Origin of the sequence: Clostridium sp. OM02-18AC, assembly GCF_003481825.1 — a bacterium.
Classification (GTDB): Bacteria; Bacillota; Clostridia; order Lachnospirales; family Lachnospiraceae; genus Brotaphodocola.
Genome location: NZ_QULW01000014.1, coordinates 57,672 through 104,574, shown reverse-complemented (window position 1 = coordinate 104,574; position 46,903 = coordinate 57,672). Strand labels below are relative to the sequence as shown.

39 protein-coding genes (1 of these 39 running past the window's edge) are annotated in these 46,903 nt (G+C 46.1%); 5 read left to right on the top strand and 34 right to left on the bottom strand.

Annotated features, from left to right (window positions below; translation table 11 throughout):
- Positions 1–298: 298 nt before the first annotated feature.
- The 18 genes from DXB18_RS10975 to hrcA all read right to left on the bottom strand — a co-directional run bounded on the left by DXB18_RS10975 (position 299) and on the right by hrcA (position 22,046).
- The gene (locus tag DXB18_RS10975) at positions 299–2,347 is read right to left on the bottom strand and encodes a family 10 glycosylhydrolase (RefSeq protein WP_118707801.1); all 2,049 of its coding nucleotides are present in this window, start codon (positions 2,345–2,347) and stop codon (positions 299–301) included.
- Between the two features lie 23 nt (positions 2,348–2,370).
- Entirely contained in the window at positions 2,371–4,341 is a 1,971-nt protein-coding gene (locus DXB18_RS10970) for a family 10 glycosylhydrolase (protein WP_118707799.1), read from the bottom strand.
- A gap of 18 nt (positions 4,342–4,359) precedes the next feature.
- Positions 4,360–5,310, bottom strand: coding sequence for an ABC transporter ATP-binding protein (locus DXB18_RS10965; RefSeq protein WP_118707797.1), 951 nt, complete (start codon positions 5,308–5,310; stop codon positions 4,360–4,362).
- Positions 5,291–6,292, bottom strand: coding sequence for an ABC transporter ATP-binding protein (locus DXB18_RS10960; protein ID WP_118707795.1), 1,002 nt, complete (start codon positions 6,290–6,292; stop codon positions 5,291–5,293). The genes DXB18_RS10965 and DXB18_RS10960 overlap by 20 nt, the downstream gene beginning before the upstream one ends.
- 10 nt (positions 6,293–6,302) lie before the next feature.
- On the bottom strand, positions 6,303–7,172 hold the full coding sequence (locus DXB18_RS10955; RefSeq protein ID WP_207665783.1) for an ABC transporter permease: 870 nt from the start codon (positions 7,170–7,172) through the stop codon (positions 6,303–6,305).
- Between the two features lie 18 nt (positions 7,173–7,190).
- The gene (locus DXB18_RS10950) at positions 7,191–8,114 is read right to left on the bottom strand and encodes an ABC transporter permease (RefSeq protein WP_118707793.1); all 924 of its coding nucleotides are present in this window, start codon (positions 8,112–8,114) and stop codon (positions 7,191–7,193) included.
- A 101-nt stretch (positions 8,115–8,215) separates the two neighbouring features.
- The gene (locus tag DXB18_RS10945) at positions 8,216–9,826 is read right to left on the bottom strand and encodes an ABC transporter substrate-binding protein (protein WP_182430552.1); all 1,611 of its coding nucleotides are present in this window, start codon (positions 9,824–9,826) and stop codon (positions 8,216–8,218) included.
- Between the two features lie 45 nt (positions 9,827–9,871).
- On the bottom strand, positions 9,872–10,573 hold the full coding sequence (locus DXB18_RS10940) for a GntR family transcriptional regulator (protein ID WP_118707789.1): 702 nt from the start codon (positions 10,571–10,573) through the stop codon (positions 9,872–9,874).
- Between the two features lie 381 nt (positions 10,574–10,954).
- A complete protein-coding gene (locus tag DXB18_RS10935; protein ID WP_118707787.1) occupies positions 10,955–11,740 on the bottom strand; it encodes an RnfABCDGE type electron transport complex subunit B in 786 nt (261 codons plus the stop codon).
- A 16-nt stretch (positions 11,741–11,756) separates the two neighbouring features.
- Positions 11,757–12,332, bottom strand: coding sequence for an electron transport complex subunit RsxA (rsxA, locus tag DXB18_RS10930; RefSeq protein ID WP_118541614.1), 576 nt, complete (start codon positions 12,330–12,332; stop codon positions 11,757–11,759).
- A 14-nt stretch (positions 12,333–12,346) separates the two neighbouring features.
- On the bottom strand, positions 12,347–13,162 hold the full coding sequence (locus tag DXB18_RS10925; RefSeq protein ID WP_118541612.1) for an electron transport complex subunit E: 816 nt from the start codon (positions 13,160–13,162) through the stop codon (positions 12,347–12,349).
- A 13-nt stretch (positions 13,163–13,175) separates the two neighbouring features.
- On the bottom strand, positions 13,176–13,787 hold the full coding sequence (locus tag DXB18_RS10920) for an RnfABCDGE type electron transport complex subunit G (protein WP_118541610.1): 612 nt from the start codon (positions 13,785–13,787) through the stop codon (positions 13,176–13,178).
- Positions 13,784–14,731: an RnfABCDGE type electron transport complex subunit D gene (locus DXB18_RS10915; RefSeq protein ID WP_118541608.1), complete on the bottom strand. Its 948-nt coding sequence runs from the start codon at positions 14,729–14,731 to the stop codon at positions 13,784–13,786. Before DXB18_RS10915 ends, DXB18_RS10920 begins: the two co-directional genes overlap by 4 nt.
- A gap of 3 nt (positions 14,732–14,734) precedes the next feature.
- Positions 14,735–16,072, bottom strand: coding sequence for an electron transport complex subunit RsxC (rsxC, locus tag DXB18_RS10910; protein WP_118707785.1), 1,338 nt, complete (start codon positions 16,070–16,072; stop codon positions 14,735–14,737).
- 860 nt (positions 16,073–16,932) lie between these two features.
- Entirely contained in the window at positions 16,933–18,081 is a 1,149-nt protein-coding gene (gene dnaJ / locus DXB18_RS10905) for a molecular chaperone DnaJ (protein WP_118707783.1), read from the bottom strand.
- Positions 18,082–18,373: 292 nt separating this feature from the next.
- Positions 18,374–20,254: a molecular chaperone DnaK gene (gene dnaK / locus DXB18_RS10900; protein ID WP_118707781.1), complete on the bottom strand. Its 1,881-nt coding sequence runs from the start codon at positions 20,252–20,254 to the stop codon at positions 18,374–18,376.
- Positions 20,255–20,326: 72 nt separating this feature from the next.
- Positions 20,327–20,962 carry a nucleotide exchange factor GrpE gene (gene grpE, locus DXB18_RS10895; RefSeq protein WP_347560052.1) on the bottom strand — a complete coding sequence of 212 codons (636 nt, stop codon included), beginning with the start codon at positions 20,960–20,962 and terminating at the stop codon, positions 20,327–20,329.
- A gap of 46 nt (positions 20,963–21,008) precedes the next feature.
- On the bottom strand, positions 21,009–22,046 hold the full coding sequence (hrcA, locus tag DXB18_RS10890) for a heat-inducible transcriptional repressor HrcA (protein WP_118541592.1): 1,038 nt from the start codon (positions 22,044–22,046) through the stop codon (positions 21,009–21,011).
- A 383-nt stretch (positions 22,047–22,429) separates the two neighbouring features.
- Between hrcA and DXB18_RS10885 the strand changes: the two genes are divergently transcribed.
- The gene (locus DXB18_RS10885; RefSeq protein WP_243103362.1) at positions 22,430–23,182 is read left to right on the top strand and encodes a 3D domain-containing protein; all 753 of its coding nucleotides are present in this window, start codon (positions 22,430–22,432) and stop codon (positions 23,180–23,182) included.
- 91 nt (positions 23,183–23,273) lie between these two features.
- Here the strand turns inward: DXB18_RS10885 and DXB18_RS10880 are convergent, their stop codons facing one another.
- The 3 genes from DXB18_RS10880 to DXB18_RS10870 are packed head-to-tail and all read right to left on the bottom strand — an operon-like array spanning position 23,274 to position 26,671.
- Complete coding sequence (locus DXB18_RS10880; protein ID WP_118541588.1) at positions 23,274–24,419, bottom strand: mandelate racemase/muconate lactonizing enzyme family protein; 1,146 nt, start codon at positions 24,417–24,419, stop codon at positions 23,274–23,276.
- 35 nt (positions 24,420–24,454) lie between these two features.
- Entirely contained in the window at positions 24,455–25,354 is a 900-nt protein-coding gene (locus DXB18_RS10875) for an alpha/beta hydrolase (protein ID WP_118707777.1), read from the bottom strand.
- A gap of 21 nt (positions 25,355–25,375) precedes the next feature.
- Complete coding sequence (locus DXB18_RS10870; protein ID WP_243025687.1) at positions 25,376–26,671, bottom strand: SLC13 family permease; 1,296 nt, start codon at positions 26,669–26,671, stop codon at positions 25,376–25,378.
- Between the two features lie 410 nt (positions 26,672–27,081).
- Between DXB18_RS10870 and DXB18_RS10865 the strand changes: the two genes are divergently transcribed.
- Positions 27,082–28,014, top strand: a complete 933-nt coding sequence (locus DXB18_RS10865) for an AraC family transcriptional regulator (protein ID WP_118707775.1) — start codon at positions 27,082–27,084, stop codon at positions 28,012–28,014.
- Positions 28,015–28,116: 102 nt separating this feature from the next.
- Here the strand turns inward: DXB18_RS10865 and argH are convergent, their stop codons facing one another.
- The 3 genes from argH to DXB18_RS10850 form a co-directional block, all read right to left on the bottom strand.
- Complete coding sequence (gene argH / locus DXB18_RS10860) at positions 28,117–29,487, bottom strand: argininosuccinate lyase (RefSeq protein WP_118541727.1); 1,371 nt, start codon at positions 29,485–29,487, stop codon at positions 28,117–28,119.
- A gap of 97 nt (positions 29,488–29,584) precedes the next feature.
- Positions 29,585–32,611 (bottom strand): YfhO family protein, encoded by a 3,027-nt coding sequence (locus tag DXB18_RS10855; protein ID WP_243103360.1) that lies wholly within the window; start codon positions 32,609–32,611, stop codon positions 29,585–29,587.
- 110 nt (positions 32,612–32,721) lie between these two features.
- Entirely contained in the window at positions 32,722–33,138 is a 417-nt protein-coding gene (locus DXB18_RS10850; RefSeq protein ID WP_118707771.1) for a GtrA family protein, read from the bottom strand.
- A gap of 314 nt (positions 33,139–33,452) precedes the next feature.
- Between DXB18_RS10850 and DXB18_RS10840 the strand changes: the two genes are divergently transcribed.
- Positions 33,453–34,322, top strand: coding sequence for a phosphoribosylaminoimidazolesuccinocarboxamide synthase (locus DXB18_RS10840; protein ID WP_118541580.1), 870 nt, complete (start codon positions 33,453–33,455; stop codon positions 34,320–34,322).
- 76 nt (positions 34,323–34,398) lie between these two features.
- On the opposite strand, the gene DXB18_RS10835 is transcribed toward DXB18_RS10840, so the two are convergent.
- The 5 genes from DXB18_RS10835 to DXB18_RS10815 all read right to left on the bottom strand — a co-directional run bounded on the left by DXB18_RS10835 (position 34,399) and on the right by DXB18_RS10815 (position 38,604).
- Positions 34,399–35,175 carry a DUF169 domain-containing protein gene (locus tag DXB18_RS10835; RefSeq protein WP_118707767.1) on the bottom strand — a complete coding sequence of 259 codons (777 nt, stop codon included), beginning with the start codon at positions 35,173–35,175 and terminating at the stop codon, positions 34,399–34,401.
- Between the two features lie 50 nt (positions 35,176–35,225).
- Positions 35,226–36,512, bottom strand: a complete 1,287-nt coding sequence (locus DXB18_RS10830) for a TRAP transporter large permease (protein ID WP_118541576.1) — start codon at positions 36,510–36,512, stop codon at positions 35,226–35,228.
- Positions 36,513–36,514: 2 nt separating this feature from the next.
- Positions 36,515–37,084 carry a TRAP transporter small permease gene (locus DXB18_RS10825; protein ID WP_118707809.1) on the bottom strand — a complete coding sequence of 190 codons (570 nt, stop codon included), beginning with the start codon at positions 37,082–37,084 and terminating at the stop codon, positions 36,515–36,517.
- An 88-nt stretch (positions 37,085–37,172) separates the two neighbouring features.
- The gene (locus DXB18_RS10820) at positions 37,173–38,294 is read right to left on the bottom strand and encodes a TRAP transporter substrate-binding protein (RefSeq protein ID WP_118707765.1); all 1,122 of its coding nucleotides are present in this window, start codon (positions 38,292–38,294) and stop codon (positions 37,173–37,175) included.
- 16 nt (positions 38,295–38,310) lie between these two features.
- Positions 38,311–38,604 (bottom strand): glutaredoxin, encoded by a 294-nt coding sequence (locus tag DXB18_RS10815; protein WP_147355241.1) that lies wholly within the window; start codon positions 38,602–38,604, stop codon positions 38,311–38,313.
- Between the two features lie 367 nt (positions 38,605–38,971).
- Between DXB18_RS10815 and DXB18_RS10810 the strand changes: the two genes are divergently transcribed.
- Together DXB18_RS10810 and DXB18_RS10805 are read left to right on the top strand one after the other, a co-directional pair.
- Complete coding sequence (locus tag DXB18_RS10810) at positions 38,972–39,679, top strand: FCD domain-containing protein (protein WP_118541568.1); 708 nt, start codon at positions 38,972–38,974, stop codon at positions 39,677–39,679.
- Between the two features lie 127 nt (positions 39,680–39,806).
- The gene (locus tag DXB18_RS10805; RefSeq protein ID WP_118707761.1) at positions 39,807–41,003 is read left to right on the top strand and encodes a mandelate racemase/muconate lactonizing enzyme family protein; all 1,197 of its coding nucleotides are present in this window, start codon (positions 39,807–39,809) and stop codon (positions 41,001–41,003) included.
- A gap of 78 nt (positions 41,004–41,081) precedes the next feature.
- On the opposite strand, the gene DXB18_RS10800 is transcribed toward DXB18_RS10805, so the two are convergent.
- From DXB18_RS10800 to aspS, 5 genes are all read right to left on the bottom strand, one after another.
- Positions 41,082–42,386, bottom strand: a complete 1,305-nt coding sequence (locus DXB18_RS10800) for an aminotransferase class I/II-fold pyridoxal phosphate-dependent enzyme (RefSeq protein WP_118707759.1) — start codon at positions 42,384–42,386, stop codon at positions 41,082–41,084.
- 389 nt (positions 42,387–42,775) lie between these two features.
- Complete coding sequence (gene gatB, locus DXB18_RS10790) at positions 42,776–44,212, bottom strand: Asp-tRNA(Asn)/Glu-tRNA(Gln) amidotransferase subunit GatB (protein WP_118707755.1); 1,437 nt, start codon at positions 44,210–44,212, stop codon at positions 42,776–42,778.
- 1 nt (position 44,213) lies between these two features.
- On the bottom strand, positions 44,214–45,794 hold the full coding sequence (gene gatA, locus DXB18_RS10785) for an Asp-tRNA(Asn)/Glu-tRNA(Gln) amidotransferase subunit GatA (RefSeq protein WP_118707753.1): 1,581 nt from the start codon (positions 45,792–45,794) through the stop codon (positions 44,214–44,216).
- Positions 45,795–45,808: 14 nt separating this feature from the next.
- The gene (gene gatC, locus DXB18_RS10780; protein WP_118541725.1) at positions 45,809–46,102 is read right to left on the bottom strand and encodes an Asp-tRNA(Asn)/Glu-tRNA(Gln) amidotransferase subunit GatC; all 294 of its coding nucleotides are present in this window, start codon (positions 46,100–46,102) and stop codon (positions 45,809–45,811) included.
- 154 nt (positions 46,103–46,256) lie between these two features.
- A protein-coding gene (gene aspS / locus DXB18_RS10775) for an aspartate--tRNA(Asn) ligase (RefSeq protein ID WP_118707751.1) crosses the window boundary here: on the bottom strand, positions 46,257–46,903 show its end. Its footprint extends 685 nt past the window's final position; the window shows 647 of its 1,332 coding nt (coding positions 686–1,332); its start codon lies off the right edge, out of view; the stop codon is at positions 46,257–46,259.

The following is a 46,903-nucleotide window of genomic DNA, read 5'->3' as shown; positions in this document are numbered from 1 at the left end:
TCGCGCTCTGCGTCGTCTGCACATTTGGTAACCTCGATGGCATCAAAATAATCATCCACCGCGATACGCTTTACCTGATCCACGACACTCCGGTTCGGGAAAGACATCCAGCGAATAGTACCTACCTGAAAATATTTGTGAATAGACTCTCTCATGTTATACCTCCCAATTGATAAATATGAAATTTGTTCAATAACACCAAGTTCCAACATGTTAACAATTATAAAAAAGTGAATGATCCTACAAAATATTAATGTTCTATCATTCACTCTTTTATATTAAAATTCTTTTCTTAAAATCAAAATGCAATCGTAATCATTTCCCATACATCCAACTGATGCAGAGTTATAGTCAGACAATTTCCTGTTTGTTCCCAGGTAAGTTCCTGTTCCTCAATCTTAGCATGTACAGATTTTACCTGAACATTTTCAGAAAGCATTACCTGTACTTGAATATCATGAACCGGAATTGTTTCCCTGATTGGCCGTTCTCCTGTTTCATTAATGAAATGAATCATATATTTTCCTGCTGTTTCAAATGCAGTTACCTGGACGGTCGAAGGGGCTGTAATATTCAGTTCACGCTGTTTCAATAAACAATCTGCCATATTTCCTGCTAAATGGTAATGATCCATAAGCCGGAATTCTCTTGTCAATGCACTCAAAGCAAATGGAAGATAAATCACTTCACCTTTTCCATAAACATGTTTCATGATCAGCGGGATATCCGTATGAGAAACCGGCATAGAAGCACGTTCTGGTGGAGCTCCAGTTACCTCTACCGGCGCAAAAGGAGGTACTAATGTAGCGAGGCATTCACAATCTGTATCTGGTGTACAATAGAGCACCTGTCCACGAAATGCCAGTTTATCTGTATCCATTCCCTGCTTCAGCATTTTTCCGGTCTCTTCAAAGCGCAAATAACTTGCTTTCAAATATTCACTGGTGCTAACTGAGGATGTTACACCCAAAACATCTGCAAAATCTACGGTTTCTCTTGCATTCAGATTCTCAATGATTGCAGTTCCTCCCTGGTTAACGTATTCTTTTACCGTTTCTTTAACACCAGCACATTTCAAGAGTCCCTGCGGCACAATTGCTAAGCGATAATTCTTCATATTTTCTCCGGCAATGGCATAATCCTGCATAAAATCATAGGTGATATGATTTTTTGTTAAAATATCTGCCCAGGCAATCGCATGTTCTCCGCCATCCCAAAACAAAACCGCTTCTGCTTTGCTTCTGGCTCCATCCATGTCCACTTCACTTTTTACGATCATGTGATCCACTTTGTCTATGGCCTTTAAAATACGCTTATCTGTTATAGTATCCGGATATCCGGTTACAGAATGCCAGAGAATTCCCCCAGCTGCCGGAACCTGACACATCCACGGCAAATATTCTGCTGTTGGAAGGCCTACATGCCGCCAATCCATACCCGGACAGGAATGGATGATTCCAAACGGCCGAAGTGCTTCGTCATTTCTTCTTCCAGCTTTCATGGCAAGTGTTGTATTTACGGTTTCTGGAATTCCTCCATGTATACCTCGTGAAAGCACATCCTGAGACTCTGTACAAAGCAAATCTGCCGTAGCATAACGTTCGTAGATGCTATCCCGTTCTATTCTTCCCATTCCCAAAAAGCTCCAGGAATATGGAATATAGTAGAGAATCATCGGTACCTCTTCTCTTGTTTCTTTGATTGCCTGGTAAATAACACCAATATTATCTTTTGTACATCTCGAGATCCAATCTGGAGCAAATTCTTCCTCCAGCTCTGGCATTGAGACTCCATAGACTTTCTCATATTTTTCCTGACATTTTTCACAAAAACATGGAGAAGCCATTGGTGCATTAAAGAATATGCCATCGATGTCATATTTCTCAAGGACTTCCTTGATCACCGGTACTGCAACTTCTTCATTTCGATATCCACCATTCGCACAGGTATTTAAAAATAAAGACCAGTTTCCCATTCGCTTCTCACCACGAAAATAAGGAGTTTTATCCCGTTTTCTCGCAAACCACTGAGGTTTTTTCAAATATGTAGTATCGTCTGTTATGCTAAAGTCAAAACGTGCCACAAATTTTATGTTTCTGCCGTGAAATTCCTGAATTAATTCGGCCAGAAGATCCCTGTTTTTCGGCAAAAATTCATTGATATGATGATATTTTACTTTACTTGGATACCAGGCATAAATTCCACCTACATTCATTACTACTACATTGCATGCAAGCTGCTCTGTTTCAAAAGCTATTTTTTTAGGATCCATCCACGCTGTATCTGCAACCTGCAGATTGTACTGCATAACACGCATAGGACCTTCCCACCACATTTTTTTCTCCATACTATTCCTGCCTTTTCGTCTTCTTATACGTGGATCAGAAATGCCTTATAAAGTTCTCCTTTTTCCAGATTAAATGTCATTCCATCCTGATATTCTGTTGCTTTTAATCCCTGTTCTGTAAGTTCTTCCACCAAAACAGGGGTAATTTCCTTGAATTTTACTTTTATATTTTTTATTTCATGCGACTCAAAAAATGTCATTCCATTATATCCAGTCAGATTAATCATCTGTAACATATAAGTTTCCGGTGCACACTCTGCCAGAAACATTTCCACCATCTCCGGTGCTGTTGTTTCAAAGGAATACGGTAAAGTTCCGGCTGCAGCCATAATATCAAACAAAAGCTTTTTAAATTCGTCATATCCTAATTTGTAATACAATGTCCCGATGCTCCATGGAATATAAATATTTTTTTCTCCATAAATGCTCATCATGCAACTATCTGTTTCTTTGTGACCGAAGCAACGCTCCGGCGGTCCAAACATTGCTTTCTCAACCAATGGCAGGTAACCCTCTGCACCAGGGAGAAGTTTCATTTTTCTGTACGGTCCATCTAAAAATACCCATTCTTTTTCTGCTTCTGCGAAATCCGGGAATATTTGTTTTGGCTCTGTTTTTAGATATGTTCCCCGTACATCCGTTATTTTTTCCGACACCCCGATTCCAAATAACTGTTCCAGACACGGAGCAGATTCTTCCATGGTAAGACCGGTTCCTACTACAGCCGCTTTGGTTTCCACTAACGCATCCATCATTTCAGTGGATAAGGTATGTACATCCGGAAGAATTATGTAAGTATATTCATCTAATTCCTTTAACTTATCTTTTAGAGAATCCACTTCAACAATCGTAAACTGAAGATGAGCTTCTTTCAACATACGGAAAATGCCACGATATTCGGCACACAGGCTTTTTCTGCTTCCTTCTTTCACCAGCATGATCTTCGTCTTAGGATTAAAGTGCCCATAATATTGTTCATACTGTTTATGATGATGAAAAATCTTTCTGACAGAATCAAAATTTTCCCGATCCGGATAGTCATCAAAATTTCCAATAATACACCAATCAAGGATGCCGCCACTAGCCAGATTTCCATAAAGACGAATCTGATTCAACTGATTTGAAACTCCCATAAAACGATATGGAAGATCTACAGCATTGATACAGCAGTTCGAACATATTTTATCCGAAAAACTCCCCTCAATTTCGCCTACATTATCAGAACTATTGTAAATCCAAAATGGAAGCGGGCGGTCTACAGCCGAATTTGACTCGTTTCTAACAATATCAACGCCCGTTGTCGCATAAGTGCTGACTGCACAATCCGGGTTGATACTTCTTGCCAGATTATGAATCTTCATCAGCATCTCATCCGCAGTTTTTTTCTTAAAATCAACGTATTTTAGAAATACCGGATCTTCGATATCTTCTTTGACAGGCAATTCTTCTCCGTACATTTCACGAAATTTTTTCTTACAGTTCTCACACTGGCAGATTCCCACATAATTACCACTATAATCGTACGTAACATAGCCGAACATATTGAAAAAAATACCATCTACCGGATATTGTTCCATTACTTCACGGATAATATCAAGAGAGCGTTCGCGTTGATAAGGACCATTTACACAGGTTGCAACTGTATCATGATAACGAACCGGATTACCATCCAACCCTTTAAAATACCATTCTGGATGCTCTTCGTAAAACTTTTCATGTGTCTTACTAAAGTCAAACCGCGCAATGACCCGAATCCCATTTTCGTGACATTTATTTAAAATTTCTCCAAAAAAATCGCCCTCCATATACGGGTTTTCCCATTGAAAATCAAGCTTGGTCGGATGAAATGCCGTAATACCTCCGCATCCAATCTGAAGTGTATTTGCCCCAAAGCTTTTCAGCCATGCAATCTGATGATCAATATTCATTTTTGCATCAATATCCCGAATATTGTTCTGTATCATTCGAATATTGTTCTTAAGCCACCATGCCATACCCTTCTCCTTCTCATTTTATTCTGCTGCCAGGTGACATCTCACAAAATGTCCCGGTGTTACCTCTCTGAGTTCCTGCGCTTCCTTACACTTTTCCGTTGCATACTTGCATCGTGATGCAAAACGACAGCCTGGTGCTGGATTAATTGGATTTCCGACCTCTCCCTGAAGCAAATGACGTTCCCTATTGCGGCGACTCAGATCTGTAGTCGGAATTGCTGCCAACAAAGCTACTGTATATGGATGATACTGATGTGCAAAAAGTTCATCTCTTGCTGCATACTCTACAACCTGTCCAAGATACATAACAGCAATTTGATTGCTAATATGGCGCACTACACACAGATCATGTGTAATAAACATATAAGCCAACCCTTTTTGTTCCTGCAAATCCATAAGAAGATTGATGATCTGGGCCTGAATGGATACGTCCAACGCAGACACCGGCTCATCACATACAATAAACTTCGGATCCAAAGCCAATGCTCTTGCCAGACCAACCCGCTGCCGTCTTCCTCCATCCAATTCATGTGGGTATGTATTATAATATCTCTGAGGAAGTCCGCACATATCCATCAGTTCCTGAACACGAACTTTCATATCACTTCCTTTTACATTGTGGACCACTTTCATCGGATCTGAAATAATCTCACCAATAGACATACGTGGATTCAGAGATGTAAACGGATCCTGAAAGATCATCTGCATATTGGTATGCATCTTTTTCATTTCTTTTTTGTTGTAATCCAGAATATTTTCCCCATGAAACAAAACTTTTCCGTCCGTTGCATCCACAAGGCGCATCATGGTTCGCCCAAGTGTAGACTTTCCGCATCCAGACTCGCCTACAATACCAAGTGTTTCTCCGGCATTGATTTTCAAATTAACATCATCTACTGCATGAAGAAGTCCTCTTGGAGTATTAAAATATTTTTTCAGATTTACGGTTTCAATTAGCGGAGTTGCCATTTCCATGTCCTCCTTTCTTATTAAAAAGGAAACATTTTATACTATGAGTTCCTTCTGTAAATACAGGTGGTTCTTCCTTTTTGCACTGTTCCATACAATGTTCACACCGGTCTGCAAATTTGCATCCTTTGGGCAGATTTGTCGGATCTGACATAAAGCCAGGGATCGGAACAAGACGGTCAATTTTTCCGGTCAGTTCCGGAATGCTGTTAAACAATCCCGTTGTATATGGATGATTCTTTTTCCGGGTGTAGATATCTTCCACTTTTCCTGTTTCAATCACCTCTCCGGCATATACCACTGCAACACGTTCGCAAAATTCTGCAACTACTCCAAGATCATGCGTGATCAAAATCATGGCAGTATTATATTTCTTTTGTAGTTCCTGCATCAGCTGCAAAATCTGCGCCTGAATGGTTACATCCAATGCTGTTGTGGGCTCATCAGCCAACAGCAATTCCGGCTCTGCTACCAATGCCATGGCAATTCCAATACGCTGCTTCATTCCACCGGAAAACTGATGCGGATAATCATTTTTTCTTGTTTTCTGGATTCCAACCAACCCAAGAATATCCTCTACCTTTTTTTCTTTCTCTGCTTTCGGCATCTCTGGAAAATGCAGATCGAGAACTTCATGGATCTGATCGCCAATAGTCAAAATGGGATTTAAGGAACTCATTGGATCCTGAAAAATCATAGCCACTCTCGCACCGCGGATTTCCCGCATTGTTTTGTTATCTGCATGAATAATATCAATTCCATCATATAAGATAGTTCCAGATTTAATTTCTCCTACTTTCGCTGGAAGAAGCTTCAGTATGCTAAGTGCTGTTGTAGATTTTCCGGCACCTGTTTCTCCAACAATTCCTAACGCTTCGCCTTTTTCCAATGTCAAGTTCATTCCATTTACTGCATGGACCACTGCCTCATCGGTATTGTACTGTACATAAAGATCTTTGATTTCAAGTAAATGATCTGACATAATCCCCCTCCTAATTCTTTGTTCTTGGATCCAGAGCATCCCTCAGACCATCTCCGATAAAGTTCAGACACATGACTGAGATTGCGATGAAAAAGCCCGGAATCAAGCCAAGATATGGATAAAAGCGGATATTGGTACGATTTTCCGAAAGAATAGTTCCCCATTCTGGTGTTGGAGATGCAACACCAATACCTAAGAATCCTAACGAAGCAATCGCAAGAATTGTACCACCAAGTCCAAGAGTTGCAGATACGATAACCGGTCCCAAACCATTCGGTACAACATGTTTAAAAATAATTCTCGCAGAACTTGTTCCACAACATTTTGCCGCTTCCACATATTCCTGATTTCTCAGAGTCATAATGGAAGCTCGGACCGTACGTGCATATTTAGGAAATTCTGCAATAGAAAGTGCAATCAGCATTTTAAAAGTTCCCTGACCCAAACCTGCAACAACAGCCATCGCAAGGAGCATTCTCGGTACTGCCATAAAAATATCACAAATACGCATAATGATCATATCTACTGTACCGCCAAAATAACCAGCGATACCACCAAGAGTAACCCCAACAATCAATGCACTGGTAACAACAATCAAACCTGCCAGCAAAGAAATTCTTCCACCATAAATGATTCGTGCAAACAAATCACGACCAAACTGATCTGTCCCAAACCAAAATTCTTTACACGGAGCAATAAACCTGTTTGCCATACTCTGTTTAATCACAGCATCATAATTGATATATAATGGTGCTGCTGCACACATAATAATCATAAATACGATTGCTGCCAATCCGAACATAGCCAGTTTATTTTTCCGAAAACGATAAATGATCATCCCCAACTGGCTCTTATTGGTCATCGTTTTTTCTTTTTTCACCTTGCTGCTCCCCTTTCTTTAGCCATTCAGTTTTACGCGCGGATCAATCACTGCATAGGTAAGATCTACCAGAAGATTGACAATTCCTACAAAAACAGAAATAATTACGATAATTCCCATTACCACCGGGACATCTCGCAATTTTACTGCATTAATCATCAAACTGGCTACTCCCGGAATCGCAAAGACACTTTCCGTTACAATTGCACCACCAACAATCGTTGCAATATAAGAACCAATCGTTGTAATGACTGGAAGCAGACCATTTCTCAGCACATGCTTCGTTACAATCTTAAATTCAGAACAGCCTTTGGATCTTGCAGTCCTAACGTAATCCAGTTTATTTACCTCAAGAATACTAGTTCTGGTTAATCTGACAATTCCGGCAAAAGAAGCACATGCCAGAGTAATCGATGGCAGTATAAAGTTCTTCAATGTTTCCGCTCCCGTAGCTGGCAGCCATCCCAGCGTAAGACAGAATAGAATCTGTGCCATAAGTCCAAACCAGAAAGCTGGCATAGAGGAAAGGAACATAGCTATAATCAAAGTGAAATAATCCAATTTACTATTCTGTTTCACTGCTGCGATTACGCCAAGTGGAATACCAAAAATAATAACAAACGCATTTGATAAAATTCCCAGAAGAAGGGTATTAGGAATTCTGGAAAGAAATTCTGCCATCACATTAAATCCGTTATACCAGGAAGTTCCGAAATCTCCCTGAAGCACGCCTGCCATATAATGGATATAGCGCACAATGATCGGATCATCCAGTCCCAGCTCCTGTCGTTTTGCAAGAATTTCTTCCATGGTAGCATCTGATCCAAGAATCAGAGTCGCCGGATCTCCAGGCGCCATGCTCATAATAAAATAAATAAACAAGGTAATTCCGACTACAACCGGAATTAACAATAATAAACGTTTTATGATATATTTGACCATGTAAATACCTCGCTGAAATCTTTAAAAAAGAAGGAGCAAAATGTCATTTCATCTTGCCCCTTCCTGTTATTTGTTTTTTATCTGCCTGTTTTCATTATTTATTAATTCCAGCTCCAATCATTAAAGAAATACAGGCCAGTCAGGGATCTCGGCACTACACCATTTAAGTTTGCATTATATGCGCACGCATTAACATCATAATAAATGGCAGTACCATATGCATTCTCAGTAATCAGATCACAGGCTTCTGCGTACAGCTGTTTTCTCTTCTCTGCATCTACTTCTACACGTGCACTCTGTAATTTGTCATCCAGTTCTGCACTCCAGGTTCCTGCATCATATTTTCCATTTGAAAGCAGATAACTGCTGTTATACTGATAAAATAATCCATCTGCATCCAAAACAGATACTCCGCCGAAACGAATTGAAGCGTCATAATCTCCGCTCTGTTCAAAAGTTGCAAAGTAAGAAGCTGAATCTACTGCATTTACAGTGCAATTAATGCCAAGCTCAATCAACTGACCTTGAATAATCTGCGCTGCACTTTCATCTTTTGTACCAGATACTGTAAGAATTTTGAACTCTTCACCATTGTAAGCAGACTGAGCCAGATATTCTTTGGCTTTTTCCGGATCATACTCAATAACTTCATAAGTTCCCTCATCTGGTCTTCCAGAAAATCCTGTTGCAATCGGAATATCTGCAACCGTTGCCTTACCTTCATAAACACCTATATTAACATCTTCCTTATTAATCCCAGAAAGAACTGCTTTTCGGAAATTAATATCTTTTGATGGTCCTTTATTACAGTTAAACTTAAAATGATCGATGGATGATGCATCTTTAGTCTCCCATTTCACTTTATCTGTAGTCAGTTTGCTTAATGCACTTAAGTTTGCATTAATCAAAACATCAATATCTCCGTTTTCCAGAGAAATCATCTGGGTATTGGTATCTGTCAGCACCTGGAACGTAACTGTCTTGATTTGTGGCTCACCGCCCCAGTATTTATCAAACGCTTTCAACGTGATATGATCACCAGATACTCGTTCTTCAAATGTATAAGGTCCCGTACCGATTGGTTTTTCATTATAAGCATCTTCCCCGACTTCCTCATAGTAAGACTTGTCCATGATCAGAGCGAAACGACCTGCTAATGCGTTTAAAAATGGTCCATACGGACTGGTTAAGTGAATGGCTACCGTATGATCGTCAATAATCTCACAATCGTCATAGTTTGCCAACTGTGCTGATCCTGCAGAAGTATGTCCAGCTCCATCCAGAGAAAATTCGACATCTTCCACGGTCATCTTATCACCATTGTGAAAATAGACATCGTCACGAATCGTAAGTGTGTATGTGCATCCATCATCTGATACTTTCCAGTCTGTCGCCAAAAGCGGCTCATGGCTGTTATCCGGTCCTAATTTTATCAAAGACTCATACACATTATGCAAAATCGGGACTTCATCCATTGATGTACTTGCTTTACTATACCAGGAAATGAAAGTATCCGGTTCTGCTGCGCACGCTACCGTCACACTATCTTTTTTCTCCCCAGACGTTGTTGTTCCTTCACTCTGAGTTTCTTCTTTGGAGTCTCCAGCCGCATTTCCCCCAGCTGCTGCAGAGCCTGCCCTGTTTCCGCATCCTGCAATCGATGTCGCTGCAAGAAGCATCGCGAGTGTGAGTACCCATGTCTTTTTTTTCATAGTTTTGCCCTCCATATATTTTATATTTTAGTTTCAAAATAATATTTACATTCTTAGAACATCCACCTTATTAGTTTTCAGATTTAAATGAGTTTCCTCATATTCTTTTAATTTCTTGCAAAGAGATCTTTGGCTAATCAAAAAGTGAGCTTCCGTCTGTCGGACAGCCAGTTCTGTTTCGCCCCACTCCATTGACTGTATAATTCCTTCATGTTCCTGATAAGAATGAGGAATTCGATCTGGTCGAAATGGAATCCAGCATTGTACTAATGCCTGTCGCATTTGCAAGTCTTCAAGATACTGAGGCAGAATTGCCTCGTCATTCATTCTTGATATGTATCCATGAAATAATCTGTCTATCTCGCCTTGCTCATAACTATCTGTTGTTTCCAGTAATTTATGGTTGATTTCACGCAATTTTTTTATATGTATTTCATTTACAAAATTCATAGCTCTTCTAACACTGAGACTTTCAAGTACAAGACGCAGATCCGTGATTTCTTTTAAACTGTCCATCGTAATTCTTACAACCTGAACGCCTCGTCTTGGCAAATATTCCACGATTCCTTTATTTTGAAGAAGTCGAAGTGCCTCACGTATCGGCGTTCTGCTTACATGAAACATTTCGCATAATTCAGCTTCTCTTAACGGAGTTCCTGGTTGGAATTTTCCAGTACGTATCAACTCCAATGTAGCCTCTTCAATTTCCTGAACTGTCATTTTCTTTTGTTCATTTTCAATACACATATTGAAGTCCCTCACTTTTAGTTATATCTTTTTATATATATTCTTTTTACTTCATGCCAAAAGCGCGTAATTGTATACAAATTTTATTTCAAAATTATTTTTTCTTTGTTCATTTTCTCTTTTCGTATACAATTTACCACATACATATGTGTTTGTAAAGGTTTGTTTTGCGATTTTGTATACGATTTTTTATTTTTTACATTTTATACAAAATGTTTTTGTTCTAATCGTATACAATCACCATTTTCATAGCCATACACTTCATTTTCAAGAATCACTTAAAATCAAGCAATGTCTTCTTTTCCGCCAAAAGACAACAAAAAAGCTGTTTTCATGCATCTCATGCTATGAAAACAGCTTTTTACGTTTTAATTCATTGAATTAGATAATAACCTTTGCCGGGCACTTCTCTGCGCACTTGCCGCAGTTGGTGCACTTCTCGTAATCGATGACTGCCACATTATTCTCCATATGGATCGCATCGAACTCACACTGCTTGGTGCACAGGGTACATCCGATACAGCCAGCGGTGCAGACTTTCTTGACAGCCGGTCCCTTGTCGTGGGAAGAGCACTGTACAAGATGCTCTGCCTTGTAAGGAACGAGCTCGATCAGGCCCTTCGGGCAGGTAGCTACGCACTTGCCGCAGGCTACGCACTTCTCTTTGTCAACGACTGCAACACCGTCTACTACGTGGATTGCGTCAAACTGACATGCCTTCACACAGGAGCCATAGCCCATACAGCCGTAAGCACAAGCCTTCTCGCCGGAACCCGGTGCTACGGTTACCATGGAACAATCGGTAATTCCATAGTAGTTGTACTTCACGTTGGTCTTGTCGCAGGTACCTTTACATTTTACGAAAGCGACCTTCTTCTCAGAGCTGCCGCTCTCAACACCCATGATCGCAGCGATCTTGTCTGCTACCGGAGCGCCGCCGACCGGACATCCGTTAACCGGAGCGGTGCCTGCAGCGATTGCTGCAGCCAGACCGTCACATCCCGGGAAACCACAACCACCACAGTTGTTGCCCGGAAGTTCTGCACGGACCAGAACTTCTTTTTCGTCAACCTCAACTTTAAACTTCTCACTGGCAATGCCCAGGAGCACACCGATGATGATACCGATGGCACCGATGACAACTGCCGCTAAAAGCAAACCTGTCATATTCTACTACCTCCCATTAAATCAGTCCGGAGAAGCCCATGAAGGCAATCGCCATCAGACCAGAGGTAATCAGAACGATCGGAGAACCCTGGAAATTGTATGGGATGTCATTGTCTTCAATACTCTCACGAATGCTTGCCAGCAGTACGATTGCGACGGTGAAACCAACCGCAGTACCGAATCCGTTTGCTACACTGAAAATGAAGTTATAACCCTTCTGTACGTTGGTCAGGGCAGAACCCAGAACTGCACAGTTGGTCGTAATCAGCGGAAGGAATACACCCAGCGCGGAGTACAGGGACGGCATGCTCTTCTTTAAGAACATCTCAACGAACTGTACCAGTGCTGCAATTACCAGAATGAAGGCAATCGTCTGTAAGTACTCTAAGTGCAGCGGAACCAGCACCAGAGAGTAAACCAGGTTTGTTGCAATGCTTGCCAGCGTAATTACGAAGATAACGGCTGCACCCATACCAATGGAGGTGTCAACCTTCTTGGAAACACCAAGGAACGGACACAGGCCCTGGAACTGGCTCAGGATGATGTTGTTAACCAGAGCAGATCCGACAATAATTAAAATTAACTCTTTCATTTACCTGTCCCTCCTTATTCGTCTTTCTTTTCAGCCTCGGCTGCTGCCTTAGCTGCCTCTGCTGCCTGCTTCTTAGCGAGAGCTGCTGCAGCTGCTGCCTTCTTGGCCTCTTCTGCTTTCTTCAGCTCTTCTGCCTTTTTCTCTTCCAGGACAGAGTGGTTAGAGGAACATGCAGAACCGCTGCAGGATGCGCAGTTGCCGCCGCATGCCAGTGTGGACTGCGGTACGGAACCGTTGGTTGCACTCGGAGCTTTGAACTTGTTCTGCAGTGCGGTCAGGCAAGCCAGTACGAAGAATGCACCCGGTGCCAGGCCGATGATGGTTACGTGGAAATCCTCCGGAATGATCTCCATGCCGAAGAAGGAACCACCGCCAATGAGCTCACGCACGATTGCGATACAGGTTAAGCCTACGGTGAAACCAAGACCCATACCGATACCATCGAATGCGGACTCGATCGGACCGTTCTTTGCTGCATATGCCTCTGCACGGCCCAGGATGATACAGTTAACAACGATCAGCGGGATGTAGATACCCAGTGCACTGTACAGGCTCGGTACATATGCCTGTAAAAGCAGCTGAACGATGGTAACCAGGGATGCTACGATTACGATGTATGCCGGAATACGTACACGATCCGGAATAATCTTCCGCAGTGCGGAAATAATAAGGTTAGAGAAAACCAGAACCGCCGTGGTGGACAGTCCCATACCGATACCGTTGATCGCGGTGGTGGTTACTGCCAGGGTCGGACACATACCAAGCATCAGGACGAAGGTCGGGTTCTCTTTAATAATACCGTTGTATAAACGTTCGATACATTTATTCATGACTTCCTACCTCCTACTGTGCCAGGCAGTTATCTACAAAATAAACTGCCGCATTCACCGCATTCGTGACTGCTCTTGATGTAATGGTAGCGCCACTGATTGCGTTGATCTGATCGTCAGAAGTTGCGCCGTCTTTGGTTACGGAGAACACTTCTGCCTTCTTGCCTGCAAACTGACCTTTCCACTCAGGCTTGTCCGCATTCATACCAAGACCTGCGGTCTCAGCCAGGGTTAAGAACTCGATACCATTTACGGTACCGTCAGACTGAATACCTACGGAAACGGTGATCGCACCGCCGAAACCGTCGTTGGAAGTAGCGGTTACAACGTAGCCTGCTGCTGCGCCGGAAGCATCGCTTGCTGCTACAGCTTCATCTACCATAACTTTGCCGTAGCCAAGTCCTGCGATCTCCTCGTTTGCTGCCGGAATCTTGTCTGCCAGGTCACCTGCGTCGAAGCTTGCTGCGTCCGGAAATACGGTACGGTAAGCTGCCTCTTTTGCTGCCAGGTTTGCTGCATCGATCGGAGCTTTTGTCATTTCATAAACGCCGCCCAGTAATGCGCCGGCTACCAGGGTAATGCCGCACAGAACGAAGGCATCTTTCATAAATCCACCTTTACTCATGCCTTTTTGCCCTCCTTTCCAAATGCTACCGGAAGGGTATAGCGCTCAATCAGCGGAACCAGCAGGTTGCTGATGATGATTGCATAGGAAACACCCTCTGCAGAACCACCAAACAGACGGAATGTTCCGGTCAGCACGCCAAGCAGAATACCGAATACGATCTGTCCCTTCGGGGTGATCGGGCTGGTTACATAGTCGGTTGCCATGAAGAATGCACCGAAGATCAGTCCGCCGCCGCAGATGTGAGCCAGAACAAAGTTCAGATCCTGTCTGCCGAAGATGAATACGAATACTGCAACCGTTGCGATATAGGTTAACGGAATGCGCAGGGAAATTACTTTCTTAAATACCAGGTAAGCAGCACCGATTAACAGGGCTACTACAGAAACCTCACCGATGGTTCCCGGGATCTTACCGATGAACATAGCCATAAGGTCTACGCCAAGGTTAGACTCGCCAGCCTTCCATGCAGTCTTCATCACGTTCAGAGGAGTAGCGGTGGTTACGCCATCCAGGGTGAAGGAAGACATCTTGCCTGCGAAGGAAATAAGCAGGAAGCATCTTGCTGCCAGTGCCGGGTTCATGAAGTTCTGACCCAGACCACCGTAGATCTGTTTCACGATCACGATTGCAAATACACCACCGAGCATCGGGATCCATAATGGGATCTCAGACGGGCAGTTCAGTGCAAGGATCATACCGGTTACAACAGCACTGAAATCACTGATGGTAACTGGTCTCTTGGTTACTTTTTCAAATACGTACTCACTCAGTACGCATGCAAATACAGTCGCAATGATCACGAGCAGGGCATGCAGGCCGAACTGGAATACACCGAAAGCGGTGGCCGGCAGCATGGCGATTGCCACGTCCATCATGATGCTGCGGGTAGTTTCCTCGCTCCGCACATGCGGGGATGAGGATACGTTAAATAATTTAGCCATGGTTTACTTTCCCCCCTGTGCTTTTTTTCTGCGGTTGGCTGCAACCGTTTTTCTCATTTCCTTGAAAGCCTGGGTCAGAGGACGTTTTGCCGGACATACGAAGGTACAGCTTCCGCACTCCATACACTCCATACCGTTGAGTTTCTCAAAGGTATCGCAGTCGCCCTTTAATGCTGCTTTCATCATCATAACCGGAACAATATGGCTCGGGCATGCGCTTACGCACTTACCGCAGCGGATACACGGAGTCTCCACGTTTGCTGCCACCTGGTCCTTGGTCATGCACAGGACAGAACCGTTGGTCTTGATGACCGGAACGTCTAAGTCGAACATAGCAAAGCCCATCATAGGACCACCGGAAATGACTTTCTCCGGCTCAGTCTTGAATCCGCCTGCTGCCTCGATCAGCTCCTGGGTGTTGGTTCCGATCTTAATACGGAAGTTTCTCGGATCTGCGATCGCATCGCCGGTTACGGTGAATACACGCTCGATCAGAGGAGTGGTCTTGCATACTGCATCGTAAATAGCGATGACAGTACCAATATTGTCCACGATGCAGCCTGCATCTGCTGGAAGCATGGAGGAGTTTACTTTTCTGCCGGTGATCGCGTAGATTAAGGAACGCTCACCACCCTGCGGGTACTTGGTCAGAAGCTCGCATACCTCGATACGCGGCTCGTCTTTTACTAACTCTTTCAGCTTTTTGATTGCTTCCGGCTTGTTGTTCTCAATGCCGATCACGCCCTTTGCCTTGTCAAACAGCTGAAGGATAACTTTCAGACCGCCGATGATCTTTTCCGGATCCTCCATCATGCAGCGATAGTCAGAAGTCAGATACGGCTCACACTCTGCACCATTGATGAGAATGTACTCGATTGCATCTTCGTTCTTCGGAGACAGCTTTACGTTGGTCGGGAAACCAGCGCCGCCCATACCTACGATACCAGCTGCTTTTACGATATCGCGGATTTCCTGCTTGGACAGGGTGGACGGGTCACGGTCTGCGCCCATGCCTTCTACTGCCTCATACAGTCCATCATTTTCCACTACAACGGAATTTACCATGCCGCCGCTGGCAACACGTCTCGGCTCTACAGCCTTAACAGTACCGGATACGGAGCAGATGACATTTGCAGAAATGAATCCGCCTGCTTCACCGATGATCTGACCAGCCAGGACTCTGTCGCCCTTCTTTACCAGCGGGTTCGCCGGTGCGCCGATTCCCTGGGACATCGGGAATACCAGATCTCCCTTCGGCATCAGGACCTGTACCGGCTTGCTCTCGGACAGTTCTTTACCCTCGTAAGGATGAACGCCGCCTTTAAATGTAGCCAATCCCATTTTCCTTTACCCTCTTTCTATACATTTTCAACTTGCTATCGACAAAATCTCTCGTTTTGCCATCATGGTCAGTATAACATAATTCGCGGTTTACGACAATCAAAAATTACATATTGTATACAATGTAACAATCGTTTTTTTCTTTGAAAACATGTCAGATTCACAGTTTTTGACCGAAATTTTTGTTAATTCGCGAACGATGTTAGCAGAGTGAAACCGCCGCTTGTTTTTGTAAAAAAACATGAAAGTTTCGACATGTTTCTCATGCCGTTTGAAATTGGGATTTTGCCGGAATTTCGTGGGATTTTGTCCGAAATTATCCGCATTTTCGATTGTTAATTTTTTATCGAAAAATGATGCGTTTTTTTCGCTTATGAGTACTTATAGTTTTTACTTATAATTGTTATTCGCATGACTTATAAGTATAAACTTATTTCTGCTACAGCCCAGACATTATGATCTATCATGCTTTCCAGATTTTTCACAGTCCTTTCCATCCTTTGGCAGTCGCTTTTTCTTTTGCAAAGTTTCCGCAAAAACTTTCAAACTTTTTTCCTGACCATGCAATAAAACAACGATCTTCTGCATTAACCTTATGAACGGATGAAAAGAGTCCTGTTCTGTAAAAGAAAACAAGGCAAAACCAATCACAAATCAAACTATTTACGAAATCCTTTGATGCATTACACTCTATCACACCCGCTGCGTTTTCTTTTCCCGGACATGGCAATTTTCAAAAAACCTTAAAAATTAGGGTTGCAACCAACGAAAAACGCGTCACTGGCGCGTTTTTTGTATGCCAGGCAAAAAGAAAGCGCCTCACCGGTGTTTCGTCCACCAGTGAGGCGCTTTCTTTTTATTTATTTAAAAAGTCCTTTTTTCTTATGCTTCGTCTCGGTCGGAGCTTCCCCATGCATCACGGCATCGAAGTTCTTCAATGCCTCTCTCTGCGCTTCGTTTAAGCGCTCCGGTACCTGTACCACCAGGGTAACATAATGGTCACCGCGAAGGTTGCGGTTACGTAAGGACGGTACACCCTTGCCTTTTAAGCGGACACGGGTATCAGTCTGGGTTCCTGCCTTGACCTCATACTCTACCTCGCCGTCTACCGTCTTGATGCGGATCGGACCGCCCAGAGCTGCTGTTGCGAAGGAGATCGGTACGGTAGAGAAGATGTTGACATCCTGACGCTTGAACACCGGATGCTGGGATACTACAGCCTCAACTAAGAGGTCTCCTCTCTCGCCGCCGTTTACGCCAGGCTCACCGCCGCCTGCGCAGCGTACGCTCTGTCCGTTGTCGATACCGGCCGGAATGGTAACCTTGAATTTCTTCTTTTTGGTGATATAACCAGTGCCATAGCAGTCAGAGCATTTCTCTTTGATGACTTTGCCCTTGCCGCCGCAGTCCGGACAGGTCTGGACATTCTGTACCTGACCGAAGAAGGACTGCTGGGTGTAGATGATCTTACCTTTACCGCCGCACTTCTTACAGGTTTCCGGTGAAGTACCAGGCTTTGCGCCGGTACCGTGACAGGTTGCACACTCTTCTTTATAATTGATCTCAATTTCTTTTTCACAGCCAAATACTGCTTCCTCAAAGGTAATACGGATTGCGGTTCTGACATTGGCACCGCGCATCGGACCGTTGTACTGGCTGCCGCCGCGGCTTCTTCCGCCGCCGAAGATATCCCCGAAAATATCTCCGAAGATGTCTCCCATGTCAGCGCCGTTGAAATCGAAACCGCCGAATCCGCCGGCACCGCCGCCAGCGCCGCCCTCGAATGCAGCGTGACCAAACTGGTCATACTTTCTTCTCTTCTCCGGGTCACTTAACACGCTGTATGCCTCAGATGCCTCCTTGAACTTACGCTCGGCCTCGGCATCGCCCGGGTTAGCGTCCGGATGATACTTTTTTGCAAGGACACGATATGCTTTCTTTAATGCAGCCTCATCGGCGTTCTTCGGAACTCCCAGGACCTCGTAATAATCTCTCTTAGTCTCTGCCATGATGCTTTTCCTTCCTCTTCACTTAAGACGCATCCGCGCCCCTCTTTTTTCTAAGCTCTTTATGCTGTCGTCCAGCTTTCGGATTCCTGCACACACGATGCAAACCACTGTTTCTGCATGCCTTAACAGGAATGACGTTCAGACACCGAAATGGCTGTCGCCTCTTGCGAAAGTCCCGGAGCAAACGCTCCTGAGATTTTCGGAAAAAGCGCCAGCCTCTCCCGGCAGTACTCCGGATTGGCGGAGAGACCTTGCGGTCTCCCCGTTGGTCCGTTATGCCTAACTATATGGATTATACCTCTTTGAAGTCACCATCGATGACATCATCGTTATTTCCAGCGCCTGCATTACCGCCTGCTGCGCCAGCTGCACCCTGTGCACCTGCTGCGCCCTGTGCGTTTGCAGCACCCTGAGCTGCCTCGTAAACCTTACTGGACAATGCCTGTGCGCTGTTCATCAGTTTCTCCTTGCCAGCCTTGATGTCCTCAACCTGGGCATCGGTCATGTTGTCGATCGGAGCACGGTTGATCGCTTCTTTCAGAGCGTTTAAGTCAGCCTCTACAGCAGCCTTGTCGTTTGCGTCGATCTTATCGCCAACTTCGCTTAATGCCTTCTCGGTCTGGAATACCATAGCATCTGCGTCGTTTCTTGCATCGATTGCTTCTTTTCTCTTCTTATCCTGAGCCTCGAACTCAGCAGCCTCTTTGACTGCCTTATCGATATCAGCCTCAGACATGTTGGAACCGGAAGTAATGGTGATGTGCTGCTCTTTGCCGGTACCAAGATCCTTCGCGGATACATTTACGATACCGTTTGCATCGATATCGAAAGTAACCTCGATCTGCGGAACACCTCTTCTTGCCGGAAGGATGCCGTCCAGACGGAACTGACCCAGAGTCTTGTTGTCACGTGCGAACTCACGCTCACCCTGTACAACGTGGATATCTACTGCTTCCTGGTTATCAGCTGCGGTAGAGAAGATCTGGCTCTTCTTGGTCGGGATCGTGGTGTTTCTCTCGATCAGTCTGGTAGCGATACCGCCCATGGTCTCGATAGACAGAGACAGCGGGGTTACATCCAGAAGAAGGATATCACCTGCGCCTGCATCGCCTGCAAGCTTACCACCCTGGATCGCAGCACCGATTGCTACGCACTCATCCGGGTTAAGGGATTTATTCGGTTCTTTGCCGGTCATCTGTTTTACTTTCTCCTGAGCTGCCAGCATACGGGTGGAACCGCCGACTAACAGAACCTTGCCAAGCTCAGCGGTGGTTACGCCGCCATCCTTTAATGCATTCTGTACCGGGATTGCGGTTCTCTCAATGAGGTCGTGGGTCAGCTCGTCGAATTTTGCTCTGGTTAAGTTCATATCCAGATGCTTCGGACCCTCTGCGGTTGCAGTGATGAACGGCAGGTTGATGTTGGTGGTGGTTGCGGTAGAAAGCTCTTTCTTTGCTTTCTCAGCAGCCTCTTTCAGTCTCTGCATCGCCATCTTATCACCAGACAGGTCTACACCCTCAGCCTTCTTGAACTCGTCAACCAGCCACTGGGTAATACGATTATCGAAATCATCGCCGCCTAAGTGGGTATCGCCGTTGGTGGAAAGGACTTCGATAACGCCGTCACCGATCTCGATGAGGGATACATCGAAGGTACCGCCGCCTAAGTCGTATACCATGATCTTCTGCTCATTCTCGTTGTCCAGACCATATGCCAGTGCCGCTGCGGTCGGCTCGTTGATGATACGCTTTACATCCAAACCTGCGATCTTACCAGCATCCTTGGTTGCCTGACGCTGTGCATCGTTGAAATATGCCGGAACGGTGATAACTGCCTCGGTTACGCTCTCACCCAGATAAGCCTCTGCATCTGCTTTTAACTTCTGCAGGATCATAGCGGAGATCTCCTGAGGAGTATAGCTCTTGCCGTCGATGGTTACTTTATAGTCAGTACCCATATGTCTCTTGATGGAAGCGATGGTTCTGTCTGCATTGGTAACAGCCTGACGCTTTGCCGGCTCACCGACCAGACGCTCACCGGTCTTGGTGAATGCTACAACAGACGGTGTGGTTCTGGAACCTTCCTGGTTCGGGATAACTACCGGTTTACCACCCTCCATAACTGCTACACAGCTGTTTGTGGTTCCTAAGTCAATACCAATAATCTTACTCATAGTGATTTCCTCCTACTCTATACTGAAACAAAATTTTGTTAATACGCTTTGTTCTTGTTACACACAGCCGGTTTAGTTTGCTACCTGAACCATGCTGTGACGTACCACGCTTCCGCGGTACTTGTAACCTTTCTGCAGTTCCATGGCGATCTCATTCTCGCCATACTTCTCGTCCTCCACATGCATCACTGCGTTGTGTAAGTTCGGATCGAACTGCTGACCTACTGCCTCGATCGTTTCCACTCCGGCATCTTCCAGGGTTTTTACGAACTGCTTGTAGATCTTTTCAATGCCTTCGGCGAAGGAAGAACCCTTCTCATCCTCCGGCACGGCTGCCAGGCCTCGTTCGAAGTTGTCGAGCACCGGAAGGATCTTCTCGATAATGTCCTTCGCTCCGATCTCATACATGGCTGCCTTTTCTTTTTCCGTACGCTTGCGGAAGTTATCGAATTCAGCCATCTGCCGTTTTAAGCGGTCCTGCAGATCCTCGATCTGGGCATCCTTCGGATCCTTCCTTGCTGCTTTGGCATCTTTCTCATCTTCTTTTGCGTCGTTGTTTTCTTTGCTCTCTGCTTCCTTTTCTGCAGCTTTGTTTTCCTCTGCTCCTGCGGAAGCTTCGCCGTTATTTGCCTCGGCGTGCTCAGCTTCGAGATTTTCGTTCTCTGCCTCTGCCGCGCCCTGCTTCATTTCTTTCTCTGTCTGACTCATGGTGATTCACCTTTCTTTATGATCATCCGCTGCCGTCCTGGCAACTCTAACTTTCTTCATTTTTAAATGTGGCATCCAGCTGCTTCATCAGATGTTTCAGCGTGCTGAGTACCTTTTCGTAATCCATCCGCTTCGGTCCGATGATACCGATGGTACCACGGATTCCTTCGCCCAGTTCATAATTGGCGGTGACCACGCTGCAGTCCTTCATGGTCTGGAGCGGTGTCTCGTCACCGATGTAAACCTGGATTCCGTTGTTGTCTTCGGATTCATTTACATCTGTGATCAGCTCCTGAAGCTTATCTTTCTGTTCCAGGGTACTGATCAGCTGGCTTGCTTTCTCGCCGTCACTCAGTTCCGGATACTTGAAGATGTTGGTCGCGCCGCTGGTGTAGATCTGAAGGTCTTCCTCGTCGGCCCGGATGGCTCCCGCCACTTCATTCAGCACCAGATCAATGATCTGGCTATGGGCACCGGCCTGCTGTTTGAGCTTCGTGATCACATCTAAATTGATCTGCTCAATGGTGAGACCGTTCAGCGCACTGTTCAGCAGAATGTTTAAGTTCAGGATCTCTTCCTGGCTGACCGGCTCCGGAATGTTCACCATGGCGTTCTTGATGAGGTTTCCTTCCACCACGATGACCACCAGCAGCTTGTTTTCTTCCATCTGGGAAAGCTGGATGAATTTCAGTTTGTTCTGATGGTACTGCGGTCCGCTGATCATGGCAGCGTAGTTGGTGTTGTTGGCAAGAAGCTGTGCCAGCTTCTTTAATACCAGTTCCACCCGGTCAACCCGCTTGATCATCAGACTCTTGACCTCGGTGACCTCCTGCTCTTTCTCCTGCATGATCTGGTCTACATAGAAGCGGTAGCCTTTGTCGGAAGGAATACGCCCTGCCGAGGTGTGCGGCTGCTGAATGTACCCCATCTCCTCCAGGTCCGACATCTCGTTCCGGATGGTTGCGGAACTTAATTTCAAATCCGTGTATTTGGAAATGGTTCTGGAACCTACCGGCTCACCTGTTTCCAGATAAGTTTTGATGATGGCTTTTAATATCGTGACTTTACGATCATCCAGTTCCATTCTGCCGCCTCCTTCTTTTCTCTGTTAGCACTCATCACTAAGGAGTGCTAACATTCTGTGATTAATATACTTTACCCCATGTAGTTTGTCAAGAGGTTTGCAAAAAAAATCTGTGTTTTTTCTGTGATTTTTTTCCAGTTTCCATGCTCTGTTTCACTACTTTTTTCTGGTGTTCCAAATGCCGCATCACAGGATCCGGCAAACGTCTTTCATGGAGGTCTTTTCGTTTTTTCCTTGACAAATCAAAAAAATCATGTAAAATAGGGACTTATCGTTCATATATTACAAATTTGTTACATATATTTATTTTGTGTGAACCAAATATTTCTTTTTTACGTATGGCTTCACATGCAGCAAATTTGGAAAAAGGAAGGATGGATTTTATGTCAAAGAACCGAAAATTTTTTGTAACTCTGCTGACCACCGCACTGTTTCTCATCGGAGGCGCTTTCACCTCTCTGGCATCCGACTTGGATGGTTCTTTCGATGAGTTTGAAGGAAATACCATTGTCGGTTGGGGCTGGGACTCCACACAGCCAAATACCGCGGTTCCAGTTACGGTTACCATCACCAATAAAGAAACCGGCGAACAGGTAAAAAGTATTCACCAGACTGCAGCAACCTATCGCTTAGACCTGAAAGAAAACGGAGTCGGAAACGGTTATCACGGTTTCCGTATTACCATGAACTGGGACACGCTCCCGGACGGAACTTATACAATCGAAGGAAACGTAGACGGCAAAGCACTCTCCAACCCGAAAACCTATACCAAGGGAGAGGCTGCTAAGAATAATGAAGAAAACAATACCTCTGACGACAGCCACGAACATGCCGCAACCGGGCTGAAATCCCTTGGTTTCTTCCACACCACCGGCTATTGCCCGTGCAAACAGTGTTCCGAAGGCTGGGGACGCCGCACCTGTACCGGTTCCATCGCAAAGTCCAGCCACACCATTGCCGTAGACCCGCGCGTTATTCCTTATGGAAGTAAGGTCATGATCGGCGGAGTTGTCTACACCGCAGAAGACCGCGGAGGCGGTGTCAAAGGAAATCATGTGGACATCTTCTTCGACACCCACGCCCAGACACGGCAGCACGGAAAGCAGACGCAGGAAGTGTTCCTGGTGCTGGGGTAAAATAACCATTTGATTCACTTTAATAGGGTCGTGTGAGTTGCCTTTCGGCAACTCACACGGCCCTTGTCATATACTTATATTGTTATTTACATCACCAGTCTTTTACAGATCCATCGAATGCCCGGTGCGCTGCATTGCTGCCGCGCTCTTTTGCCGGATACAGTTCTTCTGCATCGTCGGCAAGTTCGATTCCGATTCCCGGTGCTTCCGGAATCATCATACAGCCATTCTCAAAATGGAATGGTTCTTTCACCATCTTGTCTTCCGCTCCATTTAAGCAGAAGCCCGGGAGTTCCTGGATCCCAAGGTTCGGAATGGATGCGCAGATCTGCAGGCAGGCTGCCGTGGATACCGGTCCAAGCGGGTTATGCGGAATCACCAGTACATCGTGTGCTTCTGCAAGTGCACAGATCTTCTTGCTGGTGGTAATGCCGCCAACTGCGCAGACATCCGGACGGATATACTGGCATGCATGGCGTGCCATCAGCACTTCAAATTCGCGCAGATCGATGGCTCTCTCACCGGTTGCGATCGGAACCCCGATCTTGGATGCCACCTCTGCCATCGTATCCACATTGTCCGGCGGAACCGGATCTTCCAGGATCATCGGGCGGTATGGCTCTACCGCACGGCCAAATGCGACAGCCTCTGGCAAGGTCATGCCGCGATGCACTTCCAAAACGAAATCAAAATCATTTCCGACTGCTTCCCGGCAGACACGGACTTTTTCTACTTCCCGCTCTATACGACTGGCGAAGAACTCTCCCTTTCCATCCGCGCTGCTCTTCGGTCCGTTGCAGAAAATCTTGGCAGCGGTGAAGCCCATCTGCTGTAGTTCCTGATACTGCTTTGCGAGTTCTTCCTTATCATCGGTTATATGCATGACGGAAGCGTAAACGCGCACCTTATCGCGGGTTTTTCCGCCCAATAATTCATAAACCGGAACGCCGAGTGCCTTTCCTTTAATGTCCCAAAGCGCAATGTCAATAGCGGAAATCGCACTCATAATGACAGAACCGCGGAAATACACGGATCGCAGAAAGTTCTGGTTAAAATCTTCAATACGGAACGGATCTTTACCAATTAAGTAATCCGCAAACTTTTCAATGGCTGCTGCCGTTGCCTGCAGATATCCCCAGTTTCCGGCTTCTCCAAGACCGGTAATGCCGGCATCGGTGTAAACCTGTACGAAGAGATAATGTTTGGCAAAGCGCAGCTTTACGTCTGTAATCTTCATAGTTTCACTCCTTTAATGTTCTACATTCTTTCATTTTATCGGTTTATCTGTTCCAAAAAGAAACGATCATGCAGTTCTAATGCTCGTTCCCATCCAGGTGTCCGGTTGGTTGTAAATCCGTGCATAGCTTCTGGAATCCTCTGCATGGTTACACAAACTCCCGCCTTTACCAATCGCATTCCAAAGTTTTCCGTATCATCTCTCAGGCTGTCTTCTCCTGCAGATAAAATCAAACAGTCCGGAAATGCAGCCAGGACCTGCTCCGTTGCAAAAGCAGGGGAACAGCATGGATCAGATGCATCTGCATCTCCCACATAAAAATCTGTATACAGTTTCTCCGTTTCCGCGCGTTTCACCCAGAATGGATCCTGTTTTAATTCCTCTGACAGCCTTTCTACCGGATTCGCGGTATTGTCTGTTGGGAAATACTCCATCAAGGCGCAACATGGATGAAATGCTTTCGTTTCCGCATTTTTCACCAGAGCCGATGCCACAAGATTGCCTCCGGCACTATGTCCGGCAAGCATGATTTTTTCCGGATCGATACACAGTTCTTCTGCATGTTCAAACACATACTGTATGATTCCATAGCTTTCTTCTGCAGCATAAGGGAACGGTTTTTCCGGTGCAAGACTATAATCAACATCCCATACCAGAGCATTCGTTGCTTCCATGACTGCACAGCAATATCTACGGTCACGATCCGTGCGTCCTTTTAAAAATCCACCACCATGAAAGTTTAATAAAATTGGGGCCCGATCCGGCAAAGCTTCCGGCCGTTCTTCAAAGACATGCACACAATAACCGTTTTTTGTCTGAATCCAAAGTTCTGTTTCTTTTCCCGGCAGTGCCGCTAACTCTTCCTGACTCACAGGACCAAAACGATCTCTGTGCCGCACAGTCTCTGCAATAGCAATTTTTTCTTCCTGTGTCATATCCACGTCACTCCCTTTCTTTTAAAATGCAGGGAATACTGTCATGGTATAAACGATATAGATAAATGGCAAAATCAATGTAATCAGTGCGCCACTCTTAAAGATGGCCTTCAAATCATAACCGCCATCAGCCATGCACATCGGAACCGCCGGTGTCGCCATCGGAGTGAGGAATGCCGTCAGGGAACCTGCATTGACTAACAGAACCAGTCCTGTCGGATTTGCACCCAGTGCGGAACAGGTCAGCAGACAAATCGGAACAAATACCGCAGATACAGAACGGTTCAGCATAAACTGAGTCAGTGCAAACGGGATCAGGAAGAATAACGCACCGAGCACATAGTTATTGTGAGTACCACCAACGGCTGTTGCCAAAGCATTTCCAATCATATCGCCTGCTCCGGTGTTCGTCAGGGCGGTTCCAAGTGCCAGTGCACCTACAAACAGCATTAACATATCCCACGGGATATCACGCAGTGCAGATTTCTGATCTACCACACCAAATAAAACCATCAGAAGGCTTCCGGTCAATGCCACAGACCAGGTGGTAAGATGAAGCTGGCTGGAAAAGATCAGGCATAAAATGGTTCCAAAAAATACGGCAATTCCAATCTTATCTACAACCGGGCTGAGTTTCTGTGCCTGCTTTCCAGAATTGCGGTTTTCCAGTGCTTCAATCGGGACAATCGGAGCCTTTGGTGTAAATTTCGGTCCGATAAACAGTGCCCAAAGCGGAACAATGATCAAAATCGGCCAGGTACCAATGGTAAAGTCAATCGCACGGATGCTCATACCGGTAAATCCATAGGTTTCCATAAATCCGGTAAACTGTCCGGCCTGCTGGATCGCAGTTGAAAGCGGCAGAATCCCGCAGCATGCCACACACACGACCATAACCGGGAACATATACTGGGAACGGCTATGGTTCGTATTGTCACAGAGTGCTGCCAGAAGCGGGCTTACGATCGCATAAACTACCATCGGGCTCGCAATAAAGTTTGTCAGAAGCACTGCCAGCAGAATATAACCAAAATATGCGGTTACAAAACTGCCTCTTGTGAGCTTCATGATTGCTCCGCACATACCGTCTACCAAAGATGTGCGCCGAAATCCTGCTGCCACAATAAACATGGTTGCCATCAAAAGCGTATTTACATTTGAAAAACCAGACAAAGCACCTGCCGCATCAATACAGCCGGTAAAATATAACGCTGTCAGAGAGATCATTGCCGTAAGCCACATTGGAATCTTGTTCAGCATGTAACTAACCAGCGTTGCCGCAAAGATTACCATACAGATCATCATTTGAGTATTCATAGTTTCCCCTTCCATTATAACATCATTTTTCGAAACTCCATAAGCACTTGGCTGCCCGGTCACAGGCTTGTTGTCGTTGTGCTTATCCTAACAGAGGAAAACTCGTTTGTCGCTGCAAATATTCGCAGGTTTCCGTTACGCTTTTCTTTTCCTTTAACCTCATTTTCTTTTTATGCAGGCATATCTGACAATACGAAATCCAAATATTTTCCCTGTGCAATCTGTCGTTTTCTGCATTTTTTCTTTGTGCGTTTTGCCAGTTCTTCCTTTTCCGAGCTTGTACAAATTCCGAAACAATAATTGACTTTTCTGGTTTTGTCAGGTATCCTAAAAGCAATTTAATCAGATTCCATGTTTCATTTCCGAATTTTATGACAGGGAAAATATTTGGATTTTTAAGGAGAGAAAAAATGGATCAGACCAACTATGAGCTGGATCTTCCCCGGGAAAATATCCATCTGCGCTGTTTTGCACACAACATTATGAATTACCGCTATCACTGGCATACAGACGAATATGAGCTGAGCATTGTTCTTCAGGGAAACCAGCAGTACTGCCGCGGCACCGATACGCACACGCTTCTCGAAGATGATCTGATTCTCACTGCCCCGGGCAATGGCCATGCGTCTACGCGCCAGCAGCCGGATACCCGGGCACTCGTTCTCCATTTTCCGGCAAATGCATTGAAGTTTCTGAACAAGAAGGGGTACATCTACCAGTTTCCATCCTGTCTTTCCAACGAAGGAAACCGTTACGAACCCAGATTTTGCCAGCTTCGTTTTTACGCAGCCCAGATCTGGAATGCCGTCGAGCAGGGTGGTGCTTATGCACAGTTAAGCGCAAAAGCCAATCTGGAACTGCTGCTGATCAGCCTTTTCACCAGGTTCGACCCGCAGCAGCTTAACCTCATCTCGGAAGATGACAAGCGTCGTTCTACCATGCGTCTTCTGCTGACTTATGTGGAAGAACATTATGCTGAAAAACTGGCACTGGAGGATCTGGCAGACTATGCCCAGTATAACCGCACTTACATTTCTACTTTATTTAAACAGATGGTGGGAATTAATTTTCATGAATATCTCACGCGTGTCCGATTCCAGCATGCACTAAATGACCTGACCTACACCAAAGATAATCTTACCGACATTGCATTAAGAAATGGATTTCCAGATTTAAAAACGCTGACGGCACGCTTCCGTTCCACGTTGCTTCGCACGCCTGCCGAATACCGCGCAGCCTTAAAGCCAGGAGATGTGCTTTATGAAAACCAGCGTCAGTTTCTGGATCCTGCAGACAGCGTGCTGCGGCAAAAATTAAAAGAATACGCTAAAATCGGACTGTAATAAACAAACCCCAAAAGATGTAACGTTGCCGATCGCCAAATTTGAAATCTGGCTTTTCGCAATGATACATGTTCCGGGGTTTTCCGTTATAGGACTATTCCATTATTTTAACTGCTCTTTATAAATTGCAATCACATTCTTCATGGCTTCCTGTCCAGGAGCACCGATGGTGGTTCTCTTCTCGACACAGGTCTTCATGCTGATTGCTTCGTAAACATCTTCCTCAAATACCGGGCTGATCGCCTTGAATTCCTCTAACGTCATGTCATCCAGTGCAATGCCCTTATCGATGCAGAACAGCACCAGCTGGCCTACAATCCCGTGCGCATCGCGGAACGGAACACCGTGATTTACCAGATAGTCAGCCGCATCGGTTGCATTGGTGAAACCATTCTTTGCGCTTGCTTCCATGACTTCTTTGTTAAAGGTCATGGTAGAGATCATGCCGGTAAACAGTGCCAGACATCCTTTTACGGTATCAATGGCATCGAAAGTCAGCTCTTTGTCTTCCTGCATGTCCTTATCGTATGCTAACGGAATGCCTTTCATCGTAGTCAGAATCGACATCAGTGCGCCATACACACGACCGGTCTTGCCGCGTACCAGCTCCGCAATATCCGGGTTTTTCTTCTGCGGCATAATGCTGCTGCCGGTGCTGTACGCATCGTCGATCTCCACAAAGCGGTACTCGTTGCTGTTCCAGATGATGATTTCCTCAGAGAAGCGGCTTAAATGCATGGCAATCGTGGACAGGGCCGATAACAGCTCGATCACATAATCGCGGTCAGATACGGAGTCCATGCTGTTTAAGGTCGGTCCGTCAAAGCCAAGAAGCTCTGCCGTATACGCACGATCCAGCGGATAAGTGGTTCCTGCCAGCGCGCCGGAGCCCAGCGGGCAGTAGTTCATGCGCTTACGGATGTCATGCAGACGGCTTCTGTCACGGGAGAACATCTCAAAATAAGCGCCCATATGATGAGCCAGAGTAACCGGCTGTGCTTTCTGTAAATGCGTGAAGCCCGGCATATAGGTATCCAGATTTTCTTCCATAATCTTTAACAGTTCTTCCAGCAGATTCTTAACCAGCACATCGATCTCATCGATCTCATCGCGGCAGTAAAGCTTCATGTCGAGTGCGACCTGGTCATTTCTGCTTCGTCCGGTATGAAGACGCTTGCCGGCGTCGCCAATGCGTTCGATCAGATTTGCCTCTACAAAAGAGTGGATATCCTCATGTTCTTTGGTAAATACCAGCTTGCCGGACTCAATATCGGTGAGAATGCTGTTTAATCCGTCGATGATTGCCTTGCGATCTTTCTCCGATACAATGCCCTGCTTTGCCAGCATGGTGACATGCGCAATGCTGCCCTGAATGTCCTGATGATAGAACTTCTGGTCAAAGGATAAGGATTCATTAAAGTTGTGTACCAGCTGGTTTTCTTCCTTGGTGAAGCGTCCACCCCATAATTTCATAATATTCGTCTCCTCTTTTTCGTATTTTGTATCATGATCACTGTTCAGGCATACGTAAACAGCAACTTATCATGTTCAGCAGGATAACTGCCTCCGGTTACCATTCCGCCGGATGTTCCTGCTCTTCCATTTCCGACTCTTCAAGGTCCTGCATTTCTGGCCCTGTCTGCGCATACGTGCTCATTTCTTCCTGCGCAGCATCGTCTGCACGATATGCATCTGCATCCTGTTCATACTCCTGCTCTTCCCGGTACCGGCGAAGGAAATATCCGCCAAGTGCAATCAATGCCAGCAGCACCACACTGACTCCTGAGATGATTGCTCCCGAAATCAGTCCCTTCGGTGTGTATTCCATCGTCACGGTATGGGTTCCGGCACTCAGCCAGATTCCCACAAATGCATCCAGAATCTTTTCCGGCTTCTGTTCTTTTCCATCGACCAGAACGTTCCAGCCTTCATCGTAAGGAATCGACATGAACATCCAGCCATCCTGGTCGCAGCTGATCGTTCCTTTTAATGAGGTGTCGGTCCAGCTCGTCAGCGTCCATGGATGGGCAGAAAGCTTCGCTGCGACAGAGCCGAGTCCGTTTTCCGAGAAACGGTATACATCGGCCCACATTTCTTCCTTGCTGTCCACGGCTGTCAGGGTAACTGCTTCCCCGGCAACGCAATAGCCAAGTTCCAGAAGATAGCCGCGGTCTACATTGGTAAAGGTTTTCGTACCCTTCCAGGTCGTGGCTGTCACTTTTTCAATCTTTTTATTTCCGACATAAGCGTAATACTCCCCGCTTGTTTCCGGATAAAAGATCAGGTCACTGCCCTCTGTACTTGTATCCAGGACCAGATTCATGATCTGCTCAGCCCCAAGCGCATCAGCCAGGCTGTTCTGGACATCTGCCGGATTTCCTGTTTCCCGGTTCCATTTGGATTCAAAGTCCGGTTCCACATAAAAACCAACCGGAAGCGTGTAGTTATTCTGATACAGCCAGACACCATCCTGCTCCCCGATCACCGTGCGAAGGGAAGTGTCTTCCGGCTTTTCCGAATAAATTCCATACTTCACGGAAAACAGCGCATCGATAAGCGGTGTACTTCCGGTAATGCTGTAAGCATTCGTCGAACTTTCGCAGCCCAGCTTCTTAAACAATGCAGAAAGATCTGCATTCGCAGTAGAAGAAAACAGGGAAACCGATGGGAAATGCATCCAGGCTCCATCATTTTTGGTTTTCCGTGTTACTTTTTCCATGCGGAAAAATGTATCGTTCGGCTGGATAGAATCCACCAGCTGCTCCACAGCCGCATTATCGTCCGTGTAGGCCGTCCGGCTGGTTGTCGTCACACTGGTTACTGCCGTATTCACCGCGGCTTCAATTGAAACCACTGCCAGTGCATAAAACAATGCCGGGAAATAATAACGCCTGCCCTTCTGGTATAGCGCAATCGCCCCCAGATACAGCGCCAGGAACAAAATCGCCACATAATATACAATAAAATGGAAGTGATCTTCCGTAACCAGCTTCTGTGCCATCAGCACAAAGACCACCGATCCGGCAAACGCTGCCGTCACATGCTTCCACGGTGTTTCCCTCAGATACATATAAGCCCGGTAGCACGCAAACAGCACAAGGAAAATATAAATATAGGACTGTCTGCACGGCAGACTGTTTGGGTAATGGAAGCCATGCCAGATAAAGTTCAGGACATTAAACGAAAAGCTTGCAAAGAAGAACAGCAGCATGATACCGTATACCGCCTTTTCCTTTGCAGATATCTTTTTGCAGAGCAGGTAAAGAATGAAAAACATCAGCACCGCTACTCCGCAATACACATTCGGCCAGTGATCCAGTCCGATTTCCGTCTCCACGTTGCCGATATGACGCGCGATCATATCAAAAATCGGAAAATACTGGGAAAATGTCTTTGGAAAGCTCACATCGCCCGAAGCGGTCATCTGCAGGGCAAAGACCTCCGGAAGCAGAACTATCGCCGACAGACCACCCGCCAGCAGGGAATACACTGCAAACTGGAATCCGCGCCCGATAAATTTTTCCCAGTGCATGTCCTCATCCAAAACCAGCAAGGCAATAAAATACAGCACCATAAAAATGCAGGTCATGATGGAGATATAATAATTGGAAAGAATGGACATGCCAAGCGTCAGGCAGTAGAGCATTCCTTTTCCGTCTTTCACAAGCCGTTCCAGTCCCAAAACGATCAGTGGAAACAGGATAATGCAGTCCAGCCACATGATATTCCAGCTGTAAGCCGCCATATATCCCGATAAGGCATAAAAAATACCGAAAAACGCTACACCAAAATCATTGGTTCTGCAATGCTTCCTTAAATAATACGCCATCGTCAGACCGCACAGACCCGTTTTCAGCACAATCTGGTACGTCATAAACTCGATGACCAGCCCCTTTGGGCAAAGGATCAAAAGCCAGTTGAACGGGCTTGCCAGATAGTAGGCATACAGTGCTGAAAAATTCACACCCATGCCAACGTCCCAGCTGTAAAGCAGGCTGCCGCCGTTTTTCAGTTTATACTGAAATTCCGAAAAGAACGGCGCATACTGATGGTACATGTCCGTTCGCAGGAAGGTTTCCTCCCCAAATGGGAAAATCCCCCGCTGCACAAAAATGATCAGCATAATCACCACCGGAATCAAAAATGCTGCGATCAGGGCATCGCCGGAGCGGATCAGACCTTCCTCTTCCATAGCCTGCCTGCGCAGACGCTTTTTCGCACGTTTTTCCTGACGGGTGAGATGCCTGGGGGGTTCGTTTCCGACCTGCACCGATGATGCACCTTCTCGTTCCGGTATTTTTGCACTTTCCGATCTTTCTGCTGATTCCGACATTCGTGCATTCACCGGTGTTTCTGGATTTTTCGGCATTTGTGTTTTCTCCAATGTTTCTGGATTTTTCGGCATTTGTGTTTTCTCCGATGTCTTTTCACGTTTTGGCATTCCTGCATTCTCAGATGTTTCCGGAGTCTTCTCCACGAACTGCTCAGTCTGACTGCTTTTGGCTTCCACACTGGCGACCGCACGTTCCATCTCTGCCAGCAGATCCGCCACACTTCCCTTGTTTTCCCGAAGTGTGCCTCTTTTTTCTTCAACCATAAGTAAATCCTCTAGTTCTCTCGTAACACAGGCGATTTTTTCGCTTTGCATGCTGCATCTCCCTACTTACGATGATTATGATTTCCTGTAACTATTCCAGACTCGTAAAGTTACAATGTTTTCTTAAAAATAAACCACTTGCTGAAGACGTAGTTCAGGACCAGGGAAATGGCTGATACCACAATCTTACAGATAAAATCCTGTTTGATTCCAAGTCCACTCACCATAACGATCATTGCCACCATGGTAAATACGCCGGTTGCTGCCCGGCACGCCACAAACGGGACAAATTCTGACCAGACTTTTTTCGGATGAAGGTCAAAACTGCAAAACACAAACAGTTTATTCGTCACAAAAGCAAACAACACTGCCGCCGCCCAGGATCCTGCCGTAGCAACCCGATAATCGATTCCAATATGGCGCATGTACCAGTAGCTGATCCAGTCCACCAGGGTCGTCAGTACCCCGAAAATCAGGTAGGAAATGGTCTCCCGGTTTACGAGTTTCTTCCATAATTTAGTTATCATCATATTCTCCAATTTTCACTGCTTTACACCTGGCATCTTTGCCATCCTCCGCACCTTTCCGGTGCAGCGTGTCAGCGATTATTACATATGCCCCATTATATGGCACAGAGCCTGAATTGTAAAGCGCTCCCGCCCCAGTCCGAAAAATTTTATAAGTTTTTTTAATAAAAGACTTGCTATTTATTCGTTTTGCGTATATCCTATTAGCAGAAGCTGCTTTCTTTCGTGGCAGCTTCCCCCACAATCGTAACTTTACAGTTTTTGCAGCTGCCTGTATTACACAGCCGCAAACCATAAAAAACACTCAGCGAGGTATGAAGATGAAACCAGTTAAAGAAGGAAAGGTACGCGAAATCTATGACAACGGTGACAGCCTGATCATGGTAGCCACTGACCGCATCAGCTGTTTTGATGTGATCCTCCACAATACGGTGACAAACAAAGGTAAAGTTCTGACCCAGATGTCCAAATTCTGGTTTGATTTAACCAAAGACATTCTGCCAAACCACATGATCACCACCGACGTAAAAGAAATGCCGGAGTTTTTCCAGACTCCGGAATTTGAAGGTAAGACCATGATGTGCCGGAAGCTCACCATGCTCCCGTTAGAGTGCATTGTCCGCGGCTATATCACTGGAAGCGGCTGGGCAAGCTATAAAGAAAACGGGACCGCATGCGGCGTAAAGCTGCCGGAAGGCTTACAGGAATGCCAGAAACTGCCTGAGCCGATCTACACCCCTTCCACCAAGGCAGAGATCGGTGATCACGACGAAAACATCACCTATGAGCAGAGCATCGATCACCTCGAGAAATACTTCCCGGGCAAAGGTGCCGAGTATGCTGAAAAACTGCGTGACTGCACCATCGCACTCTACAAGAAATGCGCTGACTACGCATACAGCCACGGCATCATCATTGCAGATACCAAGTTTGAGTTTGGTCTGGACGAAAACGGCAACATCGTCATTGGCGACGAGATGCTGACTCCGGACAGTTCCCGTTTCTGGCCGGTAGAAGGCTACGAAGTTGGTCACAGCCAACCGTCCTTCGACAAGCAGTTTGCACGCGACTGGCTCAAGGCAAATCCGGGAAATGACTGGACTCTGCCGGAAGATGTTGTTCAGAAAACCATTGAGAAATATCTCCAGAGTTATGAAATGCTGACTGGGGAGAAGCTGAAATAACAATTTCAGCCAAAAACAACGGACCGTGGAAGTTGCCGAAGGCAGCTTCCACGGTCCTATTACGTTCACTCTATTATTACTTTAAATCAACCGTACTATTCAGTTCTTTCGCCATTTCCTGCCAATGATCCATTCTGTGCTTTAATTCTGCTTTGCTTTCCTCATCTTCCCGGAATGCGATGGCCGTCCACGGCATTTCATCCAATGCCTGCACAACCTCATCGATCTTCTGGAACGGGATGGAAATCATGCGTAAACCTGCAGGATATGCTTTGCGGCGTTTCAAACCATGATAAAAACCGGTGGTAATGTGGTTTACTTTTCCTGTTATAACCGGATATGCATACATCCAGGAACAGCTGATTACCGGGGAGGATTTGGATTCCCAGAAATCTCCGGAAATGTAACTGGTCGCCCGCATCAGAATATCCGCTTTTTCCACATCAGCAATGCACATGATCATATCCGGGTCAAACTGACAGTCTTTGACCGGTGAAAATACGACGTAATTTACTGTACCTGGTTCAATAACCGGAAGCTCCTGATACAATTTTCTGCACCCGGCAGGGCTGCGGTACATCTCAAAATCTGCGCCAGCCTGACCACTGGCTGTAACCGGCGGTTTTGGAATCATGCCAAGAGCCATTTTTCCGTAACATGCATCATCTTCTTTTGTAATATAAAACGTCTTGCCGGTTTTCTGGACTTCGCGCACATATTCGCAGAATGCATATTTTTTGTCGCCCTCAAAATGCGGTACTCCCTCCGGTTTCGTCGGTAAATAGTGAAGCGCAACCGGTTCATATTCCAATTCCAGTTTTGCGAACATTTCTTTCGCTTTCTGACTCAACATCCTTTTTTCCTCCTGCTGTAAAGCATTTATTTTATATGCCGTTTCTTACCTTATTTAAAAGAATTTAAGATTCCAAGCAGTCCTGTTGATAATCCTGGAATAAATGCTACCAGAATCAGGGCAAGAATCAATACCGCAATAAATGGGATTGCCGGTTTAACAATCTTATCCATCGGCATACCCGTCATACTCTGTGCAACAAAGACATTTGCACACACAGGCGGTGTACAGAAGCCAATTGCAAGAGCAAGTGTCATAACGATACCAAACTGCAGAGAGCTTACGCCAACAGCCTTGGCAACATTTAAAAGAACCGGGCTGAAAATAACGATAGCCGGAGTCGTCTGCATGAACATACCAATAAAGAACAGAATTACCGTCACGAGCAGCATTACAACATATGTATTGGTGGTAATACCCAGGAAGAATGCAGCAATTGCTTTATTGATTCCCATATACGCAAAAATCAGACCAATCGCAGTAGCCGGTGCAACCGTCCACATCATACCGCCAGAGAATGTTGCGGTAGATTTGAACTGTCCCCAAAGCTCCTTAAAGGTAACCTCTTTATATACAAAGCAGCCAATGATAATGCCGTAAACCGTTGCTACAACTGATGCCTCTGTTGCCGTGAAGATACCGGCATAGATACCGCCCAGGATAATGACTGGCATGAACAATGCCCACTTTGCATCCCAGAAACCTTTCAATGCTACCTTAAGTTCGAAATGGTTTTCGCCTTTGATTCCATGTTTCCTGCAGTAGATATAGTTTACAATCATTAAAAGACCGCCAACCAGCAGTGCCGGAACAATTCCTGCAATAAACAGATCACCAATGGATTCATTGTTGGTTACACCATAAATAACCATCGGATAACTCGGCGGAACGATGATTCCAAGACCGCCTGCTACCGCAACCAGACCGGTTGCATAGTATTTATCATATCCGTTTCTTACCATCTCTGGAAGCATGATCGCACCAATTGCCGCTACCGTAGCAACCGCAGAACCGGATACTGCACCAAACAGCATGCAGGCCAGAATCGTAACCATACCCAGGGAACCGGTAATACCGCCAATACAGTTATTTGCTGCATTTACAAGGCGTTTGGAAATACCGCCCTTATCCATGATGTTACCGCAAATCATAAAGAACGGAAGTGCAATCATCGAAGAACTTGCAACACCCGTGTAAAAGCTCTGTGCCAGGAATGATGCAGAAGTTACCTGGTTAAAAAACAGTAAAATGAAGCACGGAAAGATCAGACAAATTCCGATCGGAACACCGATTGCAAAGAACACAACCATACTGCCAAATAAAATTAACAAATCCATACTTATGCTCTTCCTCCTTTGTTCGCAATTCTTTCCTGATACTCACGCTCACAGGAATCCAGATCCAGAGACGGCTTGGATGCACCAAGGCGTTTTTCGTCTTCGTGTAAAAGTTTTACGATATCTCCAAGCAGTTTCACTACACTTACAACCAGAATAAACGGAATCAGCCAGTAACTGATTGCTTTCGGAATTCCAAGAATGGGGGTTTTGGAAGAACCAATGCTCTGAATCAGTTCCATAAATGGGAAAATCAGATAAATGTTAAACACAATGAAGATCACATCGCTTAAAATCAGCAATGCTTTTTTCACTTTGAACGGAAGTACGTTCAGCAATGCATCGATTCGCAGATTCTTACGGTAAGTAATCGCACTGGAAACGCCAAGATAAGTCATCCATACAAAAAGAATGATGGAAAGTTCCTCAGTCCAGGTGAAGGAATGATGAAACACATAGCGGCTTACTACCTGCAAAAACAGCAGACACATAATCACAATAAATAACACTGCACTAATATACTGATCGATATTTACAATGAAATTCTTTAAGTCGAACTTTTTCTTGTCCATATCTGTTCCTTTCTGTTTTGAAAGACTGCCAGAGCACAATGTCTCCGGCAGTCTTTTATTTTCCTTCGTATTCAGGTTTTACCGGAAATTAAACACCTACTGCTTCCATCAGGGCATTGTAACGCTCTTCGCCCATAACTTCTTTTGCTTTCTCCCATGTAGTGCTTGCTGCATCTTTGAAGCCCTGAAGTTCTTCATCCGTCGGCTGATAAATGGTCATGCCTTCATCCTCAAGAAGTTTCTTGTATTCATCGTCTGCCTTAATCGCTGCTTCCTTGGATGCTTTTACAGCTGCCTCATTTGCTTTGTCGATCGCTGCTTTCTGGTTATCAGAAAGGCTGTTGTACTTATCCGCATTCATGAATACAAACGTAGAAGTATAGGAATGGGAAGTCAGGCATGCATATGGGTTAACCTCATAAAACTTCTGGGAATAGATTGTAGATAACGGGTTTTCCTGAGCATCTACCATCTTGGTCTGCAGTGCGCTGTACAGTTCACTGATCGGCACGGAAGTTACTGCACATCCCATAGCTTCGAGTGCTGCAATCTGCAGGGTATCGTTCATAGTACGGATTTTTAAGCCTTTCATATCTGCTACCGTGTGAATTGGTTTGGAAGCTGTCATCTGACGGAAACCGATAGAAATATAAGCAAGCGGTTTTACACCAGGTACATCCTGCTCCAGCTGGTCTTTCATCTTCTGACCAATCTCGCCTTCCAGAATCTTATGTGCATCATCGTAACTTGAGAATAAATAAGGAACATTCAGCTCTGCAAATGCATTGCTATACTCTGCCCAGCTTCCGGTATTGAAATGGGATACTTCAAATGCGCCAGTCTGGATACCATTTACAATTGCGTCGGTTCCGGAGGCAAGCTGTCCATCCGGGAAAACATCTACGGTAATGCTTCCGCCAGATTCTTTTTCCACGGTATCTACCCAGGTCATCAAGCCTGCAGACATACCTGTGTTGCGATCTTCCAGTTCTTTTGCCGAAACGCTGGATGCCAGTCTTAACGTTACTGGCTTGTCATCACTGGAAGCTGCCGGTGCATCGCCCTTGTTTTCCCCGGTCTTCGCATCTGCAGCCTGTGTATCCGCTGCTTTTGTGTCTGCAGTCTTGCTTCCTCCACATGCCGCAAGAGAACCTGCTACCGCTACAGATAACCCGAATGCAACCGCTTTTTTCATCATGTTCTTTCTCATTTTGTACTCTCCCTTTTTATATTGTTTTTGCTTTGTTCAATGCTGTTTCCAGATCCAATGTTTTGAATCCGTCTTCAAAAATGAAACATGGCAATCCAACGCGACCACTTTCCATGTAATCTTCTTTTCCAGATATTTCTCGAAGACTTTCATAAACTTCATCATGTTCGTGTAATGCCAGAAAGCGTTTTAAATCTGCAAGACTGGATGAAATATCCATAAACGAAAATGTCACACCAGCTTCCTTACACTTTATGATTGCATAAAGCGTATTGGGGCACATATGACTTCCGACTAATTGAAATCTCATAGTCTGTACCTTTCCTCTAGTTTTTCTTGTATTTCTGTCATCCTGTTATACAGGTATACTATCATACTTCTTTTTATTTTGCAATAGTGAATTTCATTTTATTTAACACATTCGCATACTAGTTTAATAGGTTATAAGATGCTGCCTATTATCAAAACACCACTCCTACTTGTCAAGCATTTTTGACGTTTTTTGAAATATTTCATGCAATGTTTTCAATATCCTACATGATTTTCTTTTTCTAATTGGCATGAATATTGCTGCGTAAATCAACTGCGGTAAATAAATTTTACTTGCTTTCCTCAGTCAATCCTGTTATGCTGTTCATAAATATGCTTGTATAACAGCTAGACTTGAGGAGAATATCATGAAAAAATTTGTTAAATCCAGCCTTGTGGATCAGATTTTTGATTACATTCAGGGCGAAATCATCCATGGAACCTGGAAACCAGGCGAAAAGCTTCCTTCTGAAACCGAACTTGCTGCATCCCTGGAAGTCAGCCGTATGTCTCTGCGCAGTGCAATCCAGCGCTGCTGTGCTATGGGTCTCACGGAAACCCGCACCGGAGAAGGTACCTTTGTCCGCAACTTCAGCCTGCGCTCTTATTTTTCTGAATTATATAGAATGAAACTGCTTGGTCAGCAGCCAAATGAAATTAATGACTTATGTGCCATTCTCCAGTTAGGAAGCGCGCGCCTCGCTTTTGCATCAAACGTTACTCCAGAAAAGATACAGGAACTGGAGCAGCTGGACCAGACTATGGAAAGCGCTGCAAATGCCAACGATCAGAATGCATTTCATGAGGCAGACATCCAGTTTCACCGTGCTATCTGCGGATTGGGTGACAACCATCTTCTGTTTATGATCTACGATGCTGTTGAATCATTGATTGACGACACCATACAGCACAACGTAGAGTTATCCGTAAAACATGCGGGCGGATATTCTCTGGTTCTGGAACATCACCGGGAGCTCTTAGAAAGTATCCGTGCCAATGATATGGATCGATTTACCAAAGCAATCATGGCATCACGCAGCCGTTCCATCCACTATTATCCAACCCTGGAATCATAATATTTTTCGATTCACGCTTGACTTTTCATCTTCTTCGTGTTAGCATGCCTGTATAATAAGTAACTTGTAATACATCTTATACTTCTGTCATACCTGTTAAAATTATCTAAATCAGGAGTGTATTTGTATGAAAATTACCAGTGTTAATGTCATTGAATGTAAACCAAATGTAATGGGAAAAGTTGTCTGCGTAAGAATCAACACAGACACCGAGATTTACGGATATGGTGAAGTTGGATTATCCTACGGTGTCGCTCATTATGCAGCAGTCGGAATCGCACGCGACTATGGGCAGCTTATTATCGGTATGGATCCGTTAAAGCCAGAACTGATCTGGGAGACCATCTTCCGTTCTACTTTCTGGGGACTCGGCGGTGGTACCGTCATCAATGCTGGTATGAGTGCAATTGATACCGCACTCTGGGATATCATGGGTAAAGCCTGCAAGGTTCCGGTATATCAGCTGCTCGGCGGCAAGACCACTTCAAAAATCCGCGCTTATGCAAGCCAGCTGCAGTTTGGCTGGGGACCGGAACATTTATTCTTAACCGATCCGGATGATTATGCAAAAGCAACCGAAGATGCTTTAGCTGACGGTTACGATGCAATCAAAGTAGACCCGATGGGTGTGACTGCCGACGGTAAATGGGCACGTCAGGCTATGAATCCAGACTGGAAGATGCGCGGAAAACTCGGCGAAAAGATGCTGGAAACCTGCTACAAACGTACCGAGGCTATGCGAAAGGCCGGTGGAAAAGATCTGGATATTATTATCGAGACACATTCCTATCCAGATATGAATACCGGTATTCAGTTAGGTAAATGCTTAGAGCCGCTCAACATTTATTATTATGAAGAGCCTTGCCATCCGTTAAATGTCGACAATATGCTGGAAATTCACAAAGCGCTTCCTCATATGGCACTGGCAAGCGGCGAGCGTATCTATACCAGATGGGGCTTCCGCGAGTATCTGGAAAAACACGTACTTCAGGTTATCCAGCCTGATCTTACGATCTGCGGTGGTATTTCTGAGACGAAGAAAATCTGCGACATGGCAAATATTTATGATGCCGCTGTACAGCTTCACATCTGCGGTGGTCCGATTGCTACGGCTGCCAGCCTGCAGGTTGAGGCTGTCATCCCGAACTTCCTGATTCATGAAGTTCATGAAGGTGCCATCAAGAAAGATATGCGTGACCTCGGCATGTACGAAGACATCAAACCGGTTAACGGTTCCTACGAGGTTCCGGATCGTCCTGGTATTGGTCAGGAACTTTCTCAGAAAGCCCTGGATGAAGCTGTTAACGTTTATACCTGCCAGTAATATATTTCATCTGTTCATGCAACAGGATACAAGAAAAGCTGCCTTCCGGCAGCTTTTCTTGTATCCTGTTATTCTAATTTATGCCTGCTCTTCCGTCTTGCGGTCAGCCAGAATCTTATCAATACTTACAATCTTGACGCACAGTGCGAACAGATCCATTGCCAGGACCAGATCGCCCAGCGGCGGGTAAGACGGTGCGATACGGATGTTGGAATCGTGCGGGTCTTTGCCATATGGGTAGGTTGCTCCGGCATTGGTCATAACAAGACCAGCCTTCTTACAGCGTGCCACGGTTGCCTTTGCACAGCCATCCAGGGAATCGAATGCGATAAAGTAGCCTCCCTTTGGCTTGGTCCAGGTACCAATGCCAAGACCGCCAAGTTCACGCTCTAAGGTGTCGATAACTGCCTCGAACTTCGGGCGGAGGATATCGGCATGCTTACGCATATGCTCAACCATACCGTGGATGTCTCCAAAGTAGCGGACATGACGAAGCTGGTTTACCTTGTCATGGCCGATGGTCTGGAACTTTAACTGTTTCTCAATATCCTCTAAGTTATTGCGGGAAGTTGCAATCGCTGCAATACCAGATCCCGGGAAGCTGATCTTGGAGGTAGATGCAAACTTGTAAACCATATCCGGGTTTCCGGCGCGCTTACACTCTGCCAGAATCTCGATCAGATGATCCTGGTCATGGTCATATAAGTGGTGTACGCCGTATGCGTTATCCCAGTAGATACGGAAATCCGGTGCTGCCGGTTTCAGTCTTGCGAAGCGGCGAACGGTTTCATCGGAATAGCTGGTTCCGGTCGGGTTGGAGTACTTCGGCACACACCAGATACCTTTGATGCTGTCGTCCTCTGCTACCAGGCGCTCTACCATGTCCATATCCGGGCCGTCCGGAGTCATCGGTACATTGATCATCTCAATGCCGAAATACTGGGTGATGGCAAAATGACGGTCATACCCCGGTACCGGGCACAGGAATTTGACTTTGTCTAATTTGCACCACGGAGTACATCCCATAACGCCGTGAGTCATGGAACGGGATACCGTATCGAACATGACATTTAAGCTGGAGTTGCCGTAGATGATGATGTAATCCGGCGCTACCTCCATCATGTCTCCGATCAGCTCCTTGGCTTCCTTGATTCCGGTCAGGACACCGTAGTTACGGCAGTCGGTTCCGTCTTCGCAGGTTAAGTCATCGTTGCTGCTTAATACGTCCATCATTCCCATGGAAAGATCCAGCTGCTCTACACTTGGCTTACCTCTGGACATATCCAGTCTTAAATCTTTTCCCTGAAACTCTTTGTACTGGGCAGAAAGCTGTTTTCTGAGCTCCTGCAGTTCCTCTGTGCTCATCTCTGCATATGGCTGCATCTTCTTTTTCCTCCTCATCAGCTGTGTACTCCCTTTCCGCTTCCGGGCGCTGCGACCCGGAATCTCTGTTTTGTGAAGCAGGTCGCTCGTTACTGTCCACGCATAGCGCAGACAGCAATGGATTTTGCCGATGCCTCGCATTTTTGATCAGCAAAATCTGCTGCCACATTAGATTATAAGGTTTGCATTCCATTTTACACGATATAAAGTGGTATTACAATCGCATTTTTCACGAATTTTACAGAATATATTTTCTTTTTCTGTCACTGGTTTCCCTGCGTGGACATCTGATTGAATATTGTCCTTTTCAGCGGGACAGCCAGTCTGGTTCCGGCCAGATGTCCCCATGTGGGACATCTCCGCTAAATCCAAACTGGCTGTTATTCTATCTACCGGGACATCCGTTCCCGTACCAGCTGATTGACCACAGCCGGATCGGCCTTGCCCTTCATGGCGCGCATGGTCTGACCTACGATAAAGCCCATGGCTTTCTCTTTTCCTGCCTTGAAATCCGCAACAGACTGCGGGTTTTTCTCCAGAAGCTCCTTGATGGTCTTTGTCAGCGCATCGGTATCATTTACCACCTTTAAGCCGTGTTCCTCAACGTAACGTTCCGGATCCACATCTTCCTTAAACACAGCCTCGAACACATCCTTCGCAACCGTACGGTTAATAACGTTCTTCTCTATCAGGCTGATGAGCTTCGCCAGGTTCTCCGGGGAGAAGGTCATGTCTTCCGGCTCCTGCTCCTGTTCTTTTAAGAGGCGCATGGTCTCTGTCATCAGCCAGTTGGAAACCTCCTTCGGCTTGCCGCACAGTGCTACCGTCTGTTCGAATACATCGGCCAGATGCTTGGAACCGGTCAGGATCTCTGCATCGTACTGCGGCAGTCCGTACTCACTCTCGTAGCGGGCCAGTTTCTCGGTGCGAAGCTCCGGCTGTGCAGCCTTCACACGCTCGATCCACTCATCCGCGATCCATACCGGAACCAGATCCGGGTCTGGGAAGTAACGGTAATCCTGCGCATCTTCCTTGGAACGCATTGCATGGGAGGATTCCTTGTTGTCATCCCAGCGGCGCGTTTCCTGGATCACCTTTTTGCCATCCTCGATCAGCTCGATCTGACGGACACGCTCGCCCTCAATCGCACGGGCAATGGCCTTGAAGGAGTTTAAGTTCTTCATCTCGGTCCTCGTTCCGAACTCCGGTGCGCCCACCTCGCGGACAGACAGGTTCACATCGGCACGCATGGAGCCCTCCTGCAGCTTGCAGTCAGAAGCGCCAAGGTACTGGATGATCAGGCGAAGTTTTTCCAGATAGGCAATGACCTCGTCGGCGCTGCGCATATCCGGCTCGGACACGATCTCAATTAACGGAACACCGCTTCGGTTGTAATCAACCAGAGAGCAGTCTTCCCACTCATCATGGACCAGCTTTCCGGCATCCTCCTCCATGTGGATTTCGTGGATACCGATCTTTTTCTTACCTGCAGCGGTATCGATCTCGACCCAGCCATCGTGACAGATCGGCAGATACAGCTGGGAGATCTGGTAGTTCTGCGGGTTATCCGGATAGAAATAGTTCTTCCGGTCGAATTTGCAGTACTGGTTGATGCCGCAGTTCGTAGCCAGTCCGACTGCCAGTGCGTACTCTACCACCTGCTTGTTTAAAACCGGAAGGGAACCCGGCATACCGGTGCAGACCGGGCAGGTATGGGTGTTTGGCGCACCGCCGAATGCGGTGGAACAGCCGCAGAAAATTTTGGTTTTGGTCGCCAGTTCTACGTGAACCTCCAGGCCAATGACGGTCTCATACTGTTTGCTCATGTTACTGCGCCTCCTTTTCTGCTGCTTTTGCTTCTGCCTGTTTTGATACGGCCGGCTCTCTGTCCAGCTTCGCTTCTGCCGCTTTCGCCATGACTGGCTCTCCATCCAGCTTTGCTTCTGCCTCTTTCGCCAGTTCCGGTGTTTCGTAGCTTCTGCTGCACTCATACGCATAACCGGCGCGGATGATGTTCTTTTCCTTGAAGCAGTCACCGATCAGCTGCAGGCCGATCGGCAGTCCCTTCGAATCTTTTCCGCAGGGAACGGTCATGCCCGGAAGTCCTGCCAGATTTACGGAAATGGTATAGATATCCCCCAGATACATCTGAAGCGGATCACTTAAGGACTCGCCTAACTTCGGTGCGGTGGTCGGCGCTGCCGGTCCTAAAATGACATCGTATTTTTCAAAGGCCTGGTCAAAGGCTTTCTTGATGAGCGCCTTCGTGCGGAGTGCCTTTAAATAGTAAGCATCGTAATAACCGCTGCTTAAGACGAAAGAACCCAGCATGATACGGCGTTTTACCTCCGGTCCGAAGCCCTCGGAACGGCTCTTTTTGTACATGTTGTGAAGACCCTCGTATTCCTTTGCACGGTGTCCGTATTTTACACCATCGAAACGGGATAAGTTGGAACTTGCCTCTGCGGAAGCGATGACATAATAAGCCGGAATGGCGTATTCTACCAGGCTTAAGTCAAACTCTTCGACAATAGCGCCCTTCTCTTCCAGAACCTTTGCTGCCTTTAAGATGGCATCCTTCACTTCCGGATCCAGGCCCTCGCCAAAGTAATCACGCGGGATGCCGATGCGCATGCCCTTTACATCGTCCACCAGGGCAGAGGTAAAATCGCAGTCCTCTCTTTTCATGGAAGTGCTGTCCTTCTTATCATAGGAAGAAATTGCTTCCAGGATCGTAGCACAGTCCGTCACATCCTTTGCGACCGGTCCGATCTGGTCCAGGGAAGAACCATAGGCAATCAGGCCATAACGGGAAACGGTTCCGTAGGTTGGCTTGATGCCGGTGACACCGCAGAAAGAACTCGGCTGGCGGATGGAACCGCCGGTATCGGAGCCCAATGCGAAGAAGCACGCATTTGCTGCCACTGCCGCACAGGAACCACCGGAGGAACCGCCCGGCACATGTTCCGGGTTCCACGGGTTTTTCGTCTCGCCGTAAGCAGAAGTCTCGGTGGTGCTTCCCATGGCAAACTCATCCATGTTTGTCTTACCAAGAATGATAGCACCTGCTGCCTCCAGGTTTTTTACTGCCTCGGCCGTGTAAGTCGGCTTGAAGTTATCCAGAATTTTGGAACTGCAGGTTGTCAGCAGGCCCTCTGTACACATATTATCCTTAATAGCAAACGGAACACCGGCAAGCGGGCCGGTCAATGTTCCGTCTTCCATCTGCTTCTGCACTTCTCCGGCACGCTTTAACGCACCTTCCTCATCTACGGTCACATAACAATTTAATACCGGCTCCAGTGCCCTGATCTGCGCAAGGGCTGCCTTTGTGGCTTCCACTGCCGTAATCTCGCCGGATTTGATCTTTTTTCCAAGCTCTACCGCTGTTAAATCTAAGATACTCACGTCGTTTCCTCCCTTTATTCTACCGTCTTCGGAACCTTAAACGCTCCATCCTTCTGCTCCGGCGCATTCAGCAGGATCTTATCCCGCTCATCTCCATTGGTTACCACATCTTCCCGGAACACATTTGTCACCGGAAATACATGCGACATCGGCTCGACTCCGGTCGTATCCAGTTCGTTTAACTTGTCAATATAGTCTAACATTCGGCCCATATCCTGTTTTGCAGCCTCTTTTTCTTCGTCCGAGAGTTCCAGTTTTGCCAGAATTCCTACATATTCGATGGTTTCATCGCTGATGATATTTGCCATATTTTCAATCCTTTCCTGCCGGTTTCCAGGTCACACCGGCACCCTGTCTGTTTCTCTAACTGCCATGGTATTTTTCGTTTGCACCGGCACTGTCACAGAAACTTCCATTTCCATAGCGTTTTCGCAGTCTCACCGCTTCCTTTTTCCAAACTGATTACGGTTCCAGTCTGGTCACGTCACGCGGGAACAATGAAGTCTCACGTACATTCTGCTCGTCTAACAGGCGCATGGTCAGACGCTCTAAGCCGATGCCAAGACCACCGTGCGGCGGCATGCCATATTTGAAGATCATCAGGTAATCCTTGATGTCTTCCGGATCCATTCCGCGCTTTGCCATCTTCTCCAGGATCATCTGGTAATCGTGGATACGCTGACCTCCGGTGGTGATCTCCAGACCCTTATACAGCAGGTCAAAACTTAAGGTGAAACGCTCATCTGCCGGGTCATCCATGGCGTAAAACGGACGTTTTTTCGATGGATAATGGGTGACAAACACGAAATCGCTGTCGTACTCTTCCTTGAAATAACGTCCGATCAGCACTTCCTCCTCTGGCTCTAAGTCGAATGGGTTGCGGATCTTCCGGTTGTACTTTTCCGATACCAGCTGCTTTGCCTCGTCGAAACGTACCTGAGGGATCTGGGTGATGGATGGAAGGTCTACGCCAAGCATATCCAGCTCTTTTTTGTAATCTTTTTTCAACAACTCCATGGTGTATTTTAAGAATCCGGTCTCCATCGCCATGACATCTTCAAAGCTGTCGATGTAACCCATCTCAAAATCCAGTCCGATGTATTCGTTTA

Bases quoted from the DNA above. Each gene is read 5' to 3' on its own strand.
- rsxA (WP_118541614.1), bottom strand. From the start codon at position 12,332: ATGAAAGAGTTAATTTTAATTATTGTCGGATCTGCTCTGGTTAACAAC.
- DXB18_RS10865 (WP_118707775.1), top strand. From the start codon at position 27,082: ATGGATCAGACCAACTATGAGCTGGATCTTCCCCGGGAAAATATCCAT.
- DXB18_RS10915 (WP_118541608.1), bottom strand. From the start codon at position 14,731: ATGGCTAAATTATTTAACGTATCCTCATCCCCGCATGTGCGGAGCGAG.
- DXB18_RS10855 (WP_243103360.1), bottom strand. From the start codon at position 32,611: ATGGTTGAAGAAAAAAGAGGCACACTTCGGGAAAACAAGGGAAGTGTG.
- DXB18_RS10950 (WP_118707793.1), bottom strand. From the start codon at position 8,114: ATGGTCAAATATATCATAAAACGTTTATTATTGTTAATTCCGGTTGTA.
- argH (WP_118541727.1), bottom strand. From the start codon at position 29,487: ATGAAATTATGGGGTGGACGCTTCACCAAGGAAGAAAACCAGCTGGTA.
- DXB18_RS10850 (WP_118707771.1), bottom strand. From the start codon at position 33,138: ATGATAACTAAATTATGGAAGAAACTCGTAAACCGGGAGACCATTTCC.
- DXB18_RS10965 (WP_118707797.1), bottom strand. From the start codon at position 5,310: ATGGCAACTCCGCTAATTGAAACCGTAAATCTGAAAAAATATTTTAAT.
- DXB18_RS10885 (WP_243103362.1), top strand. From the start codon at position 22,430: ATGTCAAAGAACCGAAAATTTTTTGTAACTCTGCTGACCACCGCACTG.
- DXB18_RS10970 (WP_118707799.1), bottom strand. From the start codon at position 4,341: ATGGCATGGTGGCTTAAGAACAATATTCGAATGATACAGAACAATATT.
- DXB18_RS10815 (WP_147355241.1), bottom strand. From the start codon at position 38,604: ATGAGATTTCAATTAGTCGGAAGTCATATGTGCCCCAATACGCTTTAT.
- DXB18_RS10800 (WP_118707759.1), bottom strand. From the start codon at position 42,386: ATGCAGCCATATGCAGAGATGAGCACAGAGGAACTGCAGGAGCTCAGA.
- DXB18_RS10920 (WP_118541610.1), bottom strand. From the start codon at position 13,787: ATGAGTAAAGGTGGATTTATGAAAGATGCCTTCGTTCTGTGCGGCATT.
- gatC (WP_118541725.1), bottom strand. From the start codon at position 46,102: ATGGCAAATATCATCAGCGATGAAACCATCGAATATGTAGGAATTCTG.
- DXB18_RS10940 (WP_118707789.1), bottom strand. From the start codon at position 10,573: ATGTGTATTGAAAATGAACAAAAGAAAATGACAGTTCAGGAAATTGAA.
- DXB18_RS10960 (WP_118707795.1), bottom strand. From the start codon at position 6,292: ATGTCAGATCATTTACTTGAAATCAAAGATCTTTATGTACAGTACAAT.
- DXB18_RS10825 (WP_118707809.1), bottom strand. From the start codon at position 37,084: ATGGACAAGAAAAAGTTCGACTTAAAGAATTTCATTGTAAATATCGAT.
- DXB18_RS10810 (WP_118541568.1), top strand. From the start codon at position 38,972: ATGAAAAAATTTGTTAAATCCAGCCTTGTGGATCAGATTTTTGATTAC.
- DXB18_RS10975 (WP_118707801.1), bottom strand. From the start codon at position 2,347: ATGGAGAAAAAAATGTGGTGGGAAGGTCCTATGCGTGTTATGCAGTAC.
- grpE (WP_347560052.1), bottom strand. From the start codon at position 20,962: ATGAGTCAGACAGAGAAAGAAATGAAGCAGGGCGCGGCAGAGGCAGAG.
- DXB18_RS10830 (WP_118541576.1), bottom strand. From the start codon at position 36,512: ATGGATTTGTTAATTTTATTTGGCAGTATGGTTGTGTTCTTTGCAATC.
- DXB18_RS10925 (WP_118541612.1), bottom strand. From the start codon at position 13,162: ATGAATAAATGTATCGAACGTTTATACAACGGTATTATTAAAGAGAAC.
- DXB18_RS10805 (WP_118707761.1), top strand. From the start codon at position 39,807: ATGAAAATTACCAGTGTTAATGTCATTGAATGTAAACCAAATGTAATG.
- gatB (WP_118707755.1), bottom strand. From the start codon at position 44,212: ATGAGCAAACAGTATGAGACCGTCATTGGCCTGGAGGTTCACGTAGAA.
- DXB18_RS10880 (WP_118541588.1), bottom strand. From the start codon at position 24,419: ATGAAGATTACAGACGTAAAGCTGCGCTTTGCCAAACATTATCTCTTC.
- DXB18_RS10935 (WP_118707787.1), bottom strand. From the start codon at position 11,740: ATGACAGGTTTGCTTTTAGCGGCAGTTGTCATCGGTGCCATCGGTATC.
- DXB18_RS10945 (WP_182430552.1), bottom strand. From the start codon at position 9,826: ATGAAAAAAAAGACATGGGTACTCACACTCGCGATGCTTCTTGCAGCG.
- DXB18_RS10875 (WP_118707777.1), bottom strand. From the start codon at position 25,354: ATGACACAGGAAGAAAAAATTGCTATTGCAGAGACTGTGCGGCACAGA.
- dnaK (WP_118707781.1), bottom strand. From the start codon at position 20,254: ATGAGTAAGATTATTGGTATTGACTTAGGAACCACAAACAGCTGTGTA.
- rsxC (WP_118707785.1), bottom strand. From the start codon at position 16,072: ATGGGATTGGCTACATTTAAAGGCGGCGTTCATCCTTACGAGGGTAAA.
- DXB18_RS10840 (WP_118541580.1), top strand. From the start codon at position 33,453: ATGAAGATGAAACCAGTTAAAGAAGGAAAGGTACGCGAAATCTATGAC.
- hrcA (WP_118541592.1), bottom strand. From the start codon at position 22,046: ATGGAACTGGATGATCGTAAAGTCACGATATTAAAAGCCATCATCAAA.
- DXB18_RS10870 (WP_243025687.1), bottom strand. From the start codon at position 26,671: ATGAATACTCAAATGATGATCTGTATGGTAATCTTTGCGGCAACGCTG.
- dnaJ (WP_118707783.1), bottom strand. From the start codon at position 18,081: ATGGCAGAGACTAAGAGAGATTATTACGAGGTCCTGGGAGTTCCGAAG.
- DXB18_RS10820 (WP_118707765.1), bottom strand. From the start codon at position 38,294: ATGAGAAAGAACATGATGAAAAAAGCGGTTGCATTCGGGTTATCTGTA.
- DXB18_RS10835 (WP_118707767.1), bottom strand. From the start codon at position 35,175: ATGTTGAGTCAGAAAGCGAAAGAAATGTTCGCAAAACTGGAATTGGAA.